Annotated in this window: 57 protein-coding genes (1 of these 57 running past the window's edge); 33 read left to right on the top strand and 24 right to left on the bottom strand. The window is 69.8% G+C overall.

The genetic code is table 11. From position 1 onward, the window contains the following. On the bottom strand, positions 1-1,412 hold the 5' portion of the coding sequence (locus J1C47_RS17960; RefSeq protein ID WP_207352164.1) for an RsmB/NOP family class I SAM-dependent RNA methyltransferase. It extends 61 nt beyond the left edge of the window; 1,412 of the gene's 1,473 nt are visible here — the first part of the coding sequence; its start codon is at positions 1,410-1,412; its stop codon lies beyond the left edge, outside the window. Continuing rightward, entirely contained in the window at positions 1,409-2,512 is a 1,104-nt protein-coding gene (htpX, locus tag J1C47_RS17955) for a zinc metalloprotease HtpX (RefSeq protein ID WP_207352163.1), read from the bottom strand. The genes J1C47_RS17960 and htpX overlap by 4 nt, the downstream gene beginning before the upstream one ends. 263 nt (positions 2,513-2,775) lie before the next feature. On the opposite strand from htpX, the gene J1C47_RS17950 reads away from it, so the two are divergent. The 3 genes from J1C47_RS17950 (at position 2,776) to J1C47_RS17940 (ending at position 4,191) form a co-directional block, all read left to right on the top strand. Beyond that, positions 2,776-3,051 carry a hypothetical protein gene (locus J1C47_RS17950; protein WP_207352162.1) on the top strand — a complete coding sequence of 92 codons (276 nt, stop codon included), beginning with the start codon at positions 2,776-2,778 and terminating at the stop codon, positions 3,049-3,051. A gap of 200 nt (positions 3,052-3,251) precedes the next feature. Continuing rightward, positions 3,252-3,467 carry a DUF1674 domain-containing protein gene (locus J1C47_RS17945; protein ID WP_207352216.1) on the top strand — a complete coding sequence of 72 codons (216 nt, stop codon included), beginning with the start codon at positions 3,252-3,254 and terminating at the stop codon, positions 3,465-3,467. Positions 3,468-3,672: 205 nt separating this feature from the next. Continuing rightward, positions 3,673-4,191 carry a thermonuclease family protein gene (locus J1C47_RS17940; RefSeq protein ID WP_245396650.1) on the top strand — a complete coding sequence of 173 codons (519 nt, stop codon included), beginning with the start codon at positions 3,673-3,675 and terminating at the stop codon, positions 4,189-4,191. A gap of 82 nt (positions 4,192-4,273) precedes the next feature. Here J1C47_RS17940 and J1C47_RS17935 read toward each other — a convergent pair whose 3' ends face one another. Further along, positions 4,274-5,083 carry an ABC transporter ATP-binding protein gene (locus tag J1C47_RS17935; protein ID WP_425354575.1) on the bottom strand — a complete coding sequence of 270 codons (810 nt, stop codon included), beginning with the start codon at positions 5,081-5,083 and terminating at the stop codon, positions 4,274-4,276. 47 nt (positions 5,084-5,130) lie between these two features. On the opposite strand from J1C47_RS17935, the gene J1C47_RS17930 reads away from it, so the two are divergent. From J1C47_RS17930 to J1C47_RS17920, 3 genes are all read left to right on the top strand, one after another. Next, complete coding sequence (locus J1C47_RS17930; protein ID WP_207352160.1) at positions 5,131-5,574, top strand: cupin domain-containing protein; 444 nt, start codon at positions 5,131-5,133, stop codon at positions 5,572-5,574. Positions 5,575-5,739: 165 nt separating this feature from the next. Then, positions 5,740-5,967 (top strand): hypothetical protein, encoded by a 228-nt coding sequence (locus J1C47_RS17925; RefSeq protein ID WP_207352159.1) that lies wholly within the window; start codon positions 5,740-5,742, stop codon positions 5,965-5,967. 191 nt (positions 5,968-6,158) lie between these two features. Next, positions 6,159-6,647: a cupin domain-containing protein gene (locus tag J1C47_RS17920; protein WP_207352158.1), complete on the top strand. Its 489-nt coding sequence runs from the start codon at positions 6,159-6,161 to the stop codon at positions 6,645-6,647. 124 nt (positions 6,648-6,771) lie between these two features. Here the strand turns inward: J1C47_RS17920 and J1C47_RS17915 are convergent, their stop codons facing one another. Further along, positions 6,772-7,728: a D-2-hydroxyacid dehydrogenase gene (locus tag J1C47_RS17915; protein ID WP_207352157.1), complete on the bottom strand. Its 957-nt coding sequence runs from the start codon at positions 7,726-7,728 to the stop codon at positions 6,772-6,774. 185 nt (positions 7,729-7,913) lie between these two features. On the opposite strand from J1C47_RS17915, the gene J1C47_RS17910 reads away from it, so the two are divergent. Beyond that, positions 7,914-9,257, top strand: coding sequence for a tetratricopeptide repeat protein (locus J1C47_RS17910; protein WP_207352156.1), 1,344 nt, complete (start codon positions 7,914-7,916; stop codon positions 9,255-9,257). 68 nt (positions 9,258-9,325) lie between these two features. Here J1C47_RS17910 and J1C47_RS17905 read toward each other — a convergent pair whose 3' ends face one another. From J1C47_RS17905 to J1C47_RS17885, 5 genes are all read right to left on the bottom strand, one after another. After that, positions 9,326-9,526, bottom strand: a complete 201-nt coding sequence (locus J1C47_RS17905) for a CsbD family protein (protein WP_207352155.1) — start codon at positions 9,524-9,526, stop codon at positions 9,326-9,328. Between the two features lie 118 nt (positions 9,527-9,644). After that, the gene (locus J1C47_RS17900; protein WP_207352154.1) at positions 9,645-10,433 is read right to left on the bottom strand and encodes an SDR family NAD(P)-dependent oxidoreductase; all 789 of its coding nucleotides are present in this window, start codon (positions 10,431-10,433) and stop codon (positions 9,645-9,647) included. Positions 10,434-10,587: 154 nt separating this feature from the next. Beyond that, complete coding sequence (locus J1C47_RS17895) at positions 10,588-11,271, bottom strand: GNAT family N-acetyltransferase (RefSeq protein WP_207352153.1); 684 nt, start codon at positions 11,269-11,271, stop codon at positions 10,588-10,590. A gap of 6 nt (positions 11,272-11,277) precedes the next feature. Then, positions 11,278-11,769 (bottom strand): MarR family winged helix-turn-helix transcriptional regulator, encoded by a 492-nt coding sequence (locus tag J1C47_RS17890; protein ID WP_207352152.1) that lies wholly within the window; start codon positions 11,767-11,769, stop codon positions 11,278-11,280. Between the two features lie 90 nt (positions 11,770-11,859). Next, positions 11,860-12,870, bottom strand: coding sequence for a ligase-associated DNA damage response exonuclease (locus tag J1C47_RS17885; RefSeq protein ID WP_207352214.1), 1,011 nt, complete (start codon positions 12,868-12,870; stop codon positions 11,860-11,862). Between the two features lie 140 nt (positions 12,871-13,010). Between J1C47_RS17885 and J1C47_RS17880 the strand changes: the two genes are divergently transcribed. Continuing rightward, positions 13,011-13,685 (top strand): YitT family protein, encoded by a 675-nt coding sequence (locus J1C47_RS17880; RefSeq protein ID WP_207352151.1) that lies wholly within the window; start codon positions 13,011-13,013, stop codon positions 13,683-13,685. Positions 13,686-13,763: 78 nt separating this feature from the next. Here the strand turns inward: J1C47_RS17880 and J1C47_RS17875 are convergent, their stop codons facing one another. Further along, positions 13,764-14,864 (bottom strand): esterase-like activity of phytase family protein, encoded by a 1,101-nt coding sequence (locus tag J1C47_RS17875; protein WP_245396649.1) that lies wholly within the window; start codon positions 14,862-14,864, stop codon positions 13,764-13,766. A 255-nt stretch (positions 14,865-15,119) separates the two neighbouring features. Between J1C47_RS17875 and J1C47_RS17870 the strand changes: the two genes are divergently transcribed. Next, complete coding sequence (locus tag J1C47_RS17870) at positions 15,120-15,782, top strand: YiaD family glycine zipper/OmpA-like lipoprotein (RefSeq protein WP_207352150.1); 663 nt, start codon at positions 15,120-15,122, stop codon at positions 15,780-15,782. Between the two features lie 132 nt (positions 15,783-15,914). On the opposite strand, the gene J1C47_RS17865 is transcribed toward J1C47_RS17870, so the two are convergent. After that, complete coding sequence (locus J1C47_RS17865) at positions 15,915-16,130, bottom strand: hypothetical protein (protein ID WP_207352149.1); 216 nt, start codon at positions 16,128-16,130, stop codon at positions 15,915-15,917. A 219-nt stretch (positions 16,131-16,349) separates the two neighbouring features. On the opposite strand from J1C47_RS17865, the gene fumC reads away from it, so the two are divergent. Continuing rightward, complete coding sequence (gene fumC, locus J1C47_RS17860; protein ID WP_207352148.1) at positions 16,350-17,738, top strand: class II fumarate hydratase; 1,389 nt, start codon at positions 16,350-16,352, stop codon at positions 17,736-17,738. Positions 17,739-17,889: 151 nt separating this feature from the next. On the opposite strand, the gene J1C47_RS17855 is transcribed toward fumC, so the two are convergent. Together J1C47_RS17855 and J1C47_RS17850 are read right to left on the bottom strand one after the other, a co-directional pair. Further along, positions 17,890-18,390 carry a hypothetical protein gene (locus tag J1C47_RS17855; protein ID WP_207352147.1) on the bottom strand — a complete coding sequence of 167 codons (501 nt, stop codon included), beginning with the start codon at positions 18,388-18,390 and terminating at the stop codon, positions 17,890-17,892. A gap of 242 nt (positions 18,391-18,632) precedes the next feature. Further along, positions 18,633-19,163: a glycosyltransferase family A protein gene (locus J1C47_RS17850; protein WP_207352146.1), complete on the bottom strand. Its 531-nt coding sequence runs from the start codon at positions 19,161-19,163 to the stop codon at positions 18,633-18,635. 125 nt (positions 19,164-19,288) lie between these two features. Here J1C47_RS17850 and J1C47_RS17845 point away from each other — a divergent pair, with 125 nt between their 5' ends. Together J1C47_RS17845 and J1C47_RS17840 are read left to right on the top strand one after the other, a co-directional pair. After that, positions 19,289-20,446 carry a PA0069 family radical SAM protein gene (locus J1C47_RS17845; protein ID WP_207352145.1) on the top strand — a complete coding sequence of 386 codons (1,158 nt, stop codon included), beginning with the start codon at positions 19,289-19,291 and terminating at the stop codon, positions 20,444-20,446. 281 nt (positions 20,447-20,727) lie between these two features. Further along, positions 20,728-21,519: a ribonuclease HII gene (locus tag J1C47_RS17840; protein WP_207352144.1), complete on the top strand. Its 792-nt coding sequence runs from the start codon at positions 20,728-20,730 to the stop codon at positions 21,517-21,519. 186 nt (positions 21,520-21,705) lie between these two features. Here the strand turns inward: J1C47_RS17840 and J1C47_RS17835 are convergent, their stop codons facing one another. The 7 genes from J1C47_RS17835 to J1C47_RS17805 form a co-directional block, all read right to left on the bottom strand. Further along, the gene (locus tag J1C47_RS17835) at positions 21,706-22,494 is read right to left on the bottom strand and encodes a hypothetical protein (RefSeq protein ID WP_207352143.1); all 789 of its coding nucleotides are present in this window, start codon (positions 22,492-22,494) and stop codon (positions 21,706-21,708) included. 79 nt (positions 22,495-22,573) lie between these two features. Beyond that, entirely contained in the window at positions 22,574-23,524 is a 951-nt protein-coding gene (locus tag J1C47_RS17830) for an RDD family protein (protein ID WP_207352142.1), read from the bottom strand. Between the two features lie 2 nt (positions 23,525-23,526). Further along, entirely contained in the window at positions 23,527-24,561 is a 1,035-nt protein-coding gene (locus tag J1C47_RS17825; protein WP_207352141.1) for a stage II sporulation protein M, read from the bottom strand. Continuing rightward, positions 24,558-25,871 (bottom strand): DUF58 domain-containing protein, encoded by a 1,314-nt coding sequence (locus tag J1C47_RS17820; protein ID WP_207352140.1) that lies wholly within the window; start codon positions 25,869-25,871, stop codon positions 24,558-24,560. The genes J1C47_RS17825 and J1C47_RS17820 overlap by 4 nt, the downstream gene beginning before the upstream one ends. Further along, positions 25,871-26,827, bottom strand: a complete 957-nt coding sequence (locus J1C47_RS17815) for an AAA family ATPase (protein WP_207352139.1) — start codon at positions 26,825-26,827, stop codon at positions 25,871-25,873. Before J1C47_RS17815 ends, J1C47_RS17820 begins: the two co-directional genes overlap by 1 nt. Continuing rightward, entirely contained in the window at positions 26,781-28,175 is a 1,395-nt protein-coding gene (locus tag J1C47_RS17810; RefSeq protein WP_207352138.1) for a hypothetical protein, read from the bottom strand. Before J1C47_RS17810 ends, J1C47_RS17815 begins: the two co-directional genes overlap by 47 nt. Beyond that, positions 28,172-28,897 carry a DUF4129 domain-containing protein gene (locus J1C47_RS17805; protein ID WP_207352137.1) on the bottom strand — a complete coding sequence of 242 codons (726 nt, stop codon included), beginning with the start codon at positions 28,895-28,897 and terminating at the stop codon, positions 28,172-28,174. Before J1C47_RS17805 ends, J1C47_RS17810 begins: the two co-directional genes overlap by 4 nt. Positions 28,898-29,407: 510 nt before the next feature. On the opposite strand from J1C47_RS17805, the gene J1C47_RS17800 reads away from it, so the two are divergent. The 7 genes from J1C47_RS17800 (at position 29,408) to J1C47_RS17770 (ending at position 35,192) form a co-directional block, all read left to right on the top strand. Then, positions 29,408-29,800, top strand: a complete 393-nt coding sequence (locus J1C47_RS17800) for an AGROH133_08824 family phage infection protein (RefSeq protein WP_207352136.1) — start codon at positions 29,408-29,410, stop codon at positions 29,798-29,800. 276 nt (positions 29,801-30,076) lie between these two features. Then, entirely contained in the window at positions 30,077-30,637 is a 561-nt protein-coding gene (locus J1C47_RS17795) for a F0F1 ATP synthase subunit delta (RefSeq protein ID WP_207352135.1), read from the top strand. Next, a complete protein-coding gene (gene atpA, locus J1C47_RS17790; RefSeq protein WP_207352134.1) occupies positions 30,637-32,166 on the top strand; it encodes a F0F1 ATP synthase subunit alpha in 1,530 nt (509 codons plus the stop codon). Before J1C47_RS17795 ends, atpA begins: the two co-directional genes overlap by 1 nt. Before the next feature lie 78 nt (positions 32,167-32,244). Then, positions 32,245-33,129 (top strand): F0F1 ATP synthase subunit gamma, encoded by an 885-nt coding sequence (locus J1C47_RS17785; RefSeq protein ID WP_207352133.1) that lies wholly within the window; start codon positions 32,245-32,247, stop codon positions 33,127-33,129. Positions 33,130-33,155: 26 nt separating this feature from the next. Next, complete coding sequence (gene atpD, locus J1C47_RS17780; protein WP_207352132.1) at positions 33,156-34,595, top strand: F0F1 ATP synthase subunit beta; 1,440 nt, start codon at positions 33,156-33,158, stop codon at positions 34,593-34,595. After that, positions 34,595-34,798, top strand: a complete 204-nt coding sequence (locus tag J1C47_RS17775) for an eL24 family ribosomal protein (protein WP_207352131.1) — start codon at positions 34,595-34,597, stop codon at positions 34,796-34,798. Before atpD ends, J1C47_RS17775 begins: the two co-directional genes overlap by 1 nt. Then, positions 34,788-35,192 (top strand): F0F1 ATP synthase subunit epsilon, encoded by a 405-nt coding sequence (locus J1C47_RS17770; RefSeq protein WP_207352130.1) that lies wholly within the window; start codon positions 34,788-34,790, stop codon positions 35,190-35,192. Before J1C47_RS17775 ends, J1C47_RS17770 begins: the two co-directional genes overlap by 11 nt. An 85-nt stretch (positions 35,193-35,277) precedes the next feature. Here the strand turns inward: J1C47_RS17770 and J1C47_RS17765 are convergent, their stop codons facing one another. After that, positions 35,278-36,036, bottom strand: a complete 759-nt coding sequence (locus J1C47_RS17765; RefSeq protein WP_207352129.1) for an SDR family oxidoreductase — start codon at positions 36,034-36,036, stop codon at positions 35,278-35,280. Positions 36,037-36,123: 87 nt separating this feature from the next. Here J1C47_RS17765 and J1C47_RS17760 point away from each other — a divergent pair, with 87 nt between their 5' ends. Beyond that, a complete protein-coding gene (locus J1C47_RS17760) occupies positions 36,124-36,435 on the top strand; it encodes an ArsR/SmtB family transcription factor (protein WP_207352128.1) in 312 nt (103 codons plus the stop codon). A 148-nt stretch (positions 36,436-36,583) separates the two neighbouring features. Here J1C47_RS17760 and J1C47_RS17755 read toward each other — a convergent pair whose 3' ends face one another. Further along, a complete protein-coding gene (locus tag J1C47_RS17755; protein ID WP_207352127.1) occupies positions 36,584-37,093 on the bottom strand; it encodes an RNA pyrophosphohydrolase in 510 nt (169 codons plus the stop codon). A 284-nt stretch (positions 37,094-37,377) separates the two neighbouring features. On the opposite strand from J1C47_RS17755, the gene cysG reads away from it, so the two are divergent. Beyond that, complete coding sequence (gene cysG, locus J1C47_RS17750; RefSeq protein ID WP_207352212.1) at positions 37,378-38,868, top strand: siroheme synthase CysG; 1,491 nt, start codon at positions 37,378-37,380, stop codon at positions 38,866-38,868. A gap of 116 nt (positions 38,869-38,984) precedes the next feature. Here the strand turns inward: cysG and J1C47_RS17745 are convergent, their stop codons facing one another. After that, the gene (locus J1C47_RS17745) at positions 38,985-40,091 is read right to left on the bottom strand and encodes an alkene reductase (RefSeq protein ID WP_207352126.1); all 1,107 of its coding nucleotides are present in this window, start codon (positions 40,089-40,091) and stop codon (positions 38,985-38,987) included. 215 nt (positions 40,092-40,306) lie between these two features. On the opposite strand from J1C47_RS17745, the gene J1C47_RS17740 reads away from it, so the two are divergent. The 12 genes from J1C47_RS17740 (at position 40,307) to tssH (ending at position 54,219) form a co-directional block, all read left to right on the top strand. Beyond that, entirely contained in the window at positions 40,307-41,152 is an 846-nt protein-coding gene (locus tag J1C47_RS17740; RefSeq protein WP_207352125.1) for a 23S rRNA (adenine(2030)-N(6))-methyltransferase RlmJ, read from the top strand. Positions 41,153-41,222: 70 nt separating this feature from the next. After that, positions 41,223-41,774, top strand: a complete 552-nt coding sequence (locus J1C47_RS17735) for a hypothetical protein (RefSeq protein ID WP_207352124.1) — start codon at positions 41,223-41,225, stop codon at positions 41,772-41,774. A 22-nt stretch (positions 41,775-41,796) separates the two neighbouring features. Then, positions 41,797-42,396 carry a glutathione S-transferase family protein gene (locus J1C47_RS17730; protein WP_207352123.1) on the top strand — a complete coding sequence of 200 codons (600 nt, stop codon included), beginning with the start codon at positions 41,797-41,799 and terminating at the stop codon, positions 42,394-42,396. Between the two features lie 435 nt (positions 42,397-42,831). After that, complete coding sequence (locus J1C47_RS17725; protein ID WP_207352122.1) at positions 42,832-43,398, top strand: OmpA family protein; 567 nt, start codon at positions 42,832-42,834, stop codon at positions 43,396-43,398. Between the two features lie 39 nt (positions 43,399-43,437). Then, positions 43,438-44,787: a type VI secretion system protein TssA gene (locus tag J1C47_RS17720; protein WP_207352121.1), complete on the top strand. Its 1,350-nt coding sequence runs from the start codon at positions 43,438-43,440 to the stop codon at positions 44,785-44,787. A 107-nt stretch (positions 44,788-44,894) separates the two neighbouring features. Then, positions 44,895-45,473: a type VI secretion system contractile sheath small subunit gene (gene tssB / locus J1C47_RS17715; RefSeq protein WP_207352120.1), complete on the top strand. Its 579-nt coding sequence runs from the start codon at positions 44,895-44,897 to the stop codon at positions 45,471-45,473. A 24-nt stretch (positions 45,474-45,497) separates the two neighbouring features. Beyond that, positions 45,498-47,042: a type VI secretion system contractile sheath large subunit gene (tssC, locus tag J1C47_RS17710; protein WP_207352119.1), complete on the top strand. Its 1,545-nt coding sequence runs from the start codon at positions 45,498-45,500 to the stop codon at positions 47,040-47,042. Positions 47,043-47,173: 131 nt separating this feature from the next. Further along, positions 47,174-47,662 carry an Hcp family type VI secretion system effector gene (locus J1C47_RS17705; RefSeq protein WP_207352118.1) on the top strand — a complete coding sequence of 163 codons (489 nt, stop codon included), beginning with the start codon at positions 47,174-47,176 and terminating at the stop codon, positions 47,660-47,662. Positions 47,663-47,772: 110 nt separating this feature from the next. Continuing rightward, entirely contained in the window at positions 47,773-48,369 is a 597-nt protein-coding gene (locus tag J1C47_RS17700; protein WP_207352117.1) for a GPW/gp25 family protein, read from the top strand. An 8-nt stretch (positions 48,370-48,377) separates the two neighbouring features. Beyond that, a complete protein-coding gene (gene tssF / locus J1C47_RS17695; RefSeq protein ID WP_207352116.1) occupies positions 48,378-50,324 on the top strand; it encodes a type VI secretion system baseplate subunit TssF in 1,947 nt (648 codons plus the stop codon). 38 nt (positions 50,325-50,362) lie between these two features. After that, entirely contained in the window at positions 50,363-51,484 is a 1,122-nt protein-coding gene (gene tssG, locus J1C47_RS17690; RefSeq protein ID WP_207352115.1) for a type VI secretion system baseplate subunit TssG, read from the top strand. Further along, complete coding sequence (gene tssH, locus J1C47_RS17685) at positions 51,481-54,219, top strand: type VI secretion system ATPase TssH (protein ID WP_207352114.1); 2,739 nt, start codon at positions 51,481-51,483, stop codon at positions 54,217-54,219. Before tssG ends, tssH begins: the two co-directional genes overlap by 4 nt. 132 nt (positions 54,220-54,351) lie before the next feature. On the opposite strand, the gene J1C47_RS17680 is transcribed toward tssH, so the two are convergent. Further along, the coding region (locus J1C47_RS17680) for an EF-Tu C-terminal domain-related protein (protein WP_446685272.1) at positions 54,352-54,479 on the bottom strand (128 nt) is incomplete at its 5' end.

The following is a 54,479-nucleotide window of genomic DNA, read 5'->3' as shown; positions in this document are numbered from 1 at the left end:
CTGTCACCGGAAAGCATCTCCGGCGTGGTACGAAGAAAGCCTTCCTCAGAGACGGCGAATGCGAAGTCAGGCAGCTCGGCGGGGGCCACCGGCTCCAGCCTGAACCCCTCCCTGGCGGCGAGGAAGGACGCCGCGACCTCCTCGCCCTCGCGCCGGTCGATCGAGCAGTTGGCAAAGACCAGGCAGCCGCCCGGCGCGACGCACGCCGCCGCCTTCGTCAGGAGCGACAGCTGCAGGGCGGCGAGCTTTTCGATCTCGGCGTCGTCCTTGGTGTAGGCGACGTCCGGGTGGCGCCGGATGGTGCCGGTCGAGGAGCACGGGGCGTCGAGAAGCACCGCGTCGAAGGGCGCCTCGGGCGCGAAGTCCATAAGATCGCCGGCGACCGTCTCGGCGGAAAGCTTCAGCCGGTCGAGATTCTCCCTGAGCCGCTTCATGCGCGAGGCCGACTTCTCCAGCGCCGTCACCAACGCCCCGGCCGCGGCGAGCTGCGCCGTCTTGCCGCCCGGCGCGGCGCAGAGATCGGCGACGCGCCGGCCCGAGACGTCGCCGAACAGCTGCACCGGAAGCGTCGCGGCGACGTCCTGGACCCACCAGGCGCCCTCCTCGAAGCCGGCAAGCGCCGAGATCGGCCCCTCGACCTCCCCGAGCCGGACCGTGCGGGGACCGATGGCCCGGCCGCCGAGCCGCGCCGCCCAGCCGGCGGCGTCAGCCTTCGTCGTAAGGTCGACGGGGGCACGGACGAGATGGGCGGCGGCGATCCGCCCGGCCCGTGCCGCGCCATACTGTTCGCTGAGCCGCTTGAAGAGCCAGTCCGGGCAGTCGCGCCGGGCGTCCGCCGCCTCGCCTGCCTCCGCCGCCTCGTCCGCTCCGGCCTTCGGCAGGCGCCCGGCCTCGCGGGCGATCCGCCGCAGCACCGCATTGACGAGACCGGCGAAGCGGGCCGAGCGCGGATCGGCGGCGGCGCTGGCGACGGCGAGGTCGACGGCCGCGGAATCCGGCACGTCGAGGCAGAGGATCTGCGCGGCGCCGACATGCAGGACGTGCCGCAACGCGGCGGCATTGGGCGGCAGCGGCCGCTCGAGCCGGCCGGCGATCTCGGCCTCGATGCTGCCGCGAAACCTGAAGGCCGCCGTCAGGATCGCCTTGACCAGCGCCTGGTCGCGCGGCGGAAGCTGGCGGAAATGCGGATGGCCGGTCGAAGCATCGGTCAGGCCGTCGAGCGAGGTCCGGCTGGAGACGACCGCCGACAGCAGCCGCGCGGCGACCTGGCGGGCGAAGAGGCCGGGGCGCTCGTCGCCGGCCGGCCGGCCGCCCGCGCCTTCCCCGCCGCCCTTGCCGGTCGGCCTCGCCCGGCTCTTGTGCTCACCCGCGGCCCGGCCCTGCTGCGGCCGGGGCGGCTTCGGCCCGCTCAACCCCACGGTCCGCGGCGCGTCGGCCGGCGCCCGCCGCCGGTCCCGCCGAAGGGGCCGCGCCGGTCGCCCCCGCCGGCCGCCTCGTCCTCGTCGGGGTCGTAGGGCCGCCCGTCCCAGGGCCCTGCCCTGCCGCGGCTTAGCCTGCCGTCCGCCGACCGGAGGCCGGCATCGGCGGAGCGGACCTCGCGTCCAGCCGCACCGCCGGGCGCCGCATCGCCGATGCGTTCCGGCCGCCGGTCGCCGAGCGTTACCGCGCCGGTCTCGCCGGCAAGCTCGCGCAGCGCCGCAATGCGGTTCTCGGTCGCCGGATGGGTGGAGAAGAGATTGTCCATGCGCTGGCCGCTCAGCGGATTGACGATGAACATGTGGGCGGTGGCGGGATTGCGCTCGGCGCCGTAATTCGGCAGCCGCCGCGCCGCGCCGGCGATCTTGCCGAGCGCCGAGGCGAGCCACAACGGCGCGCCGCAGATCTCGGCGCCGCGCCGGTCAGCCTCGTATTCCCGCGTCCGGCTCACCGCCATCTGCACCATCATCGCGGCGAGCGGCGCGACGATGATGGCGAGGAGCACGCCGACGAAGCCGAGCGGGTTGTTGTTGTCGCGATTGCCGCCGAAGAAGAAGCCGAAATTCGCCAGCATCGAGATCGCCCCGGCGAGCGTCGCGGTGATCGTCATGGTCAGGGTGTCGCGATGTTCGACATGGGCGAGTTCGTGCGCCATGACGCCGGCGACCTCCTCGGGCGAAAGACTCTGGAGAAGGCCGGTGCTCGCCGCGACGGCGGCGTTTTCGGGGTTGCGGCCGGTGGCGAAGGCGTTCGGCTGCTCGCTGTCGATGACGAAGACCCGCGGCATCGGCAGGCCGGCCCGCGCTGCGAGCCCCTCGACGATCCGGTAGAATTCCGGCGCGGTGCGCGCGTCGACCTGTCGCGCGCCGTACATCCTGAGCACCATCTTGTCGCCGTTCCAATAGGCGAAGAGATTCATGCCGAGGGCGAAGACGAGCGCGATCAGCATGCCGCCGCGCCCGCCGATCAACAGGCCGACGCCCATGAAGAGCGCGGTGAGGAAGGCGATCAGCATCGCCGTCTTGATCATGTTCATGGGGGCCTCGAAGGAAACTCCAACAGCGGGGCCGAGCCCGCCCGATCGCCTGAAATCTGGGGCCTTGCCGGCCGCGCTTCAATGTCCTGCCCGAGCGCCCGGCGCGGCGCCGCGGCAGGCGGCGAAAACCGGCCGATCGCGTCGCGGCTCGAAACATCGCCGGGCAGCCGCCGGAGCCTCGGGCGCGCCGGCGAGTTGTTCGGTCTCACGCCGCGCCGCTTTTTTCCGGCGCGCCGCGTCCCGCATCGAAGGAGCACCCGCCCATGGCACGCTATCGACGCCTCGAGGGCAAGCGCGAGGAAGGCCAGATCGTCGTCCGGCTGGTGAAGGAGGGCGACATGGTGAAGGCCCTGATCATCGGCCACGAGGCGACCGGCGACATCGCCGAGCCGACGATCTTCCCCAGCGAGGAGATGGACCCGGAACAGGCCTTCCGTACCGTCGAGAACCAGCGCGAAATGCTCGGCGACACCGAGGTGCTGGTCGAGATGGAGGTCGGCGTCGACTGGGACCCGCGCTGGGGCGAGCTCGTGCCCTGACGCTCCGGCGCACGGGGGTGCGCGGGCGGCACCGGCACCGGCGACGGGCAAGCTCCGCCCCGCCCTTTGGCCCGCGGCCGACACCGCCTATCTTGGGGCATGGCGGATCGAAGATACGAAGGGCGAGGCGCAGGATGAGCAGCAATGACCAGACCGGCCGGAACGACCCGGCGCCGGCCCCCGGCGGCGGGAAGGCGGCGATGCGGCTGTCGTCGGCGCAGCCGGCCGGCCGGGTCGGGCGTGCCCTGACGCCCGCCGCCGAACGCGCCCTCGCCGAGGCCGAGGAACGGCGGCGGCAGCGCGGCGCCGAAACGATCCGTCCCGGCGACCTGCCGCGCGAGGTCAACGGCCGCGACGGGCCGGAGCCGATCCGCTACGGCGACTGGGAGAAGAACGGCATCATCTCGGACTTCTGAGCGCCGGCAATCCGAGAGCAGCGCCATGCAACCATTTCTTGTAGGCGCATGATCCTAAAACGACAGCGATTCCCGCCGCCCGCTTCCCGACCCCTTCCATGATCGCTTCGCCGGCTCCGCTCCCGAAGCCGTGAATCGTCGCGGCTTGCCGGAGTGATCCACTTTCCGTACATAGGAAGATGTTCATAGTCGGAGCATCAATCCGTTGCGCGGCCTCGCCATCTCTGCACTCATCGGCTGCATCGCCTGCGCCGCCGCCGCGAGGCCGGCCGCGGCGGGCGAGGAGGACTATCAGCGCGCCATCGACGGGCCGGTGGCCGCCAGCGTCGTCAAGGTGCGCGACGGCGACACGGTCGAGGTCGAGGCCTTCGTCTGGCCGATGCAGAGCGTCCATGTGGCGGTGCGCCTGCGCGACATCGACGCGCCGGAAAAACGCGGGCATTGCGAGGCCGAAAAGGCCGCGGCCGCCCGCGCCACGGCGCGGCTCGGCCAGCTCGTCGAAGGCGGCGAGGTGTTTCTTTCGGAAATTTCCGGCGACAAGTATTTCGGCCGCGTCCTGGCGCGGCTTTCGGTCCGCGGCAACGACGACCTCTCGCGCACGCTCCTGAAGGAGGGGCTCGTCGCCCCCTATCGCGGCGGCAGGCGGCGCGACTGGTGCAGCGGCGCGAAGCTCGGCGATATGGATGCGCCCCGGGCGCCAGACACCGACCTCGCCGCCCGCTGAGCGGGCGATCCGCTTTTCGACAAGGTCCGCCGGCGAAGCTTCGGCAGCCTCCCCCCGCCCGCCGCTTCGGCCCGCCGCCCGGTCAGTCGTAGCCGTGGCCGGCCCGCAGGCCCTCGCGCACCCGGTGGGCGATCTGCAGGAATTGCGGCGTGTCGCGGATGTCGAGCGGGCGGTCCGGCCCGAGGTCGCAGTCGATGATCTCGTGGATGCGGCCGGGCCGCGGGCTCATCACCACGATGCGCGTCGACAAGAACACCGCCTCGGGGATCGAATGGGTGACGAAGACGATGGTCTTGTCGGTCTTTGCCCAGAGCTTCAGGAGTTCCTCGTTGAGATGGTCGCGGACGATCTCGTCGAGCGCGCCGAAGGGCTCGTCCATCAGGAGGAGGTCGGGATCGAAGCTGAGGGCCCTGGCGATCGAGGCGCGCTGCTGCATGCCGCCGGAGAGCTGCCAGGGAAACTTCCTGCCGAAGCCGGAAAGCCCGACGAGGTCGAGCCCGGCTTCGACGCGGCGCCGCCGCTCGGCCGCGTCGACGCCCATGATCTCCAGCGGCAGGGCGATGTTCTTCTCGATGCTCCGCCAGGGATAGAGCGCCGCCGCCTGGAACACGTAGCCATAGGCGCGGGCGCGCCGCGCCGCGTCCGGCGACATGCCGTTGACGGTGATCGTCCCGCCGGTCGGCCGTTCGAGATCGGCGACGACGCGCAAAAGCGTCGTCTTGCCGCAGCCGGACGGGCCGATCAGCGAGACGAACTCGCCGCGGCGAATCGAAAGGTCGACGTCCTTCAGCGCGTGGACCGGCGCGTCGGCGGTGGAAAAGACGAGGTTCAGCCCCCTCGCCTCGATGACCGGCGACCCTCCTGCGGCATCCCGGCGCGTGCTATCCTCCATCATGGGAGAAAGCGACGCTTCCCGGGACGACGATGGGAGACTTTTCGATGGACGCATCCTCAAATCCTTCGAATGCCGAGGCCGACTGCCGGCTCATAAGGCCCGCTTCGACCTATGACGGCAAGCAGGGCTTCAGCTATTTCGAGGGGATCGCCAGGCAGACCGCCGGCTCGACCGGCATCTGCATGCATCTGCTGACGATCCCACCGGGCGGCCGGGCGAAGGCGCATCTCCACGAGAGCCACGAGACGGCGATCTACGTGATCAGCGGCGTCTCGGGAACCTGGTACGGCAAGGATCTCGAACGCCACGCCGTGGTCGCCGCCGGCGACCTCTTCTACATCCCGGCCGGCATGCCGCACCTTCCCTACAATGCCGGGACGGAGCCCTGCGTCGCGGTGATCGCCCGGACCGATCCGAACGAGCAGGAAAGCGTGGTGCTGCGTCCGGATCTCGAGGCGAAGGTTCCGGCGACGCCGCCCGCCGCCTGAACGGCACGGAGCGAGACCCGCGGGCCAAGAAAAGAGCGGCCAGGACGGGGGAAACAAGGCAAAGGGCCGCGTCGCGGGGCCCGGCACGCGCCGGATGACGGGCAGGGACAGACCGGGCGGCCCGGCAGGACGCATCGTCGGTCGACGCTTTCGGGGAAGACGCGCATGTCGCCTGGTCAGATTTTCGGCCTTTCGGCCCTCGCTTTGGTGTTCGGGACGATCCTCGCCGGCTTCCTGCGGCCGCGCGGCCGGAAGCGGCGGCTCGCCCGCGGCGGCGACACGACGAGTGCCGGCATTGCGGGCGACGGCGGGTGGTTCGCCGCGAGCGGCGACGCCTGCGGCCCGGACGGCGGCAGCGACTGCGGCGGCGGGGATGGAGGCGGCGGCGACTGATACGAGATCCGCTCGATCAGAGCGGGGCTCGTATCAAGCCCGCGCGGCGAATGAGCGTCGTTGTTTCCGGCATCACGAAGTGATCTGCCGGAAGCCGTATGAGGAGGTGCTCCGCCCGCGGCGAGCCGCACGGCTTTTGCCGCGGCCGGCCTGCAGATACCATCGCCTGAAACCGCAGGGAGGAAGCCGCGATGACCGAGCACAGCCACGACGCCACCGAACCCCGCTGGAAGCACGACGGCGTGCGGGTCATCAAGGGCGACATGCTCGACCCCAACACCGCCCAGACCCCCGGCATGTTCCGCCAGGCGGCGATCAACCATGCCCGTGTCGGGGCGCAGAAGATCTGGGCGGGGACGGTGACCATCGAGCCGGACGCCAAGACCGGCGTCCACCATCACGGCGAACTGGAAAGCGTCATCTTCGTGCTTCGCGGCAAGGCGCGGATGCGCTGGGGCGAGCGGCTGGAATTCGTCGCCGAGGCCGAGCCCGGCGACTTCATCTTCGTGCCGCCCTTCGTGCCGCATCAGGAGATCAACGCCGATCCCGGCGCACCGCTCGAATGCGTGCTGGTGCGCTCCGACAACGAGGCGGTGGTGGTAAACATCACCGACGTCGACCCGGTCGAAAAGCCGGAGGAGGTCTACTGGGTCGACCCGATCCACAAGCGGCCGGAATAGGGCGCTTCTTCCGTCCTGGCGGATCCGTGAGGGAGAAATGTGCGGCGCGCCGATGAGGTGTGGCGACGGCGGCAACACCCGCTGCCCTTCCGCGCTTCGAAAGCGTCCCCGCGCCCGGCAGAGATCACACCACGCGGCGCACCGGTTCCCCGGCGGCGAACGCGTCGATGCTCTCGACCACCTGCCGCCAGACCTCCGTCTGCGCCTCGTCGCTCGCCCAGGCGACATGCGGCGTGACGATGACGTTCGGCCGATCGAGCACCTTCAGCAGCGGATTGTCCGGCGCCGGCGGCTCCTGGGTGAGGACGTCGAAGCCGAAGCCCGCGATCAGCCCCTCCTCCAGCGCCCGGACGAGATCCGCCTCGTCGACGAGGCCGCCGCGGGAGGTGTTGACGATCAGCGGCTTCCTCTTCATCCGCCGGAACTCCGGCATGGCGAGAACGCCGCGGGTCGCCGGCGTCAGCGGCGCGTGCAGGGTGATGACGTCGGCGGTCTCGATCACTTCGTCGAAGGGCGTATAGAGCGGCCCGAGGCCCGCGACGCCCTTGTGGGCGGCGAACATCACCGTCATGCCGAAGGCCTCGGCGCGCCGCGCGACGCCCTTGCCGATGACGCCCTCGCCGATGATGCCGATCCGGCGGCCGGCGAGATCGAAGATCGGATGGTTGAAGAAGCAGAACTGGCCGGCCTTCTGCCACGCGCCGTCGATCACGTCCTGGCGATAGCCGGGGATCGAGCGGGAGAGCGCGAGGATCAAGGCCATCGCGTGGTCGGGGACGGTGTTTTCCGCATAGCCTCGGACGTTGGAGACGGAGATGCCCCGCTCGCGGCAGGCCTCGACGTCGATCACGTCGTAGCCGGTCGCGGCGACGGTGACGAATTTCAGATCCGGCAAACGGTCGAGGCTGTCGCGCCGGATCGGCACCTTGTTGGTCACCGCGATCGTCGCGCCCTCGAGCCTCTCCACCACCTCATCCGGCCGCGTCGCCGGATGTTCGACCCATTCGTGGCCGGCCGACGGCCGGGTCAGTTCGACATTCGGCCCGAAGGTCTCGCGGTCGAGAAAGACGATCTTGGTCATGGGCGCGCCCTCCGGTCGCTGCTGGTGCCTCGGTCACCCTACTGCCGGATCGTGCGGACCCTGTCCATCGCCGCCGGCCGGCGCCGGCCGGCGCGGCCCGAACTCGCGAAAGGTCCCGCCGCTTAGGCCTCCCTTCACCGATTTCGTGAAAAATTCGCGTCAACCGGAGAAGGAGCGCGGAGGAGATGACGAAAGGCCCGCATCGGCAAAGACCGGGCGTCCGGCGTTGCGGAAGCGCCGCGGCGCGGCCGTCCCGTGACGGGCGGGCGCGGCTTCCGGCCTCGCCGTGGCGGCGACGCCTTGCCGGTTTTGGCGGTCTTGCCGCTCTCATCGTCCTCGCCGCGCTGCTTCCCGCGCATCCCGCCATCGCCGGGGCGGCCCCCGCCGGAAAGCCGGCCCCTGAACCGGCCGCGGCGCAGGCGACGACTGCCGCCGGCGTGACGGTGACGCTGCTCGGCGCCGATGCCGGCTGCCTGCAGACGGCCGGCGACGGAGCCCTCGTCTCGATCGGCAGCCACCGCCTCGTCATCCTGCCCGACGCCCTCAGCCTCGACGGCGCGAAGACCCGGCTGTCCGGCGTTCGAAACGTCGTCGTCGACGCCTCCGGCTGGGGGCTCGTCGTCACCGCGGACGGGCGGCAGGTCGCGGCGCTCGACCCGCTTGCCGGCCTCCGCGAGGCCGCCGCACAGGGCAACACGCTTGCCCTCAACGATCTCGCGCTCCGCTATGCGACGGGCGACGGCGTGCCGCGCCAGCCGGCCCGCGCCGAAGAACTCTACCGCCGGGCGGCGGAGGCCGGCCTTGCCGTCGCCGCCGGCAATCTCGGGCTGCTGCTCTGGCAGGCCGCCGGGACCCCCGCGGACCGGGCGGAGGCGGTTCGATGGCTGAAAGTCGCGGCAAGTGCCGGCGAGGCGACGGCCGCGACCCGGCTCGGCCTCGCCTACGAGATCGGATCGGGCATCCAGCGGGACCTCGGCGAAGCGCGCCGCTGGTACGAGGCCGCGGCAGGCGCCGGCGACCCGCTGGCGATGAACAATCTCGCCAATCTCCTGAAATTCGCCGACCGGCCGGATCTCCCCCGGGCGGCGGCGCTGCACCTTGCCGCGGCCGAAAACGGGCTTGCCGTCGGTGCCGCCAATTACGGCTTCGATCTCTGGCACGGCGAGGGCGTCGCCGCCGACAGGGGAGAGGCCCTTGCCTGGTTCGAAACGGCCGCCAAGGGCGGCGCCACGCCGGCGCTGCTGATGCTCGGCGAGGCCCATCGCGACGGCGAAGGCACCGCGCGCGACCCTGCCCTCGCCGCCCGCTGGCTGGCGCTTGCCGCCGAGGCGGGAAACGGCGAGGCGGCGAATTTCCTCGGCACGATGCATCTTGCAGGAGACGGCATGCCGCGGGACCCGGCCGCGGCGCGGCGCTATTTCAGCCTCGCGGCCATGCGGGGAAGCGCCGCCGGACGGCGCAATCTCGAAGCCCTCGCGGCGCTTCCGTCCGAGGCGGGTGGCAGCACGGAGCATCGGGCCGCCCGATGAGGCGGCCGACATGAAAACGGCCCGCACCAGGGTGCGGGCCGAAGGCGTCGGGACGTTTCGGTCCGGGGCTACTGGCGCCCCTTGATCCAGTCGTCGATCTGGCGCTGCGCCTCTTCCTTTTCGATGCCGTACTGCTCCTGCAGCTTGCCGGCGAGGATGTCCTTGTTGCCGTCGATCTGGTCGAGGTCGTCGTCGGTGAGCTTGCCCCACTGCTGCTTGGCATTGCCGCGCAGCTGCTTCCACTGGCCTTCGATCTGGTCCCAGTTCATTGCTTCGTCTCCCTTCGTCGCAGGATCGCCCTGCATGGATTTGAAGGGCGAACGCCTCGCGCGGCGCAGCGTTCCGTGACGTTTCGACGAAGCGGCGGCAGTTCCGACGAAACCTCGCTCACGCGGTCTTCAGCATGCCGCCGTCGACGAAATAGGTCGAGCCGACGGAGTAGCTCGCCTTGTCGGAGCACAGGAAGACGAAGAAATGCGCGACCTCTTCCGGCGAGGCGAAGCGCCTGATGTCGGCATGTTCCTCGGCAACGCCCTGGAGGTGCCCCTGCCAGTCGCCGCCTGACCCGGCGGTCAGCTGCTTGGCCGTCTTCACCCAGTCGGGCGTCAGCACCAGCCCCGGATTGATGCAGTTGACCCTGATGCCGTCGCCGATCACCTCGGTCGCGAGATTCTTCGAGAACATCATCAAGGCCGCCTTGGTGACGTTGTAGATCGGCTCGTAGGAAAGCGGCTGGACGGCGCAGATCGAGGCGTTGTTGAGCACGACGCCGCCGCCCTTGCCGCGCATCTGCGGAACGAGGCCGCGGGCGAGCCGCACCGCCGCCATGACGTGGAGATCCCAGTAGGACTGCCACTTCTCGTCCGGCGCCTGCATGATCGTCTCGTTCGAGCCGGTGCCGGCATTGTTGATCAAGATGTCGGCGCCGCCGCGATCGCCCGCCGCCGCAATCACCGCCGCGCAGCCCTCGGCCGTCGCGACGTCGGCGGCGACGCCGGCCGCCTCTACCCCGAAGGTGGAGGCAATGCGCGCGGCTTCTGCCCCGGCGCGCTCGCCGCCACGGGCGGCGATGAGGATCCGCGCCCCTTCCGCCGCAAGTCCTTCCGCCACCGCCAGACCGATGCCGACCGAGCCGCCGGTGATCACCGCGAGCCTGCCCTTCAATCCGAGATCCATCGTCCGTTCCTCCCATGGTCCTTGTCGCCGGCGCCCGCAGCTCCCCGCGGCGCGCTCGCCTCCAAGACATAGGATTGGCCGCGGCGGCTGCGGTGGCGCAAGCCCCTGCCGGCCGTCACCGCCGGGATCCGTGTCCCGCCGGGGCCGCCCTCTCTCACGCCGCGGGAATTTCGGCGAAGACCACCGACATCTCGCTGCGCAGGGTGAAGCCGAGCCGCTCGTAGAGCCGGATCGCCTTTTCGTTCGAGGCGTAGGCGTGCAGGAAGACCGCCTCCCCGCGGGCAGAGATCGCGCCGGCGACGTGGCGGAAGAGCAGCCGGCCGAGCCCCCGCCCCTGGAAGTCCGGATGCGTGGCGAGGCCGCTCAGCTCCGTCATGCCGGGAAGCTTCAGCCGCTCGCCGGCCATCGCGACCAGCCGGCCGTTCTCCTTTACGCCAAAGAACGCGCCGAAGCTCTGCGCCTTCAGCGTGAACGGCCCCGGCTTCGTCAGTTCGGCGAGCGTCAGCATCGCCGCGGCGTCCCCCGGCCCGAGACGCTCGATGCGCGGATCGTCGACGGCTTCGAACGGTCCGGCGGCGACCATCTGCACGGCATCGGCGGTCCTTGTCGCGACGAGCCCCGGCGGCAGGACCGCCGGAGACTGCTGGAGGAACAGCATCGCCTCGCCCGGCCGGGCGAGTGCGGCGAGGGCCGCGAGGCTTGCCTCGCCGTCGTCGCGGCTTGCCGCGAACGGGCTCACCGCGGGCGGGTAGCGCCGTGCATCGGCGCCGCCGAGGGCGAGATGAGACTGGCGGGTGGTGAGGGCGGTCCAGATCGGACGATCGAGGGCATCGAACATGTCATATCAATCCTTTCCCGAGGGCGGCGGGGCCCGCTCCGCAAGCGGCTTTTGCCGCAGCCGGTCTTCGATGGCGTTCAGCTGGTCGAGGATCGGGCCGTCGAGGTCGGCGCAGAGATCGCCGACCGCCGCGGCGATGCGCGGCCAGATCTCCGCCCGGCCGATCGCCACCAGGCGCCGCCCTTCGGCCGAGAGCGCGACGATCTTGCGCCGCTGGTCGTCCGGCGCCGGCTCGGCGGCCAGGACGCCCTGCCCGACAAGGGCGTTCACCGTCCGGGTCGCACCGGGCTGACTGACCCCGACCGCCTCGGCCAGTTCGCCGAGTGTCAGGGGTCCGAGCCGGTCGAGGCAGGCGAGATAGGGATACTGGCTGGCGCTGATCGCCAGGCCCCGCGCGGCGATCACCGTGTCGGTCTCGCTCTGCAGCCTCTCGCCGAGACGCTTCAGATGCGTGCCGAGGCACAACAGGCCAAGCGCCCGGACCACGTCTTCCGTCATGCGACCCGCTCCGTTTACATAATCCGTTATATAATCCGTTATGAATTGACCCGCAACTCGGATCTGCCTGGTTTCCTGATCGCCGGTGCGTTACTCCGCCTCGTCCTCGTAGCCGACGAGATGCAGCGGCCGCGCCCGCATCTGGCGCAGTTCGCACCAGCGCAGCAGCGCCTCCTCGCGGCCGTGCGTCACCCACAATTCCTGCGGCCGCAGCTCGTCGACCGTCTCGGTCAGCTCGTCCCAGTCGCAGTGGTCGGAGACGATCAGCGGCAGTTCGACACCGCGCTGGCGCGCCCGCTGGCGGACCCGCATCCAGCCCGAGGCGAAGCTCGCCACGGGATCGGGAAAGCGCCGCGCCCACTTGTCGGCGAAGGCCGACGGCGGCCCGACGATCACCGCCCCGGCGAAATCGCCCTTCTTGCCGCCTTCGACGGTTGCCGGCTCCAGACGCCCGAGATCGATCCCCCGGCTCTGGTAGTAGTCGCAGAGCTTCTTCAGGGCCCCGTGGATGTAGATCGGCCGGTCGTAGCCCGCCTCGCGCAGGTGGCGGATCACCCGCTGCGCCTTGCCCAGCGCGTAGGCGCCGACGAGATGCGCCCGCTCGGGAAAATGCCTCAGCGAATCGAGAAGCTTGCCGATCTCCGCGGCCGTGTCGGGATGGCGGAAGACCGGCAGGGCGAAGGTCGCCTCGGTGATGAAGACGTCGCAGGGCACCGGCTCGAAGCCGCGGCAGGTCGGGTCGGCGCGGCGCTTGTAGTCGCCCGAGGCGACGATCCGCAGCCCCTGCCATTCGACGGCGATCTGCGCCGAGCCGAGGACGTGGCCGGCCGGATGAAAGGACACGGCGACGTCGCCGATCCGCATCGTCTCGCCGAGCCTTGCGACCTGCCGCTCGCCGGCGAAGGCCTCGCCATAGCGGATCGCCATGATGTCGAGGGTCTCCTCGGTCGCCATGACCCTGGCATTGCCCGGCCGCGCATGGTCGGCATGGCCGTGGGTGACGAGCGCCCGCTCGACCGGGCGGACCGGATCGATGAAGAAGTCGCCGGGCGGGCAGTAGAGCCCCTCGGGCGTCGGCCGCAGGAGGTCTTCGGGTTTGATCATGCCGGGCAAGATAGGGCGGGAGCGCCCGGCGCGCCGTTACCGGTCGCGGCCACGGCCCGCAAAAGCCGCCCTTCCCTCCGGCGGGCGGCCGCGCTAGCGTTCCGGTTCCGCACTGCAGCACGACCCGGAGAATGCCGATGAGCCGACCCGCCGAAGCCCCGGACCACGGCACCGCCGCAGACCGGCGCCGTTCCCGCTTCGGCGACTGGAGCGCCACGGCGACCCACCACACGCCGGCCGAGGACGCCCAGGCGATTCTCACCGGCGTGCTGCTCGCCGCCCTCGGCCTGTCGATCCTCGCCCATCTGAAGTTTCTGACCGGCGGCGTCGCCGGGCTGGCGCTGATCGTCTCCTATGTCTTCGGCATCAATGTCGGGCTCGCCTTCTTCCTCATCAACATCCCCTTCTACGCCCTCGCCGCCGGCCGCATGGGCCGCGCCTTCACGCTGAAGACCTTCGTCGCGATCGCGCTCCTGTCGCTGGTCTCCTGGTGGCTGCCGCTGGTGTTCAAGGTCGCCTATATCGACCCGCTCGCCGGCGCGGTGATCGGCGGGCTCCTGATCGGCTTCGCGCTGCTGGCCTTGTTCCGGCACCGCGCGAGCCTCGGCGGCGCGGGGATCCTGGCAATCTATCTGCAGGACCGCTTCGGCTTCCGCGCCGGCCTGGTGCAGCTCGCCTTCGACCTGACGATTCTCGTCATCGCGCTGTTCGTCGTCGAGTTCCAGGCGGTGATCTTCTCGCTGGTCGGGGCACTGGTGCTGAACGGCTTTCTCGCCGTCAACCACCGGACCGACCGCTACATCGCGACGTAAGCGCGCCGGACGAGAAGGGTTCTGCCCTTCCGAAGCCGTCGACTCGTCCGACACGCGTTCGACGGCGGAGGCCGGGCTTCAGTCGCCCTTCTTGAAGGTGAAGAGCACGAACTGGGTCTTCTGGTGGCGGCTGAAATTGTTGTCCGACGCGATGACGATGGAGCGCTCGCCGGCGATCTCCGGGCCGAAGGTCAGGCACTCGATATTGTCGATGTCGAGGCCGCCGAAGTCGCCCTCGTCGATCTTGAACCATTGCGTCTTCTTCAGCGGCGCGACATCGGCCGCCGCCGTGCCCTCCCCGATCGCCTCGCCCGCCTTCGGATCGACCACGTAGAAGGCGATGTGGTTGCCGACCCCGGCGACGTAGGACCGCTCGACGGTGACGAGCCGGCCGTCCGGCAGCGCCGTCATCTCGCTGACGCCGTTGTCGGCGCTGCCGCCCTCCTCTTTGGGACGGAAGGGAATCCTGTCGGTCTCGTAGACATATTCGGCGCCCGGCTTGCCGGTCCGAAGGTCGATGGCAAGCAGGCGCGACCGGCTGCCCGCCTCGAAGGTCGCCTTGTCGCCGTCCTGGACGAGGGCGTTCTCGGTCATGGCGTAGAGCGTCGTGCCGTCCGGCGAGATTGCCAAACCCTCGAAGGCGAGGTTTTCGTGGATGCCGCGGGTTCCGCCGGCATCCGGCAGGAAGGCCTCCGGCAGGTCGAAGCTCCGCTCCGCCCTGCCGTCCATGCCGGCTGCGAAGATCTGCGGCCGGCCCGCCCCGTCGCCCTCGCTCGACCAGTAGATCTTCCGGCGCTTCGCATCGATGCGGATCGCCTCCGGATCGATCGCGCCGGCGGCGAAGGGCTTGCCGTCGGCGTTCTCCAGCGTCTCGGTCGCGGCGATGTCGAGCGTTCCGATGCCTTTTTCGGAAAGTGCCAGCTTCAGCGCGTAGAAGCGTGCCGGCGCCCTTTCCGAACGGTCGTCGGAAATCGCGTAGAAGGTTTCGCTCTCGGGGTCGTAGTCGAGGCCCGAAATGCCGCCGAACTCGCTGCCGGAAAGTTTCAGCCCGGTCGGGACGACGAATTCGCCGCGATAGGTCGGGGCGGGAAGCGGCGCCTCGTCGGCCCGGGCATCCGCCGCGGAGGCCGCGGCGAGAAGTCCGGCGAGGATCGGCACGAGGGGGTGCATCGGTGCCATGTTGCGTGCCTCCGCTGAGGGGAACGGCGTCTTGTCGCCCGTCCGACTGACGGGACGATGACACGCCGCGGCGGCGCCGGCGTCAATCGCCTGTGGTGGAGACAACCCGGCAGAGGCCGCCACCGTGCCTCCTTCGCAACAGCGGCCGACAAATCGCCGGCCCCGCCGCCCAGCCCTAATCCAGCCGTCTGTGCTGTCTATCCGCCCATTCGAAGGAGACCAAGGCGGACCCCCGCCAGGACAGGCTGGAAACCCATGAAGAAACTCGCCCTCGCACTGACCCTCACCGCCGCCTTCGCCGGCTGCACCACCGATCCCTACACCGGCGAGTCGAAACTCTCCAACACCCTCGGAGGCGCGGGCATCGGCGCCGGCGTCGGGGCGCTCGGCGGCTATGTCGTCGGCCGTGCCACCGGTCACGACGGCGGCAAGGCCGCGCTGATCGGCGCCGGCATCGGCGCGCTGACCGGCGGCGGCATCGGCCTCTACATGGACAATCAGGAGGCCAAGCTGCGCGCCCAGCTGCGCGGCACCGGCGTCTCGGTCACCCGCGTCGGCGACCGCATCATCCTCAACATGCCGTCGAACATCACCTTCCCGACCGATCAGGCCTCGATCCTGCCGGGCTTCTATCCGACGCTGAATTCCGTCGCGCTGGTCCTGAAGGAGTTCGACCGGTCGATCGTCGACGTCTACGGCCACACCGACAGCCAGGGCTCCGACGCCTACAATCTGAGCCTTTCGCAGGACCGCGCCTCCTCGGTCAGCCAGTATCTCGCGAGCCAGGGCGTCGATCCGCGCCGGCTCAACACCCAGGGCTTCGGCGAGAGCCGCCCGGTCGCCACCAACGCGACGGAGGCGGGCCGCGCCCAGAACCGCCGGGTCGAGATCTCGATCTCGCCGCTGACGTCCGGCTGAGCCGACGCCGGCCGGACCAGCCTGACGCCGCCTCCGCGGCGGCAGTGAAAAAAGAGCCGGGCGGCGACGCCCGGCTCTTTTCGTTTCGGCCTCGTTCAGGCCTGAAGGTCTGCAGACCCTCCCCCGCTCGGATCAGTAGTGGCGGCCGATGTAGCCGCCCGCGACCGCACCGCCGACGCCGCCGACGATCGCCCCGCCCGTGCCGCCGACGGCATTGCCGATCACCGCGCCGCTGGCGCCGCCGATGCCGGCGCCGGCGAGCGTCCGCTGCGTCCGGCTGCAGCCGGCGGAGACGGCGAGCCCGGCGGTGAGGCCGAGGATGAGGGCGGTTCGTCCGATGGTCTTCATGTCTGTTCCTTCCCGACATTGCTTCGCATGATCGGAGAAGATTGGTCGCGTCGAACGCTCAACAAGGTTTTGAAACGAGACCAATCTGTCGCACCGTCACCGCGCGCGAAGCCGGGCACGGCTTTCAACCGATTTTAGCCCGGCGCCGCTCTTCCGATCGCGGCGCCGTCTCGCTATTGGCTGTGCAGCCTGAGACAGCCGCAGAGAAAGGGCACCTCCATGACGACACGGACCGAAACCGATTCCATCGGTGCCATCGAGGTCGAAAACGACCGCTATTGGGGCGCCCAGACCGAACGTTCGCGCAACAACTTCAGGATCGGCACCGAGCGCCAGCCGCTGCCGCTGATCCGCGCGCTCGCGACCGTCAAGAAGGCCGCGGCGCGGGTGAACGCCGCCAAGGGCCGGCTGCCGGCCGAGCTGAAGGATGCCATCGAGAAGGCCGCCGACGAGATCATCGCCGGCAAGCTCGACGAGCACTTCCCGCTCGTCGTCTACCAGACCGGCTCGGGCACCCAGACCAACATGAACGTCAACGAGGTGATCTCCAACCGGGCGATCGAGATGCTCGGCGGGAAGATGGGCTCGAAGAAGCCGGTGCATCCCAACGACCACGTCAACATGAGCCAGTCCTCGAACGACGTCTTCCCGACGGCGATGCACGTCGCGGCGGTCGTCGAGGCGAAGGCGCGGCTGGAGCCGGCGCTCGAGACGCTGCACACCGCGCTCGACAGAAAGGCGCAGGAATTCGCCTCGATCATCAAGATCGGCCGCACCCACACCCAGGACGCCACCCCGGTCACCCTCGGCCAGGAATTTTCCGGCTATGCGATGGCGCTGGAGCTTGCCAAGAAGCGCATCGGCGACGCGCTCGACGGCGTTCTCGCCCTTGCCCAGGGCGGCACGGCCGTCGGCACCGGCCTCAACGCCCCGGTCGGCTTCGACACCGAGATCGCCGCGGAGATCGCCAGCCTCACCGGCCACCCGTTCCGCACCGCCGCGAACAAGTTCGAGGCGCTGGCCTCGCACGGCGCCCTGACCTTCTTCCACGGCGCGCTCAACACGCTCGCCGCCGATCTCATGAAGATCGCCAACGACATCCGCTTCCTCGGCTCGGGACCGCGCTCGGGCCTCGGCGAACTCAACCTGCCGGCCAACGAGCCGGGCTCCTCGATCATGCCGGGCAAGGTCAACCCGACCCAGTGCGAGGCTCTGACCATGGTCGCGACCGAGGTGATGGGCCACGAGACCACCGTCACCGTCGCCGCCTCCCAGGGTCATTTCGAGCTCAACGTCTTCAAGCCGGTGATCGCCAACGCCGTGCTCTCGTCGATCCGGCTGCTCGCCGACGGCATGGAGAGCTTCGCCGAGCATTGCGTCGACGGCATCGAGGCGAACGAGGAGCGCATCAGGAGCCTGATGGAGCAGAGCCTGATGCTGGTGACGGCGCTCGCCCCGACCATCGGCTACGACAACGCCGCGAACATCGCCAAGACGGCACACAAGAAGGGCACGACGCTGAGGGACGAGGCGGTCGGCTCCGGCCTCGTCTCCGCCGAAGACTACGACCGCATCGTCGATCCCTCGACGATGATCGCGCCGGCCTGACCCCGCACGCTCCGGGCGGTCGCGCCCGGAGCCGGCGCGCCGCCGCCGGAGCTGATCCCGAGAAGTCGGAACCGGCTTTCGGAAAGGATCACGCGGACCCGGGAAGATGGAGCCGGACGACGGGTGCGGGCCGCCTCGTCCCGCTCCGGCGTCAGGCGGCGACCGTGTCCTCTCCGGGCTGGGTCATGTTGGCCCGGTATTCCTTCTCGACGCGCTCGGCCGGGCTGTCGGCGTCGGCCGTCGTGCCGGCGTCGCCGGCCGCGTCGGTTTCGCCCGTCGAGGCCTCCTCGTCGGCCCCGGCCGCGGCGAGCGTCGTCAGATCCGCCCGCATCGTCGGCTTGTACGGATTGGCGGCCTCGCCGGCTTCGGCGCCTTGAGCCTCGCCGGCCGGCCTCGCAGCGCCGGCGGCGGACGATCCGCTCGCCTCGCTCGCCTTCTCGGCTTTGGCGAGCTGCGCGGTATACTTGTCGACGAGCGCCTGCTGCGTGGCGGCTTCGTCGGCATCTTCCTGCTGCTCGGCCTCGGCGAGCGCCTTTTCGGCAGCCGCCAGCTTTTCCTTGATCGCAGCGACGTCGTCGGTCGAACTCGTCGACGAGGAATCGCCGGAAACGAGGGTGACGGCCGTGCTGCTCGATCCAACGGTCAGTGACATGACAATCCTCTCGGCCCGGTCACGTTGAATTGACTTGCAACGATCACCTAGACAGACGGACCTGAACGGATCCTTGCGGTTTCGGTTACCGAATGTAACGAACGGTTACGAACTGCTTCAGCGCCGCTCTGCCGGCCAGCGCGCCCCGCGCAGACCCCGTGCCATCCCGAAGAAAACCGGGCATGCGGCTGGTCGGTGCAGGCGCGCGGCGCCTCCCGCTTCGGGGATGCTCCGACTCGGATCTAGGGTTGCGCCGGGCGGATCTCGCCGTCGAGGCGCACCACCGCCACCCCCTTGGCGATATGCTCGAGCGGCCGCACCGTCCTGCCCTTGCCGAACAGCCCGACGGCATGGCTGCGCCGGACCAGGAAGCCGTGCGAAAGCGCCGCCGGCCTGCGTCGCAGCCGGGCGAGGAACCCCGGCCGGTCGATCGCCGCGCGGCGGAACCGTGCGGCCGGCGTCACGGCGTGGGCACCGCCCGCCGTCTCGAGGTGATCGGCGACGGCGGCGATCCAGCCGGGCTGCAGCCGCGCCCCGGGCTCGAGGAGCAGCAGCCAGTCGCCCCGGGCCTGGCCGATCGCCTCCCCCAGCGCCTCCGCCGACACGACCCGGCAGCCGGCATGTTCGGCGACCTTGCGCGCGTCGACGCCCATGGCGCGATCGACCAGCACGACCTCCCGCACGATGCCGTCCACCGCCCCCGGCACCAGGCTCGACAGCGTCGCAGCCAGCTTCCGGTCGTCCGGTCCGCAATCCATGAACACGCTCAGCATTCCGGACGATTACCCGAGGCCGGCGCCGGCCGCCACCCCCGATCGGATTTTGTTCTTGAAATGTTCGCGTTTTGGCGTTAGCTGTTTGTTCACGAAACGAGACGCCTCGGAACGGAGGGCCGACCATGCAGCAGATCACCGCGGCCGACCGAGCGGCCTTCGCCCGCGCCGACGGCGTCGACGTCGCCAACCGCATCGTCGACGGCGCCAACCTGCGGCTTCCCGCCGACCGGCGGCGCGGCCGCGGCGCCGGCATCAACCCGTCGGGCCGCTACGAGCCCTTTTCGCGGTCGAGCTTCGACGACGGCTGGGACACGCTCGGCAGCCTGCCGGCGCTGAAGACCGAGGTGCAGGTCGAAAAGCCGAAGACGATCATCACCCGCAACACCTCGCCGGACATCTCCTTCGACCGGTCGATCAATCCCTATCGCGGTTGCGAGCACGGCTGCGTCTACTGCTTCGCCCGCCCGACCCACGCCTATATGGGCATGTCCCCGGGCCTCGACTTCGAGACGCGGCTGTTCGCCAAGCCGAATGCCGCCGAGCTTCTGGAGCGCGAACTCGCCCGGCGGGGCTACGAGGTGAAGTCGATCGCCATCGGCACCAACACCGATCCCTACCAGCCGATCGAGAAGGATCGGCGGATCATGCGCGAGATCCTCGAGGTGCTGGAGGCGGCGAACCACCCGGTCGGCATCGTCACGAAGTCGGCGCTGGTGACGCGGGACATCGACATCCTGGCGCGCATGGCGGCGAAGGGGCTCGCCAAGGTCGCCCTGTCGGTGACGACGCTCGACCGGACGCTGGCGCGGGCGATGGAGCCGCGCGCCGCCACCCCGGCGAGAAGGCTCGACGCGGTCAAGGCACTGTCGGAGGCGGGTGTCCCGACGATGGTGATGACCGCGCCGATCATTCCCGGCCTCAACGACAGCGAGATCGAGCGACTTTTGGAAGCGGCCGTCACCGCCGGGGCGAAGGAGGCGGGATACGTGCTGCTGCGCCTGCCGCTGGAGGTCGCGCCGCTGTTCAAGGACTGGCTGCTGCGGCACTATCCGAACCGCTACCGGCACGTCCTGTCGCTGCTGCGCTCGATGCGCGACGGCAAGGACTACGACGCCGAATGGGGCAAGCGGATGCGCGGTTCGGGGCCCTATGCCTTCCAGATCCGCCGACGCTTCGAGATGACGGCACGGCGCCTCGGCCTGAACGACGACCGGCTGAAGCTGCGGACCGACCTGTTCACGCCGCCCAAGGCGGCCGGCGTCCAGCTGGCGCTGCTCTGACGACAGCTGCCGGATCCCGCCGCCGGTCCGGACGGGCTCTCCGGCGGCGGCTCGACGACCGCCCGAGAGGCGACGCCCCGCCGAAGGGCCGGGCTCCGGGCGCATTCGGCGGCCGGGAACACCCGCAACCGCTGGCATGAAGTCGGCCGGGTCTGCCGCATCGACCCGTCCGGCGCACCGGTGGCCGCAAGGCCGCCGGAAAGGCCCGCCCTCCCCGACGCCCCCCGTGGTCGCGGCGGGCCTTGCATGGGATCGGAGGATGCGCGAGTCTCCGCCGCACGATGACCGCGCATCCCTCCGATTCTCGCCCGTCTCCCCACAACGCAGCGCCCCGCAGGGCGCGGCGAGCCGCAACCCCGGGGCCGCGATCCGCCGCCGCGGCGGGTGCGCCGGGAGCCGGCCGCAAGGAGTCCGACGCCGGACGAGCCGGAAAGGCGGACGCCGCAGGCCGCACCCGCCCGGGTCCCGACTTCGCCCGCGAGGCGCATCTGCTGGGTCTCGGCCGGCGCTTCGTCGCCGGGATCGACGAGGCCGGGCGCGGCCCGCTCGCCGGGCCGGTGACGGCGGCCGCGGTAATCCTCGACCCGAACGACATTCCGGACGGCCTCGACGATTCCAAGGCGCTCACCGCCGAACGGCGGGAGGCGCTCTTCGTCAAGATCCTCGCGACCGCGACGGTGGCGAGCGCCTGTGCGAGCGCGGCGGAGATCGACCGGTTCAACATCCGCGGCGCGACGCTGATCGCCATGCGGCGGGCGCTCGCGGCACTCGGTGCCGCCCCCGACCACGCCCTCGTCGACGGCCGGGACGTACCGCCCGGCTGTCCGTGCGAGGCCTCCGCCGTGATCGGCGGCGACGCCGCCTGCCTGTCGATCGCGGCCGCCTCGATCGTCGCCAAGGTGGTGCGCGACCGGATGATGCGCCGCGCCTGCCTTGCCTTTCCCGGCTACGGCTTCTCGCGGCACATGGGCTATGCGACGGCGGCCCATCTCGAGGCGATCGCGCTGCTCGGCCCCTCGCCGCTGCACCGCATGAGCTTCAGCCCGATGCGGCAGGCCGTGCTGCCGTTCTGATACGAGATCCGTTCGATCAGAGCGGAGCGCGTATCAAGCCCGCGCGGCAAATGAGCGTCTTTGTATCCGGCGTCACGAAGTGATCTGCCGGAAACCGTATGACCCCGTCCGCGGGCCTTCGCCCGCGGCGGTCACGCCCGAAGCCGGCGGCGGACGTTTGACGGTCCGATTCTCCGGCTCCTTCCCTCAGGCGAAGACGTCGGCGAGGTCGGCAAAGCCGACGCCGTCCTTGATCTCGCGCAGCCGCGCATAGGCGACGGCGACCGCGATCGAGGCGAAGGCCGCCGAGAGCCCGCTCACGATCCCCTGCAGCAGCAGGAACAGGACCGGCGAGACGCCGACCACCCGGCCGCCGACGAAGCCGAGGGCGATCCCGGCGAGATAGAACAGCACGTAGACGAGAACGACGAAGCCGACGATCGGCCAGCGATAGCCCTTGGTCAGGCGGGCGCTGCGGCCGAGCGCCCCGAAGCCTGCGCCCTCGACGACGATGGCCGGCACGTAGACCGCCAGGACGCCGAGCAGCCAGAGGCCCGGAACGACGAAGACGGCAAAGCCGAGCCCGATCAGGATCCAGGCGACGATGCTGAGCACGATCAGCGGCAGCATGGCCCGCAGCGCGGTGGCGACATAGGCGCCGACATTGGCGTCGCGGCCTGCCTTGGCGTCGTAGGCGGCAAGGACGAGCACCGCGGTCAGCACCGAATAGACGAGGAGCGGCAGGGCGACGACGACCGCGACGAACAGGAAGGGGTTCTCGCCGATGAAGGCCTGGCTCGCCTGCTGCGACGCCGAATCGAAGGTCTGGGCGCCGACGACGAGATAGCTCGGAAGCTGCATCAGGAAACCGGCGACCACGCCGATGAGGCCGAACAGGGCAAAGCGGCTCGAAAAGATCTGGAAGGTGTCGCTCAGCCGCGATCCCACCCCGAAGCGCGGCTTCGGCAATCCGGCGGCGGTGTCGATTGCGGTCATTTCGTTTCCTTTCGTCGCGTGGCCGGCGGGATTGCCACGGCGATGGTGGCATTGCATCGCCACATGACGCAACGTCATATCAAGGATTTTCGACCGTCGTCTCCTCGCGGTGGAACTTGTCGGCCCGCGCCTCGCCCATCAGCTTCTTCTGTTCGAGATAGGCCCGCTGGGCGACGTAGAAGCTCTTCAGGAACGCCTCCTCCTCCTGCGGCGAGATGCGCTCGGCATAGCCGATCTTGGCGCGGATGCGTGCCCCGATGCGGGCGAGGCCCTTCTGGCGCTCGCGGCTGTCCCTTGCCTCCTCGCCGCCGCGGAGCAGCCGTTCGAGAACCTGCAGCTCGTAGGCGCCGTAGAGGTCGAGCTGGCCGCTCGAAAAGACGAAGCGCTCCCGTGCCGCCCGCCCGACCGCATCCGCGACGTCCGGCAGGAGCAGCGGCCGCGGGTCCAGCACGACGGCCGTGTCGGCGACGAGGTCGCCGATGCGCCGGTTCGCGGCGCTGCGCAGCGGCACGGCGCAGACGACGACGAGCCACAACAGCATCATGCCGTTGAACCAGAAGGATTCCTCGCCGCCGCCGATGAGGAAGGCCGCGGGCAGGAACACCTCCACCTCCTTGGTCAGATTGCGCACGACGATCTGGTGCGTCGAGAGGCCGGAGCCGTTGTTCGAGACCACCCTGAGGCCGAGCAGCTTCTTGCCCGGCGTGCGGCCGTTCATCAGCAGCTCGCAGACGATGTAGAAAGGCGTGCCGAGCGCCAGGATGACGAAGGTCGCGATCGCGCCGAAGGCCGCCTCGCCGACGAGATCGGCGAAGAGCAAGGCGAGGATGATGGCGAAGGTCGCGAAGGTGGTGAGGACGAGGTCGACGATCTGCGCCCCGAGCCGCGCCCCGAGGCCGGCGACGACGAGGTGCAGCGGCACGCCTTCCGGCGGCGTCAGGACGAGGCGCTTGCCCTCCTCCGCGAAAAGTCGCTTGCGGCGGCCGCCGGCCTTTGCCTTCCGGTCGTCCCTGCGTCTGAAGCGCGCCATCCTCAGGCCTCCGCTCCGCCGGCGCCCGCCGGCCCGGGGCCGCCGCGGCCGGCCAGCACGAACCAGCCGAGCCAGCCGAGGCCGGCGCCCCAGCCGACCGCGAGGCGCGCCCAGAAGTCGGTGACGAGCTGGCGCCCGACGCCTTCGAGGATTCCGGCGGCAACCAGCATGACGGCGGCGACGACCGCGAGCTTCGCCGCGTCCCGCCCGGCATGGCGCAGCGCCGCGGCGCGGCTCCTGAGGCCCGGAAACAGCATGGCATAGCCGAGGGTCAGGCCGCCGGCGCTGGCGATCGCGATGGCCGAAAGCTCGGTGACGCCGTGGATCGTCACCCAGCCCATGAAGTCGAGCGCCAGGCCCTTTTCCGCATGGACGCTGACGAAGGTTCCGAGCATCGCGCCGTTGTAGATGAGGAGCAGCACGCTCGGAACGCAGAAGACGACGCCGAGCGCGAAGGCGAACAGCGCCACCTTGGTGTTGTGGGAGAACAGATAGGTGGCGAAGGCGCCGAGCTCGCCGAGCGGCTGGCGGTCCTCGCCGTAGATGACGCGGCGCAGCGCCTCGGCGCTGGCGCCCGGGCCGCGGCCGGCGGCGAGGTCGCCGGGCACGAAGGCGTAGAACCAGGTCGAATCGGCGTTGGTGAGAAGATAGGCCGCGAGCCCCCCGAGGCCCATCAGCGCGAAGGACACGAGGATCGGCACGAACGAGCGGCGCACCGCCTGCGGCGCCGAGCGGGCGAAGAAGCGGGCGAGAAGGCCGCGCAGACCCTCGCGCGGCGCGTAGACGACGAGATAGGCGCGGGCGCAGAGGCTTTCGAGATAGCGCACGACCGCCGCGTCGAGGGAGATCTCGCGGGCGACGGACAGCGAATTGACGGCCTGGCGGTAGAGCATCACGAGGTCGCGCGCGTCGTCGAAGGACAGGCGCGACAGGCCGCGCTTCTCCGCCGCCTCGACGATCTCGGCGAGACGCTTCCAGCCGGCCTCGCGTTCGTCGCGAAAGCGCGTGGAGCGGATGCTGCCCGAGGTGGCGCTCATATCAGTTCCCGCGCCTTGATCGTGAGATAGGTGGAGACGAGCCGCGCGGTGATGCCGCCCGGATCGGCATCGACGACGAAGACGCCGAGCCGGGCGAGCCGCTCGAGCACCAGCCGGCGCTCGCGCCACAGGCCCGCGGCGGCGACGGCGGCGGCGACCTCGCCGAGATCGCCGGCGGCGCGGCGCTGGTAGCCGGCGAGCAGCGGATCGCGGATCGAGACGAAGACGACGACGTGATGGCGGTTCAGCACCGCGACGTTTTCCACCAGAAGCTCGGCGGTGGTGGTGTCGACGAAGTCGGAAAACACGACGACGAGGCAGCGCCGCGACAGGCGCTGGCCGAGATGCGTCATGGCAAGGGTGTGGTTGGTCTCGATCGCCCGGTAGCGCAGCTCGGCCGCCCTGGAGCGCAGCTGCGCGAAGGCGCGGCGCCCGCCGCCCGGCGGTAGATAGAGGCGCGGCCGGGCGTCGAAGGCGTAGAGGCCGACGAGATCGCCGCCCTGGACGCCGGCCCAGCCGAGCGCCAGCGCGGCGTTGATCATGTGGTCGATCTTCGGCAGGCCGGCGATCGTCTCGCGCATCAGATGGCCGTTGTCGAGAGCGAGCACGATGTTGTGGTTCTTCTCGGCCCGCATCTCGCGGGCGACGAGGGTGCCGTGGCGGGCCGAGCGCTTGTAGTCGATGGTGCGGCTGTCCATCCCGGCGACGAAGTCGCGCAGCTGATGGAACTCCGAGCCCTCGCCGCGGATCAGCGCCGCCCGGCTGCCGAAGGCCTCGGTGGCGATCTGGACGTCGATCTCGCCGGAAGTGACCGCCCGGATGTTCGGGACGACCACCAGCCGCGTCGCACAGGGATAGACGGCGACGACGTCGACGAGCTTCAGCCGGCTCGCCCGCAGCACCGCGATTTCCCCGAGCGTGAAGTCGCCGCGGCCGGCGGCGCGCACCGTGATGCCGGCGGAGGCGCCGGCCGGGCCGGGGCTCAGAACGAACTGCGCCGGGCCTTCGAGTTCCTGCGGCCAGGCGAGGCGCGCCATCGCCGAACCGGGGAGGCGCCCGCCGTCTGCAACCGGCCGCAGCACGAAGCCGAGCTCCGCCGTCTCGCCGACGAACATCTCCCGGGTCTGCGGCGCGTCGAGGACGAAGCGCTTGCCGCCCGGCGTCGCGAGCGCGTCGGCGACGACGGCGAGCGCCAGCAGCGCCCAGGCCGCCGGCACCAGCTCCGCCGGCGCCTCCGGCAGGATCACGAGGCCGAGCGAAAGGAGCGCGATCAGGCTGGCGACGAGAAGGAGGCGGGGCGAAGGCCGCATCAGCGCGGCGCCGGAATCTGCTCGACGAGCGCCGCGAGAACCGAATCGGGGCTCCGCCCCTCGATCTCCGCCGTCGGCGAGAGCACGACACGGTGGCGCATCGTCGGTCCGAACAGCAATTTGACGTCGTCGGGGATGGCGTAGTCGCGGCCGTCGAGCGCGGCGCGCGCCCGCACCGCGCCGCACAGCGCGTCGGCGGCGCGGGTCGAGACGCCATAGGCGATGTCGACGTCGGCGCGGGTGGCGCGGCAGAGGCCGAGCACGTAGCGCAGGATCTCGTCGTCGAGGCGGATGGCGTCCACCAGTTCCTGGCCGGCACGGATCTCGCCGAGCCCGGCGACCGGCTCGATCGCGGCCTTGCGGGCGTCGTGGTCGAGCGGCTGGCCGGCATGGCGCCTGAGGATCGAGAGTTCCGCCTCCTCGTCCGGAAACGCGATCTCGACCTTGAACAGGAAGCGGTCGAGCTGCGCCTCGGGCAGCGGATAGGTGCCCTGCTGCTCGATCGGGTTCTGGGTGGCGACGACGAAGAACACGTTGCCGACGGCATGATCGACGCCGTCGATCGTCACCCGCCGCTCGTTCATCACCTGCAGCAGCGCGGCCTGCGTCTTCGGCGGCGCGCGGTTGATCTCGTCGGAAAGCAGGATGTCGGTGAAGATCGGCCCCTTCACCAGCTCGAATCGCCGCGAGCCGAAATCGTAGACGTTCGAGCCGATGACGTCGCCCGGCATCAGGTCGGGGGTGAACTGGAGGCGCTTGAAGTCGAGCGTCACCGCCGCCGCGAGGCTCTGGGCGAGCAGCGTCTTGGCGGTTCCCGGCGGCCCCTCGATCAGGCAGTGGCCGCGGGCGAACAGCGAGACGAGCAGCAGCTCGACCACCGCCGCCTGGCCCTGCACGGCCTTTTCGATCTCAGCGGCGATCCGGTCGCGCAGGGCCCGCAACTCGTCCAAATTCATGCCACGTCTCCTGAATCACGGCCTCGAAGGCGGCGAGCGCGTCGAAGCGCGCCCGTTCCTTGAGGCCGGTGGCGGTCACGGCCGCGTGGGCCTTGTGGAATCGCGAGGCAAGCTCGGGCGAGCGACGGGCGAGAAGCCGCGAGAGCGCCGCCAATTCGCCGCTGCGGTCCCGGCGCGTCGTCTCGACGAGCGCGCTCGCCAGCGCCTCGATGCGGTCGGCGACGTGGCGCGCGACCAGCGGCTCGTCTTCCCGTGAAAGAAGCAGGATGCGGCGCGAGGCCTCGATGGTGCGGCGCTTGGACGCTTCCGCCGCCTCGACCTCCTCCTGCGGGCGGCCGAAGCGCCGGCTGCCCCGCCAGAGCGCCAGCCCGGTGACGAGCACGACGCCGATCCAGAACCAAGAGAAGGGATAGACGAAGAAGCGGTCGAGGTCGGCGAGGGTGCGCTGGCGCCGATCCTCGCCGCCCTCGGGCTGCGTCGCGCCCTGCACGGCCTCGCTGGCCGTGTCGGCGTCGACGAAGATCGCCGAATTGCCCGCAAAGCCTTCGACGATGGTCAGCGCCAGCCCGGCATTGTCTCCGAGCGCGAGGCCGGCATTGTCGAGAACGTCGGGATCGGAGAGGACGAACAACGTGTTGCCCGATCCCTCGAAGAGCTTGCCGGTACAGTCGGCCATCAGCGTGCCGAGCGGATCGCCGCGGTCGTCCTCGAGCACGAGAACCGGGTTGCACTTCGCCTCGAGTCCCTGCCCGAGCACCTGCGCCGAATAGAGCGTCGCCGGCCGGGAGACCGGCTGGCCGAATTCCTTGTCGTAGACCTTGTAGGTGGCGAGGCCTTTCTCGGCGAGGCGCCTGACCGGTTCGCCACCGAAGAAGTCCATGGCGCCCGGCGGAACGAGGAGGTCCGGATGCGCCGCGCCCCTCGCGACCATGCCGCCGCGCCATTTCGGCAGCACCGCCAACATCGGGCCGGCCGTCGCCCGCGCCACGAAGTCGGCCCTGGCGAGAGGTTGCGGCGACAGAGCGCCGCGTTCGTCCTCGCCGCCATCCGCCTGCTCGACCCCCTCGCCGAGCAGCTTCGGATCGTAGACCGGCAGGATGCGGAAGCTCTGGGCGCCGGGACCGCCCTGAAAGGCCGGCACCGTCGGAACGCCGCTCGTCTCCAGCCAGCGTTCGAGGCCGGCGAGGCCGATGGCGCTGCGTTCGATCGGGCGGCGGGCGCCGAGGAGATAGAACAGGCCGACGGCGAGACAGACCGCGAGGAGGATCGCCAGGCTCTTCGCCCATTCGCCGCCGGCGCGGCTCGCCGGCGCCGGGCTTGCAGATGGATTTGCGGCCCGCTCCGTCATGTGGCCGTCCGCTTCAGGAACGGCTCGGCGAGATCGAGGCAGCGCTGATAGTCGGCGGCGCCGATGTCGCGGCCGCCGAAGAGCACCAGTTCGGTCTGCCGGGCGAGAACCTCCAGCTGGCGGCGATGCGCCCAGCTGCCGGGCAGCCGCTGCATCAGTTCGCGCGTCGTCAGCGAGCGCTTCAGGACGATGGCGTTGTCCTCGGCCGCAAGCCGCAGGAAGCGCTCGAGCACCATGCGCAGGCCCTTGCGCGGGTCGTTCTCGCGTCGCAGGCCGGCGATGAGGTCGCGGTCGAGTTCCGCGTCGGCGAAGGCCTCTCCGCGGGCCGCGTCGGACCCAAAGCCGCGATTGCGCGGCCCTGCGAGATCCGCGAGCTGGCCGCGGGCGAGCCAGAGGAAAAGGGCGAGCGCCAGAGCGAGGACGACGAGGACGCCCGTCCCGCCCCATTCGAGCGTATGGGGGGGAGTGTCCGACAGCGGATCGGGACCGCGGTCGCCGGGCTTTGCCGCGCCGAGGTCGGAGTCCGGCGAAAGATAGACGATCGGCGTCTGCAGGCGTCGCCCTTCCACCGATTTCAGATATGCCTCGCCGACGGCGGTCCGCTTCGCCGCGTCCGTCTCGCCGGTGCTGGGCTCGGCCCGGGCGGCACAGGGCACGGCCGCCAGAACGACGGCGACAGCGCCCGCGACGAACCGGCACCGGCAGCGATCGAAGCGCGTCATTCGGCTCAATGGGCACCCCAGCGACAAACACCCCGGACGCGACGAGACATACCCGAAATCGTCGCCATCACAATTGCCCTCCGCATTCGCCTTGCGCCGAATCGCCGTCGCCGCGCGCCCGCACCGCCCGCGGCAGGGCGACAGGAGCGGCATGAGCACCCCGATGCGACACCTGAGGCGAGCCTGCCGCACGGCGTCGCCCCTCGAACATGGAAGCCGCAGAGCCGCCCGCCCCGGGGCATGGCGCGACGCGTGGCGCCGCCATGGCTTGACCTCGCGGCCCCTGCCGGTGTCTGCAGCGGCTAGTGGAGCGAATTCGACATTTGAGTCCCATGCGACGTCGACCTCGCATCAAATGTCGAATTCGAAAGCTCCACTAGAAACAATAAGTTCACGAGTGGTTCTTTGATTCCGACATTTGCCGCGAGACCGGTACAAGCCGGACGCAAATGTCGGAATCGAACCACGAGGCCGGGCGGCTTCGGTCCGGCGAGACGACGGAGAGACCTCATGGATTTCGCCCTTCCCACGAACCCGGCCGGCTGGCTGCCCTTCGCCGCGGCCGTCGTCGCCGCCCTGCTCGGCCTCGGCGCGCTGTTCGCGCCGCGCCTCGTGCTCTCGGCGATCGGCCTCGCGCCGAGCGCCGGCAGCATCGACGCGCTGGCCGGGGCGCGGGCCTCGCTCGCCGGCTTCTGGCTCGGCGTCGGTCTCGTCGGGGCGGCGCTCTACGACCAGCCCTTCGTCGAACTCGCCGTCGGAGCGGGATGGCTGTTCTCGGCCTTCGGGCGGCTCGTCTCGCTTCTTACCGACGGGGCGAGCTTTCGCGGGATCTTCTATCTTCTCGTCGAACTCGTCCTCGCCGCGGCCGCTCTCGCGCCGGCCTTCGGCTTCGTTTCATCCTGAACTGATCTTCGGCGCCGGCGTCGTCCGCGCGGATATGCGCGGCACCTCTTCGAAAGCCTGCGTGAATAACCCGCGAAAGCCTGCGAATTGCCTGAGGCAAGCGTGTTGTCGCGGTGAAATCCCTATGCTAGACGGACCCAGTCTCAAGGGGGAGGGCCGGCGCTAGGTTGGCAGTCCGCTTGGCATCCAACCAACGGTTTCAGGGCCTTGCGGCGAGTGACGAAAAAGGTCTCGCACATCGGATCCTGAAGGAAAGCGAAAGAGAAACGGTCGTCCGTGGCACAATCATCCTCTCCCGTTTCGGGGGTCGCAGACCGCTACGCCCAGTCCCTGTTTGAACTCGCACGCGACGACAACGCGATCGAGACGGTCGAATCCGAACTGGTCTCCTTCGGCCGGCTGATCGACGAGAGCGCCGACTTCCGCCGGCTGGTCGAGAGTCCGGCCTTCTCGTCCGACGCGCAGCTGCGCGCCATCGAGGCGATCGTCGCCGAAACCCGGCCGAGCCAGCTCACCGGCAACTTCCTCAAGGTCGTCGCGGCCAACCGCCGGCTGTTCGTCCTGCCCGGCATGATCCGCCGGTTCCGCCAGCTCGCCGCCGAGCATCGCGGCGAGGTCGAGGTCGAGGTGACGAGCGCCCACCCGCTCGACGACGGCCAGCGCCGGGCGCTCGCCGAGGCGGTCGGCAGCTATGCCGGCAAATCCGTGACGATGCGCGAGAAGGTCGACCCGGCCATCCTCGGCGGCTTGATCGTCAAGATCGGCTCGCGGCAGATCGACACCTCGCTCCGCTCCAAACTCAATTCGCTCAAGCTTGCACTGAAAGAGGTCGGCTGATGGACATCCGCGCTGCGGAAATCTCCGCGATCCTGAAGAACCAGATCAAGAACTTCGGCAACGAGGCGGAAGTCTCCGAAGTCGGCCAGGTTCTGTCGGTCGGCGACGGCATCGCCCGCATCTACGGTCTCGACAACTGCCAGGCCGGCGAGATGGTCGAGTTCCCCGGCGGCATCCAGGGCATGGCGCTGAACCTCGAGGCCGACAATGTCGGCGTCGTGATCTTCGGCTCCGACCGCGAGATCAAGGAAGGCGACACGGTCAAGCGCACCGGCGCGATCGTCGAAGTGCCGGTCGGCAAGGGCCTGCTCGGCCGCGTCGTCGACGGTCTCGGCAATCCGATCGACGGCAAGGGCCCGATCGATGCGGCGGAACGCCGCCGCGTCGACGTCAAAGCACCGGGCATCATCCCGCGCAAGTCGGTGCATGAGCCGATGTCGACCGGCCTCAAGGCGATCGACGCGCTGATCCCGATCGGCCGCGGCCAGCGCGAGCTGGTCATCGGCGACCGCCAGACCGGCAAGACCGCGATCCTTCTGGACACCTTCCTCAACCAGAAGCCGGCTCACGACGAGAACCGCGAGACCGACAAGCTCTACTGCATCTACGTCGCCGTCGGCCAGAAGCGTTCGACCGTCGCGCAGTTCGTCCGCACCCTCGAGGAGCGCGGCGCGATGCAGTATTCGATCGTCATCGCGGCGACCGCCTCGGATCCGGCGCCGATGCAGTTCATCGCGCCCTTCGCCGGCTGCGCCATGGGCGAATATTTCCGCGACAACGGCATGCACGCCGTGATCGGCTACGACGACCTGTCGAAGCAGGCCGTCTCCTACCGCCAGATGTCGCTGCTGCTGCGCCGCCCGCCGGGCCGCGAGGCCTATCCGGGCGACGTCTTCTATCTGCATTCGCGGCTGCTCGAGCGCGCCGCGAAGATGAGCGACGCCCACGGCGCCGGCTCGCTGACCGCCCTGCCGGTCATCGAGACCCAGGCGGGCGACGTCTCGGCCTACATCCCGACCAACGTGATCTCGATCACCGACGGCCAGATCTTCCTCGAGACCACCCTGTTCTACCAGGGCATCCGCCCGGCGGTGAACGTCGGCCTGTCGGTGTCGCGCGTCGGCTCCTCGGCGCAGATCAAGGCGATGAAGCAGGTCGCCGGCTCGATCAAGGGCGAGCTCGCCCAGTATCGCGAGATGGCCGCCTTCGCGCAGTTCGGCTCCGACCTCGACGCGGCGACGCAGCGGCTGCTCAACCGCGGCGCGCGGCTCACCGAGCTGCTCAAGCAGCCGCAGTTCTCGCCGCTCAAGACCGAGGAGCAGGTGACGGTGATCTTCGCCGGCACCCAGGGCTATCTCGACAAGCTGCGGGTCGACCAGGTCGGCGACTTCGAGGACGGCCTGCTCACCGCCATGCGGACCGAGCACAAGGAGGTGCTCGACCAGATCGCCAAGGAAAAGGCTCTCACGGACGACATCCGCGGGAAGCTGAAGGCGGCGATCGATTCCTTCGCCAAGAGCTTCGCCTGATCTGAACAATTCGGCTCGCGACCTCGCCCGGCAGATTTCGCCGGGGGAGGCCGATCCAGCGGGAGACTGCGCCAGACCATGGCATCACTGAAGGACCTTCGAAACCGCATCACGTCGGTCAAGTCCACGCAGAAGATCACCAAGGCCATGCAGATGGTCGCGGCGGCGAAACTGCGTCGGGCCGAGGAAGCGGCGGCCGCGGCAAGGCCCTATGCCGACCGCATGGCGGCCGTTTTGGCCAACATCGCCGGCGCCGTCGAGGGCGACGGCCCGCCGCTGATGGTCGGCACCGGCAAGAGCGACACCCACCTTCTGGTGGTGTTCACCGCCGAGCGCGGCCTCGCCGGCGCGTTCAACGCCTCGATCGTCAAGCTGGCGCGCCAGCGCCAGCGCCAGCTCGAGGCCGACGGCAAGACCGTCAAGTTCCTGGCCGTCGGCAAGAAGGCCTGGGACATGATGCGCCGCGACCTCTCCGGCAAGATCGTCGACCGCGTCGACTTCCGGGAGGTGAAGCAGGTCGGCTTCGAACAGGCCGACATGCTGGGCGAGAAGATCATGGAACTGTTCGGCAAGGGCGAATTCGACGTCTGCACGATCTTCTATTCGGAGTTCCAGAACGTCATCAGCCAGGTGCCGACGGCCCAGCAGATCATTCCCGCCGACCTGTCGGAGGAAGCAGAGGCCGGCGCGGGCGGAAACGGCGCCGCCGCGGTCTACGAATACGAGCCGGACCCGGCGGCGATCCTCGACGCCCTGATCCCGCGCAACATCAAGGTGCAGATCCTGCACGCCATGCTGGAGAACGCCGCGTCCGAACAGGGCGCGCGGATGACCGCCATGGACAATGCGACCCGCAACGCCGGCGACATGATCGACCGCCTGTCGATCTCCTACAACCGCCAGCGCCAGGCGCAGATCACGACGGAACTGGTCGAAATCATTTCGGGCGCCGAGGCGCTCTGACACGAAAATGAAGAGGAGGCCACGCCATGGCTGACAAGAACACCGGCCGCGTCCACCAGGTCATCGGCGCCGTCGTCGACGTGGAGTTCGACGATAATCTGCCGCCGATCCTGAACGCGCTCGAATGCGACAACAACGGCATGCGCCTGGTGCTCGAGGTGGCGCAGCATCTCGGCGAGAACACCGTGCGCACCATCGCCATGGACCTGACCGAAGGTCTCGTCCGCGGCCAGGAGGTGGTCGACACCGGCTCGCCGATCCGCGTGCCGGTCGGCGACGCGACGCTCGGGCGCATCATGAACGTCATCGGCGAGCCGATCGACGAGGTCGGCCCGATCAACTCCGACGAGAAGCGCGCGATCCACCAGCCGGCCCCGCCCTATATCGAGCAGTCGCCGGAGAGCCAGGTGCTGGTCACCGGCATCAAGGTCATCGACCTCCTGACGCCCTATGCGCGCGGCGGCAAGATCGGCCTGTTCGGCGGCGCCGGCGTCGGCAAGACGGTGCTGATCCAGGAGCTGATCAACAACGTCGCCAAGGCGCATGGCGGCTACTCGGTGTTCGCCGGCGTCGGCGAGCGCACCCGCGAGGGCAACGACCTCTATCACGAGATGATCGAGTCGGGCGTCAACAAGGATCCGCACGAACATGACGGCTCGGCCGAAGGCTCGAAGGCGGCGCTGGTCTACGGCCAGATGAACGAGCCCCCCGGCGCCCGCGCCCGCGTCGCGCTGACCGGCCTCACCATCGCCGAGCATTTCCGCGACCAGGGCCAGGACGTCCTGTTCTTCGTAGACAACATCTTCCGCTTCACCCAGGCGGGTTCGGAAGTGTCGGCGCTGCTCGGCCGCATTCCCTCGGCGGTGGGCTACCAGCCGACGCTCGCCACCGACATGGGCGCGATGCAGGAGCGCATCACCACCACGACCAAGGGTTCGATCACCTCGGTCCAGGCCGTCTACGTTCCGGCCGACGACCTGACCGACCCGGCGCCGGCGACCACCTTCGCCCATCTGGACGCGACGACGGTTCTCAACCGCGCGATCTCGGAAAAGGGCATCTACCCGGCCGTCGATCCGCTCGATTCCACCTCGCGCATCCTGTCGCCGCTGATCGTCGGCGAGGAGCATTACGAGGTCGCGCGGCGGGTCCAGGAGATCCTGCAGAAGTACAAGTCGCTGCAGGACATCATTGCCATTCTCGGCATGGACGAGCTGTCGGAAGAGGACAAGCTCACCGTCGCCCGCGCCCGCAAGATCGAGCGCTTCCTGTCGCAGCCCTTCGCGGTCGCCGAGGTGTTCACCAACACACCGGGCCAGCTCGTCTCCCTCGAGGATACGATCCGCTCGTTCAAGGGCCTCGTCGGCGGCGAATACGACCACCTGCCGGAAGCCGCCTTCTACATGGTCGGCTCCATCGACATGGCGGTCGAGAAGGCCAAGAAGCTGGCGCAGGAAGCCGCCTGATGAGCGGCGATCGCGATCTTCTGATCGAGGACGCGATCAACGAGACCTGTCCGTGGTCGGGAAAGCCGATCGCGGACGATTCCCTGACGATGTACAACGGCGCGGTGGTCGGCTTCTGCAATCCCGGCTGCCGCGACAAGTTCGCCGCGGCGATCGCGCATTTTGAAGCCGCCGCGAAGCAACGAGAGACCGATGGCCGATAGCTTCCAGTTCGAACTCGTCTCGCCGGAAAAGCTCCTGATGTCCGAGGCGGTGACCGCCGTCTCGATCCCCGGCTCGGAAGGCTTCTTCACCGTGATGGCGAAGCACGCGCCGGTGATGTCGACCATCAAGCCGGGCATCGTCACGGTGACCAAGGACGGCGGCGGCGAGGAACGGATCTTCGTGCGCGGCGGCTTCGCCGACGTCAACGAGAACGGCCTGACGCTGCTTGCCGAACATGCCGAGCCGGCGGACAAGGTCGACATGGCCGCCCTCGACCAGAGCATCAAGGATGCCGAGGAGGACGTCGCCGACGCCGCCGATCCGGAGGTGAAGGCCAGAGCCCAGCACAGGCTCGACCAGTTGAAGGAAGCGCGGGCCGGCCTTGCCGGCTGATGGCCTGCGACGACTTCCGGCCAATTCATGCGGCCCGGAACCGGCGACGGTTCCGGGCCGATTTCATTTCCGAGCCGGCCTCTGCTCAGACCTGCGCCAGCCCGCCGTCGACGGCGAGTTCGACGCCATTGACGTAGCTCGCGGCCGGAGACGCGAGAAACAGCACGGCGGCCGCGATCTCGATCGGATCGGCGACCCGGCCGGCCGGCGCCGCCTCGGCGACATATTGCGAAAATCCTTCGAATTCCTCGGCCGACATCTTCAGGCCGGTTTCGAGAATCGGCGTCTTCGTGACCCCGGGGCTGACGGCGTTGACGCGGATGCGCCGCGCCCTGAGATCGCTGGCGAAGGAGCGCGCCAGCGACCGCACGGCTGCCTTGGAGGCGCTGTAGAGGCTGAGGTCGGGCATCCCCTTCCCGGAGACGATCGAGGCGTTGAGCACCACGGCGGCACCGTCGGCGAGGACGGGCAGCAGGCTCTGGACGGTGAAGAACACGCCCTTGACGTTGACGTCGAAGGTCCGGTCGAAATCCGCTTCGCTCGTCTCGCCGAGGCGGTTCTTCTCGGCGATGCCAGCATTGGCGAAGAGCACGTCGATCCGGTCGCCGTTCGCCGTGATCGCCTTCTCGAGCCGGCCGAGCGCCGCGACGTCGCCGGCGTCGGCCTGTACCGCCTGCGCCGAAGCCCCGATCTCTTCCGCCGCGGCCTCCAGCGCGGCTTGCCTCCGTCCGGTGATGTAGATCCGCCGAGCGCCGGCCGCGGCGAAGGCCTTCGCCGCCGCAAGGCCGATGCCGGAGGAACCGCCCGTCACCACCACGGTCCTGCCCTCGAACTGTCCGCTCATGACGCGTCCTTTCCATTAGTTCGTTAATTCCGAATTACGGATATATGGAACTATTGGAGGCTGTCAATTCCTCTGCTAGGACGGGCCATGGCCGAACTCTTTCATCCCGCACCGGAGGCGATCAGCCTGACCGCAGTCCTCGCCGCGATCGGCGAGCCGACGCGGCTCGCGATCGTCAAACGGCTCGACCAGGCGGATTGCGGCATCAATTGCGGCCAGGCGGCGCCCTGCCCCGACCTCGCCAAGTCGACCATGTCGAACCACTTCCGGGTGCTGCGGGAGGCCGGGGTCATCCGCATGGTCAAGCGCGGCGTCGAAAACATCAACACGCTGCGCCGCGAAGACCTCGATTCGCGCTTCCCGGGCCTGCTCGATCATATTCTGCGGGTTGCCGACTGATCGCGGCCGCGCACCGGCGATCGACCGCGTGCTTTCGCGGCAAGCCTCTGACCGGCGCCTTGTCGCGGCCAGGGGGGGTGACGGCGGCACATTCGGGCGAAATCGCTGATGGACCCGCGCGGAAGCCGGGCGGCGCGACGCGGCGGCGTCACTTCTGAAGGTGACGGAAAGCCTTCACCACTTCCTCATAGACGCCCCGCTTGAACGGCACGATGGCCTCCAGAAGCTCGTCCATCGTCTTCCAGGCCCAGCGGTCGAATTCGGCGTCATGGCCACCGGGCGGCGGGTCGATCGCGATCTCCGCCTCCTCGCCCTCGAAGCGGAAGGCGAACCAGCGCTGCTTCTGGCCGCGATAGCGGCCCTTGAAGGCGACGCCGACGAGATGCGGCGGCAGGTCGTAGGTGATCCAGCCGGGGGTTTCGGCGAGATAGGAGACGGTCTTCATGCCGGTCTCTTCCCAGAGCTCGCGCCGCGCCGCCTCGAGCGCGTCCTCGCCCTCGTCGATGCCGCCCTGCGGCATCTGCCAGAGCTTCTCGGCGCCGGTCATTTCGCCCTTTTCCTCGACCAAGCGCCGCCCGGCCCAGACGAGTCCGGCGGGGTTGAGGACCATGATGCCGACGCAGGGACGATAGGGCAGCGTCTGGGGATCGACGGGCATGGGGGACGGGCCTCTCCTCGCTCGGCTCTGACCGGTGCGGTCGCGCGGATGCTGTAGCGTGGCGCCTCGCCGCGGCGCAAGCCGGCATGGCGGTGGCGCCCGCAAAGCATGCAGAGAGCGCATGTGAGGAGAAACTTGCCATTTCCTTCGCAATTGCGAAAAATGCACCCTCGTCGCCGCCGCCGCTTCCGATCTATGCTGGCGGGATGAGAAGGATGACCGCCGCCATGTCGCTGACGCCGACCCAGCCTGCCAGGACGCCGACCCCCGCCCGCCCCAAGCGGATGGGCGACCTCGCCGTCCTGCCGGTGTTCTTCGCGCTGAAGGGGCGGCATGTCCTGATGGCCGGCGGGTCGGCGGCCGCGGCGTGGAAGGCCGAGGTTCTGGCGGCCGCGGGCGCGCGGGTGGAGCTCTATGCCCCCGCCGCCGAACGCGACGCCGAGATGGCGGCGCTCGTCGCCGAAATCGGCACGAGCGATTCGCCCGCACCCGGCCGCATCCGCCATCACGACCGGCCCTGGTCGCTCGACCTGTTCACCGGCACCGCCCCGCGATTCGCCCTCGCCGTCCTCGACACGGAGTCCGAGGCCGAGGGCGAGGCTTTCGCCTGTGCGGCGCGGGCGGCGTCGATCCCGGTCAACGTCGTCGACAAGCCGGCCTTCTGCGACTTCGCCTTCGGCTCGATCGTCAACCGCTCGCCGGTCGTCGTCGGCATCTCGACCTTCGGTGCCGCGCCGATCCTCGGCCAGGCCATCCGTCGGCGCATCGAGACGCTGCTGCCGCCTGCCCTTGCCGGCTGGGCGGCGCTCGCCGCAAGGCTGCGCGAGGCGACGATGGAGAAGCTCTCGCCGGGCCTGGAACGCCGCACCTTCTGGGAGCGCTTCACCGACGCCGCCTTCCTCACCCGGGCGCCGGAAGCCGGCGACGAGGCGGCCGCAAGCCGGCTGATCGACGCGATCGCCGCGGCGCCGGAGCCGGCCCTCGGGGCGAGGCTCGGCAAGGTGACGCTGGTCGGCGCCGGCCCCGGCGAGGCGGAACTCCTGACCTTGAAGGCGGTGCGCGCCCTGCAGGCGGCCGACGTCATCCTGTTCGACGACCTCGTCTCGGACGGCGTCCTCGAACTCGCGCGCCGCGAGGCCAAGCGGATGCTGGTCGGCAAGCGGGCGGCCCGCGAGAGCTGCCGCCAGGAAGACATCAACGCCCTGATGGTGCGCTTCGCCAAGGCCGGAAAGTCGGTCGTGCGGCTGAAATCCGGCGACGTCTCGGTGTTCGGCCGCGCCGGCGAGGAGCTGAAGGAGCTGAAGGCCGAGGGCATCCCGGTCGCGATCGTCCCCGGCATCACCGCCGCCTCGGCGCTCGCCGCCGCCTTCAACGTCTCGCTCACCCATCGCGACCACGCCCAGGAACTGCGCTTCGTCACCGGGCATTCCAAGAAGGGCGGCCTGCCGGAGGACGTCGACTGGCCGGCACTGGCAAAACCCAACGCCACCACGATCTTCTACATGGGCGGCCGCATGGCGGGCCGCATCGCCGCGCGGCTGATCGCCGAGGGCCTGTCGGAGCGAACGCCCGTCGCCGTCGCGGCGAACCTCTCGCGCGAGGACGAGACGCGGGCCGCCGGCCACCTCGCCGATCTCGCCGCGATCGTCGAGGCGATCGGCCTCGACCGGCCGATCCTCATCGGCGTCGGCAACGTCTTCGGCGAGGCGGCGGAAGCCTCGGACGCGGACGCGGTCGATCGGGCACAAGGCGGGCGGACCGCGCTCGCCGTTTGAGCCGGTCACGCGACATTGCCCGTCCTCCCGCCAATCGAGACAGTTTGGCTCCACGATGCGAGGAATGAAAGACCCCGCGCGAGCCGGATCGCACCGGCCGCGCGGGGACCGGCCGCTCAGGCGGCGTAGCGCCGGCGCTCTTCTTCCGTCAGCGCCGGGTAATCGGTGTAGCCGGCTTCGGCGCCGCCGTAGAAGGTCGCCTCGTCCCACTCGGCGAGCGGCGCGCCGAGCCGGATGCGCTCGACGAGGTCGGGGTTCGAGATGAACGGCCGGCCGAAGCAGGCGAGATCGATGTCGCCCGCCGCAAGCCGCTCCTCCGCGAGATCGGGCGTATAGTTGTTGTTGCCCATATAGGTGCCGTCGAAATGCCGGCGCAGCGACCAGGCCTTGAAGGCGTGCGGGTCGCGGTCGCCGCGGGTCGCGCCCTCGACGACGTGGAGATAGGCCAGTTTGCGGGCCGAAAGCGCCTCGACATAGGCCGTGAAGACCGACGCCGGATCGCTGTCCTTCAGGTCGTTCGCCGGCGACACCGGCGAGATGCGGATGCCGGTCCGCTCCGGCCCGAAGACCTTCGACACGGCGTCGACGACCATCAGCGGGAACTTGAGGCGATTTTCCACCGACCCGCCGAATTCGTCGGTACGCCGGTTGGCGCCGTCGCGCAGGAACTGGTCGAGCAGATAGCCGTTCGCCGAGTGGATCTCGACCCCGTCGAAGCCGGCCGCCTTGGCGTTCTCCGTCGCCTTGGCGTAGTCGGCGACGACCCGCGGCAGTTCGCTCGCTTCGAGCGCCCGCGGCGCCACCGCGTCCTTCATGCCGCCCTCGGTGAAGGCCTTCATCGCGGGCGCGATCGCCGAGGGGGCGACCGGCAGGGCGCCGCCCGGCTGCAGGTCCGGATGCGAGACGCGGCCGACATGCCAGAGCTGCAGCACGATCTTGCCGCCCTCGCCGTGGACGGCCTGCGTCACCTTCTTCCAGGCCGCGACCTGTTCGTCGTTGAAGATGCCCGGCGTCCAGGCGTAGCCGCGGCCCTCCGGCGAGATGTTGGTCGCCTCGCTGACGATCAGCCCGGCCGAGGCGCGCTGGCGATAATATTCGACGTGGATGTCCTTCGGCACGCCGTCGCTGGTCGCGCGGCTGCGGGTCAGCGGCGCCATGACGATGCGGTTCTTCAGCGCGATCGGTCCGAGGTCGTAGGGCTGTAGGAGATGCTCGTGCTTCATGGTAGCGGATGTCCTTCGCGAGGCGGGCCGGCATGCGGCGCCGCGGAACTTCAATGTCGGTGCCTCAATGTGGTGCAGCGCAACAGGCCGAACAGCGCCATGAACGTAGCGTTCGTTTCCAGGCGACGATCGGACCGGTCGCGGGCGCCGGTCGCGCGGACCCGGCATCGCGGGCCGGGCCGGCTTCCTGCCGCCTCGCCCGGACCGGCCGCCGCATGAACTACCGCCACGCCTTCCATGCCGGCAATTTCGCCGACGTCGTCAAGCACGCGCTGTTCTGCCGGCTGGTGCGCTACCTGCAGCGCAAGGACGGCGCGATCCGCATCTACGACACCCATGCCGGGCCGGGTCTCTACGACCTGGCGGGCGAGGCCGCCACGCGCACGATGGAGCACGCCGCGGGCATATCGGCGCTGGCTTCGGCCGGCGAAAGGATCCGTGAACACCCGCTGTTTCGCGACTACTGGTCGATCGTCGCAGCCGAGTTCTCCGAGCGCCGCTATCCCGGCTCGCCGCTGATCGCCCGGCAGCTGCTGCGGCCGCAGGACCGGCTGTCGGCCTACGAACTCCATCCCGAGGACGCCGCGCAGCTCAAAGCCCTCTTCGCCGGCGACCCGGCCGTCAAGGCGATCGCCCTCGACGGCTGGCTGGCGCTCGGCGCCCACGTGCCGCCGAAGGAAAAACGCGGCCTCGTCCTCGTCGACCCGCCCTTCGAGAAGCCGGGCGAGGTGGACGACATCGGCGACGCCCTCGAAAAGGCTCTGGCGCGCTGGCGCGGCGGCGTCTTCGCCGTCTGGTATCCGGTCAAGCGCGCCGCCATGGTGGAGGCCTTGAAGGAGCGTCTGCGGGCGCTCGCACCCGGCGATCTCGTCGTCGCCGAATTCCTGCGCGAGCCGCCGACGCCGGCCGAAACCCTCGTCGGCAGCGGGCTCGCCGTGGTCAACCCGCCCTATGTCTTCGCAGAAGAGGCGGAAGCGATCCTGTCGCTGCTCGCGCCTGTCCTCGGGCGCGGCAACAGGGCAACAACCACCGTCAAAGAATGGCCCGGCAAGGCATCGTGACATCAAAGCGATGGCGAATGGTGCTAGCGTCGCCGCGAAGAGTGATCTGGTTGTGCGGGAGTTTGCCACCATGAACCGGCTTTCGGCCATCGTCCTGACCCTTGGCGCCGCCTCCGCCGCCCTCGCCTCGCAACCCGCCGGCGCCGCGGACGTCATGGAGAGCTACCGCACCGAGACGATCCCCGCGAAGGTTCCGGCCTGCGACGATCCGGCGGTTCTCGGCGAGGTCGAGGACCAGTTCGAATACGGCGCGCCGCGCATGCTCGAAGCCGAACTGTCGATCCTCGAATTCCGCGGCATGTTCGAAAAGGCTTACCAGCCGCAGCTCCTCGACGATCCCTATCCGGCGCCGAACCCGATCGAACGACGCTACTGCCAGGCCAAGGCGCTGATCTCCGACCAGAAGTGGCGCACGGTCTACTACGTCGTCGAATATCCGATGGGATACGCCGCCGCCGGCGACTATCTCGGCCTGTTCTCGCCGGTGAAGGCGTGGAAGGCCGAGGGCTGCGTCCTCGGGCTCGACGAGTGGCACGTCTATGGCGCCAACTGCCAGTCGCTGCGCCGCTATCCGCCCGATGCGGCGACGGGTTCCTACCCCGGCTACGTCTCGAAATACTGACCCTCCAGCCGGGATCGCCTCGATGCGCATCTTCTATTCGCCCGCCTCCCCCTTCGCGGCGAAGGTCCGCATGGCCGCGAGCCATTGCGGCCTCGAACTCGAGAGCGTCGACACCGACACCAAGGCCGAGCCGGCCGATCTCCTCGCCAGCAACCCGCTCGGCAAGATCCCGGCCGTGGTCCTCGACGACGGCACGGCGCTCTACGATTCAAGGACGATCTGCGATTATTTCGACAAGCTGACCGGCGGCCAGCTGGTGCCCCAGACCCTCGAGGACTGGACGAAGGTCAAGCTCGCGGAAGCGACCGCCGACGGGATCGGCGACGCGCTGATCCTCGTCCTCTACGAGGAGCGCTACAGGCCCGCCGACAGGCGGCACCAGCCCTGGGTCGACAAGCAGATGCGCAAGGCGGACCGCGGGCTGGAAGTGCTCGAGGGCCAGATCGAAGATCTTCCCGAGGGACCGACGACGGCGCATTTCGCCGTCGCCGGGCTGCTCGGCTGGATGTCCTTCCGCTTCGCCGGCAAACTCGAGGCCGAGCGCCCGGCTCTGGCGGCGTGGCTGCAAAGCTTCGCCGAGACGTTCCCGGCCTACGCCGAACTCGGGCCGCGCCAGGCCTGACGGGAGCGCCGGGCCGGTCGAACTGCCCGGCAGCGTCTCGTTTCCCCTCTGCTATCCCCGGCAGCCGGCCGGACCACGCCTGCCGCAGCGGCTCGACCGCTCGGTTGCAGGCGTCGCCGTCGTTGACACCTTTGATTGCGTCGAATTAGATTGCTGCAATCTTTCCGAGCAATTCCGTCATCGACGGAGGGGGGAGACGTTCCCGGCCTACGCCGAACTCGGGCCGCGCCAGGCCTGACGAGAGCGCCGGGACGGTCGAACTGCCCGGCAGCGTCTCGTTTCCCCTCTCCTATCCCCGGCAGCCGGCCGGATCACGCCTGCCGCAGCGGCTCGACCGCGCGGTTGCAGGCGTCGCCGTCGTTGACACCTTTGATTGCGTCGAATTAGATTGCTGCAATCTTTCCGAGCAATTCCGTCATCGACGGAGGGGGTGTCATGACGTTCCGTTGGCTCCGGGCAACCAGCCTTCTGGTCGCGGCGATCGTCCTTGCAGCAGCGGGTTCTGCGGCCGCCGATCCGGCCTATGACCGCCGCGAGGTCGTCGACTTCTTCGCCAAATCCGCCGGGGACGGGCCCGCCCTCGGCAAGACCCGCTCGATGCGCTTCGCCAACACCCGCGGCATCTGCGTCGGCCTCGAATCCGAGTGCCGGGCGAAGGCGCGGCCGAAGGGTTTCGACATGCTGATCAACTTCGATCTCGATTCGGCGACGCTGAGCCTTGCCGCGCGCGACAACCTGCGGGAGATGGCCGCGGCTCTGGCGGACCGGCGGCTCAGCGCCATGCGCTTCGTCGTCGAGGGCCACACCGACGCCCGCGGCACCGACTGGTACAACGAGGAACTGTCGCGACGGCGCGCCGAATCGGTGCGGGCCTATCTCCTCGCACTCGGCATCGATCCCGCCAAGATCGAGGCGGCCGGCCTCGGCGAGCGGGTGCCGCGGGTTTCCGATCCCTACGATCCCGTCAACCGCCGGGTCGAGATGCGCGTCAGCGTGCAGTAGCGGCGGGCGGGCATCGTCGACGCCGCCTCGGGCTGAGCCATGGCCGATCGCACCCTGATCCTGCAGCCGCTGTCCGACGAAGCGCCCTGCGGCCCCGACCTGGTCGCGGCGGACGACGCCGGCTTCCTGACGTTCCGCGACCGGCTGGAGGGCCTCCTTCCCGTCCGCATGGCGGGCGGCCGTCTGATGCGCGAGGACGGCCAGCCCTTCGAGCCGCGCGACATCCGGCCGGCGGAGGAGGCGAAGACCCTCGCGCGCCTGCTCGAACGTTCGCGGGATCTGCGCTTTCTCCTGATCGACGCCCGGCTGCGCCTCCTCGCCGGCGACCTGCCGGGCCTCGCCGGGGCGATCGGCCTTTCCGCCGAACTTCTCGCGACGCGCTGGGGAAGCGCCCACCCGCGCGACGTCGCGCAGCGCCGCGGCGAGTTCGAAAGTTTCGAGCCGCCGGTTTCCGGATCGATCCCGCTGCAGTTCGTGCCGCTCCTCCGCGATCGGCGGGCCGGGGCCATCCGCTTCCGCGACTTCCTCGTCGCCACCGGCGAGGCCGCCGGACCGGAAGGCGAGCGCACACCGGACGAAGCGACCATCCGCTCCGCTTTGGCCGATGCCGCGAACGCCGCCGCCGTCGACGCGGCGCGAGGCGCCCTCGCCGCGACCCGTGACGCCTTCGGGGCGGTGCGGGCGGCCTTCGCGGAGAACGGCGAAGCCGGCGCTGCCCCGCAGATGAAGACCTTTCTCGCGACGGTCGCGCGGATCCTCGCGCTGATCGACGAGGCGCGGGGCAGCGCCCCTTCCGCCGGCGCCGCTTCGGACACCGACCCGGCCGCCCCCGAACGGATTGCCGCACCGGATCCGGCGCTCCGGCCGGCCGCGGCGATCGCGACGGTCCCGATCGCCGACCACCGTCAGGCCGCAGAGGCCCTCGTGGCGGCGGAGGCCTATTTCGCCGGCGTCGAACCCTCCTCGCCGGCCCTTCTCCTGATCCATCAGGCCCGCACGCTGATCGGCCGGCCGCTGGTCGAGGCGTTGCAGGTTCTGGCGCCGAACCTCGCCGTCTCCGCCTCGCTGGACGTCGGCGGGCCGGCCGGCTTCGCGCTCGACCTCGGCCGGCTCGCCAGCCTCGGCGAGGCCGCGCTTCAGCCCGGCGCCTGCGGAGCGTCCCCGGCATCGTCGCAGGATCCGCCGTCCCGGCCCGCGGAGACCACCTTCGCCGCGTCGACCCGCGAAGCGGCGACTGCGCTGGTCGCCAGCGTCGAGGCGTATTTCCACAAGAGCGAACCGTCGAGCCCGGTGCCGCTGCTGCTCGCCCGCGCCCGCAGCCTCGTCGGCCGGGATTTTCTGGCGCTGCTTCCCCAGCTGTTTCCGTCGCTGCGGCAGGAAAACCGGTGATGAGCGGCCAGCCGCGGCGGGCAGAAACTCTCGCAAAGGTTTTGTTTGACTTTGTTAAACAACTCTGGCTTGCTGCGCGAAATCGCACCACCTAGGAGACGCGATCCATGCCCTCCGACTCCGGCCAGCGCTACCTCAAACGCAACCGGCCGCCCCGCGTGCAGATCTCCTACGAGGACCCGCACGATGCGAACCGGCGGGTGGAGCTTCCCTTCGTCATGGGGGTGATGGCCGACCTTTCGGGCAATGCGCCCGGCGCGGAGAAGCCGCCGGTCGGCGAGCGGCGTCTCGAACAGGTCGACATGGACAGCTTCGACGAATTCATCGGCCGGGTGAAGCCGGGCGTGCGCTTCGCCGTCGAGAGCAAGCTGAAGGAGAACGACAGCGACAGGCTCTCCGTCGAGCTCGACTTCCTTTCGATGGACGATTTCAGCCCGAGCGCCGTCGCCGCCAAGGTTCCGCCGCTGCGGCGGCTGCTCGAGGCGCGTCGGCAACTCTCCAATCTCAGGAGCTACATGACCGGCCGGGTCCAGGCGGAAGACCTGATGCAGAAGCTCCTCGCCGATCCGGCCCTGATGGCGGCGATCCGCGACAACCGCCGGCAGCGGACGGACGGCCTTGAGGCAGCGGACGGCGCGGCGGCGGACGGTGTCGATGGGCCTGACAGCGGCCGGAACGACGCCTGAGCGGGCGGGAGGGGAGAATTGCCGATGAGTGACATCCGATCTGCCGGCATCGAGGCCGACCACGAGGTGACCGGCCGCGAGGCGGTCGCCGCCGAGGCGAGCGAGGCCGACGCCTTCGCGGCACTGCTCAAGCAGAGCATCAATCCGACGCGCTCGGAGGCCCGGGCGAGCGAACTCGACAAGGCCTTCGACACGCTCATCGGCGAGGCGCTGGAAAATGCCGATCTCGTCGGCAGCGACGTCTACGAGACCCTCGGCGCGATGATCACGCGGATCGACGCCGTTCTCTCCGATCAGGTCAACGCCATCATCCACCACCCGACCTTCCAGGAGATCGAGAGCGCGTGGCGCGGCCTCGAATATCTCGTCACCCATTCCGAGACCGACGCCAATCTGAAGCTCAAGGTGATGAACGTCGGCAAGACCGAGCTCTACCGCGAGCTCGAAACCTACCGCGGCGGACGCTGGGACCAGAGCCCGCTGTTCAAGGAGATCTACGAGGCCGAGTTCGGCCAGCTGGGCGGCCAGCCCTACGGCGCCCTCATCGGCGACTACTATTTCGAGAAGTCGCCCACCGACATCGCGCTGCTGCGGCATCTCGGCAAGATCGCCGCCGCCTCGCACTGTCCCTTCGTCGCCTCCGCCGGGCCGGCGCTGCTCGACATGGAGAGCTGGAACGAGCTGTCGAAGCCGCGCGACATCTCGACCATTCTCGACACCCCGGACTTCGCCGCCTGGAAGAGCCTGCGCGATTCGGAGAACTCCCGCTATCTCGGCCTCTGCATGCCGCGCGTCCTGTCGCGCGAGCCCTATGGCGCGAAGTCCGTGCCGGTCGAGGCATTCGGCTTCGAGGAGGAGACCGACGGCCATTCGGGGCAGAAATACGCCTGGATGAACGCCGCCTACACCTATGCGGCCAACATCAACCGCGCCTTCAAGGACTACGGCTGGACGGTGCAGATCCGCGGCGTCAATTCCGGCGGCGAGGTGTCGGACCTTCCGACCCACGCGTTTTCGACCAGCGATCCCGACGCCGGCACCGGCAAGATGATCGACCTCAAATGCCCGACCGAGATCGCAATCTCCGACCGGCGCGAGGCGGAGCTGTCGAAGGCCGGCCTGCTGCCGCTGATCCACCGCAAGAACACCGACAAGGCGGCCTTCATCGGCGCCCAGTCGCTCTATCGCCCGAAGGCCTACGACGACGCCGAGGCGACGGCCTCCGACAACCTGTCCTCGCGGCTGACCTACATGTTCGCGGTCTCGCGCTTCGCCCATTACCTCAAGCAGATGGTCCGCGACCACATCGGCACCTACAAGGAGCGCGACAAGCTGCAGAACTGGCTGCAGACCTGGATCTACCAGTATGTCGACGGCGACCCCCGGAACTCGTCGGACGAGGCAAAGGCCAAGCGGCCGCTCGCGGCGGCGCAGGTCGAGGTTTTTCCCGACGAGGAGAACCCCGGCTATTACGGCGCGCGCTTCCACCTGCGCCCGCACTTCCAGCTGGAAGGCATGGATATCGGCCTCAGCCTGGTCTCGAAGCTGCCGAAGAGCGAGGCCGCCTGACGCCGCCTCCGGGCCGGCCGCGGCGGCAGCGCGCTTCGTCCCCTGCCGCCGCGCGAAAGTCCGGGAGCCGCCATCGCAGATGACGTTCGTTGCGGCCGGAACATCCGTCCGGCCATCACTGGAGAGGCGACATGGCAGTCGACATCTTTCTGAAGATCGAGGGCATCCAGGGCGAAGCCCAGGACGAGAAGCACCGGGCCGAGATCGACATCCTCGCCTGGAGCTGGGGCCTCGCCCAGAGCGGCACCACCCACATGGGTCCCGGCGCCGGTTCCGGCAAAGTCGCCGTCCAGGACATCACCTTCACCAAATACTGCGACAAGGCGACCACCAACATCCTGAAGTTCTGCTCGAACGGCAAGCACATCCCCCAGGCGCTCCTGACCATCCGCAAGGCCGGCGGCGAGGCGCCGGTCGAATATTTCAAGCTGCAGATGACCGACCTCATCGTCTCCTCCTATGCGACGGGCGGCTCGGCCGACGGGCTCGACCGGCTGCAGGAAACGGTGACGCTGAACTTCCGCAAATTCACCGTCACCTACACCGAGCAGACCCAGCAGGGCACCGCCGGCGCGGCGACCGAAGCCACCTGGGACATCGCCGCCAACGTCGGATCGTGAAGCCGGGTCGGGTGCATGCCGGCACGAAGGCGTGCATCTCCGACGTGTTCCCGCTTCGGTCGGCCGCACGGCTGACCGAACTTTCCCCCCGCCTGTAGCCGGAGCGAGCCATGCCGCCGCGTCCCGTTCCCGATCGTTTCGAGGAACCGCTGATGCTCGCCTTTTCCGGGCCGCATCGCGAGAAGGAGGAACGACTGCGAAGGCGGCAGAGCCTCCGCAAGCCCGTGGACGAAGTGGGTGACGAGCCCGTCGACAAGGTCCGTGAGGTGAGCGCCCCCGCCCGCGCCGGCAAACGCAGGGCGATCGAGAACGACTTCAGAGAGCGGGTGAAGGCACTTTCGACGTCGATCGATCTCGCCGCGGCCTGCGACCTGTCCGCCCATCCGCGCGTCGCCGCCTCGATCCTCAACTACGGCCGCCCGGACGTCACCGGCATGATCGCCGACCCGAACGGCCTCGGCGATCTCCCCGCGGCCCTGAGCAGGGCCCTGGAACGCCACGAACCCGGCATCGTCGAGGGAAGCTTGTCCATCGGGCCGGCCGAGGATGCGACGTATCGGCACGGCTTCGACGCGGTGAGCCAGTCACTCCGCTTCGAGATTTCCCTCGATCTCGCCTTCGCGCCGCTGCCGATCCCCATCAAATTCCACGCCGAAATCGACGTCGCCGCCGGCAAGCTCGAGATCGACGTCGCCGGCCCGTCCTGACCGCCGCCGTGAATCACGCGCTGCTTGCCGCCTTCGAGGAAGAACTCGCGATCCTCTACGAGCGCGCCGAGGAGTTCGCCGCCGACTTTCCCGGCGTTGCCGAGCGGTTGGGTGGCCTGAAGCGCGACATGGTCGACCCCGGAATCAAGGCACTTCTCGAAGGCGCGGCCTTCATGGCCGCGCGGGTGCAACTGCAGCTCGATGCCGAGTTCTCGACCTTCACCACCGAATTCCTCGACCAGCTCCTGCCCGGCCATCTGGAGCCGGTGCCCTCGCTTGCCCTCCTCGCCGCCAAGCCGTCGGCGGGGAGCGACGCGGACACGGCGGCCCGCCTCGTCCCCACCGGCTCGATCGTGGAGAGCCTCCACCGCGACGCCGCCAGCGGCGTCGCCTGCCAGTTCCGCCTGACCAGCCCGATCGCGCTCTTTCCGGTGGAGATCACCGCCGCCGAATATCTGCCCTCGGCCGCGGCGATGCAGGCCCTGCGCGTCGGCGCCGGGCCAGACGTCGTCGCCGGACTGAAGATCACGCTGAAGCGGCTTGGGCCCGCCGGCGGCCCGGAGGGAAGGAGCCGCCCGATCGGCGAGCTGAAACTCGACGACCTCGTCGTCCACCTCGCCGGCCAACGCGCCGAACAGGACGCGATCTACGAACAGCTCTTCGCCCGGCTCTCGGGGATCGCCGTCCGCCACCTCGACGAGAACCGCGATCCCCGCGCTGCCAGGCTGCCCGCCTCGGCTATCGGGCAGATCGGCTTTGCGCCGGCCGAGGCGCTGTTTCCGCCGGACGACCGGGTTGCGCCGGGCTTTGCGCTGCTGCGCGAATTCTTCGCTTTTCCGGACAAGTATCTCGGCTTCCGGCTGACCGGCCTTCGCGCAGCGCTCGACGGCCTGCGGGCCGACGCGGTCGACCTCGTCTTCGAATTCACGGACACGGCTCCCTCGCTCGCCGCGCGGGTTTCGGCGAAGAGCTTCCGACTTTTCGCCGCGCCGGCCGTCAACCTGTTCGAGAAGAGTTGCGACCGCATCCGCCTCACCACCGGCCGTCACGAGCATCAGGTCGTGCCCGATCGCAGCGCACTCCTCGGCTACGAGCCGCACCGGATCCTCGGCGTCACGGCGATCTTTTCGGGCCGCGCCAAGGGCATGCCCGTCCTGCCGCTGCACGCTCCCGCCGCGGCCATCGCAGCGATGGGCGGCGGTCATGGCAATGCCCTCACCTACACCGCCCGTCGCCTGCCCCGCCGCACCACCGACCTCGAGCGCCGCCACGGTTCGGCCCCGGCCTACCGCGGCACCGATCTGTTCCTCAGCCTCGGCGGGACGGTGGCGGAAGGCGATGACGCCGTACCGCGCGAACTCTCCGTCACGGCGCTCTGCTCCAACCGGCATCTGGCCGGCGAACTCGCCCGCCTTCCCGGCGGCGGCAGGATGCGCCTCCCCGGCAACCGCGAACTGGAACTCGAAACCGTGGCCGGGCCGAGCGAGCCGCAGGAATCCGTCGTCGCCCGGAAGAACCCTCCGGGAAACCTGCAGCGCGGCGAGATCCTCTGGCGGCTGGTCGGCTTTCTCTCCTTCAACCATACCGGCCTCGCCGGCCATGATCCGGAGGACGGCGCCGAAGCGCTCCGCGCCGTCCTGTCTCTTTATTCAGACCTTTCGGACATCGCGACGGAGCGGCGGCTGCGCGGCATCCTCGCGCTGGCCTGCCGGCCGGTGACACGGCGGCTCCGGCGCCCCGACGGCTTTTACGGCGCACGGGGCGTCGAGGTGACGATCACGCTCGACGACGCCGCCTTCGAGGGAGCGGGCGTCATGCTGCTCGGCGCGGTGCTGGAGCGTTTTCTCGCCGATCTTTCCGGCGTCAACTCCTTCACCGAAACGGTGATCGAGACCCCGGCGCGCGGCCTCGTCAAACGCTGGCCGCCGCGCTCCGGCACGGGGCCGGTGCTGTGAGCGCGCCGCTCGTTGGGCCGCCCACATTCCTGGCCGTCATGCTCGGGGAGCAACTGGGAAAGCTTGCCGCGGAGGATCCGCAGGCGATCGATCTCTTCGTCCTGCTCAGGCAGGCCGAGCGCCGGGCAACGGAAAGGCCCCGCATCGGCAAAAGCCGCGCCGCCCGCGACGACGGCGTCACGCTCGGCCAGGAGCCTTTCGTGGCGTTTCCGTCCGGCAACGTCGCAGGCGTCACGCGCCGCGCCGGCCGGCTGCACGTCACGACCCGCTTCCTCGGCTATTTCGGGCCGCAGGGCGCCCTGCCGCTCCTTTCGACCCTCGACGCCATCGACTGGCAGGAGGCGGGCGACCAGTCCTTCCTCCGCTTCACCGAGATCTTCTCCAACCGCTTCCTGCAGCTGTTCTTCCGCGCCTTCGGCGACGCCCGGGCGATCGTCCAGGCCGACCGGCCGGAGGCGGATCGCTTCTGCCGCTATCTCGGGGCCGTCGCAGGCTTTTCGGAAGAGGCGGCAAGGACCCGCCAGGGGCCGGTCGCGGCGGCACGAACCGGCCATGCCGGCCTTCTAGCGGCGCGGGTGAAGGGACCGGCCGTCCTGTCGCAGATCCTTTCCGGCGTCCTCGGCGTCAGGGCGCGGATCGTCGAGCGCGTGCCGCTCAGGCTGACGCTCGAACCCGCCGAGTGCACGGCGCTCGGGGTGAACCGCTCGAGGCTCGGCGAGGATACGGCGCTCGGGTCGCGCGCCCTGTCGCTCGCCGACAAGATCGCGATCGAGATCCGCGCCAAGAGCCTCGCCGACTATCGCGCGCTCCTTCCCCGCGGCGCCCGGGCACGGCTTCTCGGCGAACTCGTCTTCCTCGCCCTCGGCCGCCGGGTCGAGACCGAGATCCGGCTCGGCCTTCCCGCGCATCTCGCCCCGCCGATCTGCCTCGGCAAGGCCGGAGAACTCGGCTGGACCGGCTGGATCGGCCAGCCCCGGGCGACGGACGACAGGGACCCCGGCGAGGCGGCGGCTGCCTGCCGCTTCGACGCCCGCTTCGTCCCCGGCCCGCCGGGTCCCGCCCTGCCAAATCCCGCCCTGTCCGGGCCGGTTCCGTGCGGGCCCGCCCCGCCAGAGCCGACACCGCCGGGCGCCGCGTCAGCCGAAGAGGCCATGTCATGACCGACATCAGCTACGAGATCCTCACCGGCAAGCTGACGCCGCTCGCCCACGAGGCCTTCCGAAAGGCGTTCTGGCAGGCCAAGGAGGCCGGCAACCGCCACGTCGAGCTCGCGCATTTCCTCTATCAGCTCGCCGCGGCGGACGGCTCGGACGTCGCCGCGACGCTCGAACATTTCGGCGCCCGGGCGGACGTCGTCCTCGCCGAACTCGCCGAGACGATCGGCCGGGCGAAGCGCAACGTCACCGAAATGCCGTCGATCGGCGAACCGCTCGGCGAAAGCCTCGACCGCGGCTGGCTCTACGCCTCGCTGCTCTTCGGTTCGGCGGCGATCCGCAGCGGCCACATTCTCGTCGGCGCGCTGCGCGACGCGGAGCTCTGCAAGACGCTCGCCGCCGCCTCGAAGAGCCTCGCGGGCCTTGATCCGGAACGCGTCGAAAATTCCGCCCGCGCCGTCTGGGCACGCTCCGCCGAAGAGCGGCAGGGACCGCTCGACGGTGCGTCGCTGCCCCGTCCCGACGCCGCGCCTGGCCCCGGAACTGCAGACCGCGCGGCGGATGGCGCGGCAGGATCGCCGCTGGCGCGCTTTGCCACCGACCTCACCGCGGAGGCGGCCGGGGGGCGGATGGACCCGGTGGTCGGCCGCGATCACGAGATCCGCCAGATCGTCGACGTGCTCCTGCGCCGGCGCCAGAACAATCCGCTCCTCACCGGCGATGCCGGCGTCGGCAAGACCGCCGTCGTCGAGGGCTTCGCCCAGCGGCTGGCGAGCGGCGACGTCCCGCCCTCGCTTCGCGGCGTCAGGCTCTGCGCCCTCGACATCGGGCTGATGCAGGCCGGCGCCTCGGTGAAGGGCGAGTTCGAGCAGCGCCTGAGAGCCGTCGTCGACGCGGTGCAGGCGAGCCCGGAGCCGATCATCCTGTTCATCGACGAGATCCACACCCTCGTCGGTGCCGGCGGCGCCAAGGGCACCGGCGACGCGGCCAATCTCCTGAAGCCCGCCCTCGCCCGGGGGACGCTGCGCACCATCGGCGCCACCACCTTCGCCGAATACCGCGCCCATATCGAAAGCGATCCGGCGCTGACCAGAAGGTTCCAGCCGATCGAGATCGGTGAGCCGGATCTCGGCCGCGCGACGCTCATGCTGCGCGGTCTCGCCCGGCCGATGGAGCGCCATCACGGCGTCCGGATCCTCGACGAGGCGGTGACCGCCGCCGTCTCGCTCTCGGCCCGCTACATTCCGGCACGCCAGCTGCCCGACAAGGCCGTCAGCCTGCTCGACACCGCGGCGGCGCGGGTCGCGGTCAGCCAGACGACGGTCCCGGCGGCGATCGCCGACCTCGACGCCGCGATTGCGGCGCTCCGCACCGAAGGCCGGGCACGACGGCGCGAGGCGGCCCTCCGGCCGTCGGACGGCGAGCGTCTTGCGGAAATCGACGCCTCGATCGCCGAGAAGACCGCGCGGCTCGACGCGCTTCAGGCGGCGCACCGGCACGAGGCGGCCGTGATTGAGACCATCCTCGCCTGCACGCCGCCCGTCGACGAAGACGGGCCGCACACCGAAAGCCCCGCCTTGCGATCGGAGGGGGCGGACGGCACCCCCGATGACGCGCAGCCGGCGGCGGACGAGGCCGCGGCAGAGACCGGCGGCCCGGGCGCCGGGGCGCTGCCCGAGGCGCTGGCCGCCCTCGCCGCCATCGACCCGGACGCGCGGATGATCCACGCCCATGTCGATGCCGACGCCGTCGCCGCGGTCGTCTCCGACTGGACCGGCATTCCCGTCGGGCGGATGATGCGCGACGAGGTCGAGACGGTCCTGACGCTCGCCGGGCTCCTGAAGCGCCGCGTCGTCGGCCAGGACCACGCGCTCGAAACCATCGCCCGGCGGATCGAGACCAGCCGCGCCGGCCTCGACGATCCCGGCAAGCCGGTCGGCGTCTTCCTGCTCTGCGGGCCCTCCGGCGTCGGCAAGACCGAGACGGCGCTGGCGCTCGCCGAAACGCTCTATGGCGGCGAGCAGAACCTCGTCACCATCAACATGTCGGAATTCCAGGAAGCGCACACGGTCTCGGCGCTGAAGGGCGCGCCGCCGGGCTATGTCGGCTATGGCGAGGGCGGCCGCCTCACCGAGGCGGTGCGGCGCCGGCCCTATGCGGTGGTGCTTCTCGACGAGGTCGAGAAGGCGCATCCCGACGTCCACGAGCTGTTCTTCCAGGTGTTCGACAAGGGCTGGATGGAGGACGGCAACGGCCGGCGGATCGATTTCCGCAACACGCTGATCATCCTGACCTCGAATGTCGGCACCGCGGCGATCATGCGCGCGACCGGCGACGGCACCGAGGCCGTCGCCGTCGAGGAGCTCGACGCCATGCTGCGGCCGGAGCTGTTGACGGTGTTTCCGCCGGCGCTGATCGGCCGGATGGTGCCGGTGCCCTACCGGCCGCTCTCGGCGGAGATGCTGGAGGGGATCGTCCGGCTGCAGCTTGCCCGGGTGGTCGGGCGGGTCAGGGAGAGCCAGCGCGCGACGCTTCAGATCGACGACGCCGTCGTTGCGGAGATCGTCCGGCGCTGCCGCGATCCGCAGTCGGGCGGGCGGACGATCGACCGCATCGTCACCCAGACGCTGCTGCCGGACCTGTCGCGGATGTTCCTCGCCAGGATGGTGAGCGGCGAGCCCGCCCGCAGCGCCCATGTCCGGCTCGGCGAGGACGGCGGCTTCCTCGTCGCCGTGGAATGATGCGGAGCGGAGCGAACAGGCACCGCCCATCTGCCCCCCCGGCGCCGCCACGCGAAACGGGCCCCGAAGGGCCCGTCGCGTCGATTCTTGCTTGCCATCGGCGCTGATCGGCATCCGCGCCGGCGATCGTCTTTACTCGACGATCGCGGCGACGATGCCGGCGCCGACGGTGCGGCCGCCTTCGCGGATGGCGAAGCGCAGGCGCTCCTCCATGGCGATCGGCACGATCAGCGTCACGTCCATCGTCACGTTGTCGCCCG

Source organism: Jiella sonneratiae (genome assembly GCF_017353515.1).
Lineage (GTDB): Bacteria > Pseudomonadota > Alphaproteobacteria > Rhizobiales > Rhizobiaceae > Jiella > Jiella sonneratiae.
This window is presented reverse-complemented; position numbering and strand designations above follow the sequence as displayed.

Bases quoted from the DNA above. Each gene is read 5' to 3' on its own strand.
- htpX (WP_207352163.1), bottom strand. From the start codon at position 2,512: ATGAACATGATCAAGACGGCGATGCTGATCGCCTTCCTCACCGCGCTC.
- J1C47_RS17950 (WP_207352162.1), top strand. From the start codon at position 2,776: ATGGCACGCTATCGACGCCTCGAGGGCAAGCGCGAGGAAGGCCAGATC.
- J1C47_RS17945 (WP_207352216.1), top strand. From the start codon at position 3,252: ATGCGGCTGTCGTCGGCGCAGCCGGCCGGCCGGGTCGGGCGTGCCCTG.
- J1C47_RS17935 (WP_425354575.1), bottom strand. From the start codon at position 5,083: ATGGAGGATAGCACGCGCCGGGATGCCGCAGGAGGGTCGCCGGTCATC.
- J1C47_RS17930 (WP_207352160.1), top strand. From the start codon at position 5,131: ATGGACGCATCCTCAAATCCTTCGAATGCCGAGGCCGACTGCCGGCTC.
- J1C47_RS17925 (WP_207352159.1), top strand. From the start codon at position 5,740: ATGTCGCCTGGTCAGATTTTCGGCCTTTCGGCCCTCGCTTTGGTGTTC.
- J1C47_RS17920 (WP_207352158.1), top strand. From the start codon at position 6,159: ATGACCGAGCACAGCCACGACGCCACCGAACCCCGCTGGAAGCACGAC.
- J1C47_RS17915 (WP_207352157.1), bottom strand. From the start codon at position 7,728: ATGACCAAGATCGTCTTTCTCGACCGCGAGACCTTCGGGCCGAATGTC.
- J1C47_RS17910 (WP_207352156.1), top strand. From the start codon at position 7,914: ATGACGAAAGGCCCGCATCGGCAAAGACCGGGCGTCCGGCGTTGCGGA.
- J1C47_RS17905 (WP_207352155.1), bottom strand. From the start codon at position 9,526: ATGAACTGGGACCAGATCGAAGGCCAGTGGAAGCAGCTGCGCGGCAAT.
- J1C47_RS17900 (WP_207352154.1), bottom strand. From the start codon at position 10,433: ATGGATCTCGGATTGAAGGGCAGGCTCGCGGTGATCACCGGCGGCTCG.
- J1C47_RS17895 (WP_207352153.1), bottom strand. From the start codon at position 11,271: ATGTTCGATGCCCTCGATCGTCCGATCTGGACCGCCCTCACCACCCGC.
- J1C47_RS17890 (WP_207352152.1), bottom strand. From the start codon at position 11,769: ATGACGGAAGACGTGGTCCGGGCGCTTGGCCTGTTGTGCCTCGGCACG.
- J1C47_RS17880 (WP_207352151.1), top strand. From the start codon at position 13,011: ATGAGCCGACCCGCCGAAGCCCCGGACCACGGCACCGCCGCAGACCGG.
- J1C47_RS17875 (WP_245396649.1), bottom strand. From the start codon at position 14,864: ATGGCACCGATGCACCCCCTCGTGCCGATCCTCGCCGGACTTCTCGCC.
- J1C47_RS17870 (WP_207352150.1), top strand. From the start codon at position 15,120: ATGAAGAAACTCGCCCTCGCACTGACCCTCACCGCCGCCTTCGCCGGC.
- J1C47_RS17865 (WP_207352149.1), bottom strand. From the start codon at position 16,130: ATGAAGACCATCGGACGAACCGCCCTCATCCTCGGCCTCACCGCCGGG.
- fumC (WP_207352148.1), top strand. From the start codon at position 16,350: ATGACGACACGGACCGAAACCGATTCCATCGGTGCCATCGAGGTCGAA.
- J1C47_RS17855 (WP_207352147.1), bottom strand. From the start codon at position 18,390: ATGTCACTGACCGTTGGATCGAGCAGCACGGCCGTCACCCTCGTTTCC.
- J1C47_RS17850 (WP_207352146.1), bottom strand. From the start codon at position 19,163: ATGCTGAGCGTGTTCATGGATTGCGGACCGGACGACCGGAAGCTGGCT.
- J1C47_RS17845 (WP_207352145.1), top strand. From the start codon at position 19,289: ATGCAGCAGATCACCGCGGCCGACCGAGCGGCCTTCGCCCGCGCCGAC.
- J1C47_RS17840 (WP_207352144.1), top strand. From the start codon at position 20,728: ATGACCGCGCATCCCTCCGATTCTCGCCCGTCTCCCCACAACGCAGCG.
- J1C47_RS17835 (WP_207352143.1), bottom strand. From the start codon at position 22,494: ATGACCGCAATCGACACCGCCGCCGGATTGCCGAAGCCGCGCTTCGGG.
- J1C47_RS17830 (WP_207352142.1), bottom strand. From the start codon at position 23,524: ATGGCGCGCTTCAGACGCAGGGACGACCGGAAGGCAAAGGCCGGCGGC.
- J1C47_RS17825 (WP_207352141.1), bottom strand. From the start codon at position 24,561: ATGAGCGCCACCTCGGGCAGCATCCGCTCCACGCGCTTTCGCGACGAA.
- J1C47_RS17820 (WP_207352140.1), bottom strand. From the start codon at position 25,871: ATGCGGCCTTCGCCCCGCCTCCTTCTCGTCGCCAGCCTGATCGCGCTC.
- J1C47_RS17815 (WP_207352139.1), bottom strand. From the start codon at position 26,827: ATGAATTTGGACGAGTTGCGGGCCCTGCGCGACCGGATCGCCGCTGAG.
- J1C47_RS17810 (WP_207352138.1), bottom strand. From the start codon at position 28,175: ATGACGGAGCGGGCCGCAAATCCATCTGCAAGCCCGGCGCCGGCGAGC.
- J1C47_RS17805 (WP_207352137.1), bottom strand. From the start codon at position 28,897: ATGACGCGCTTCGATCGCTGCCGGTGCCGGTTCGTCGCGGGCGCTGTC.
- J1C47_RS17800 (WP_207352136.1), top strand. From the start codon at position 29,408: ATGGATTTCGCCCTTCCCACGAACCCGGCCGGCTGGCTGCCCTTCGCC.
- atpA (WP_207352134.1), top strand. From the start codon at position 30,637: ATGGACATCCGCGCTGCGGAAATCTCCGCGATCCTGAAGAACCAGATC.
- J1C47_RS17785 (WP_207352133.1), top strand. From the start codon at position 32,245: ATGGCATCACTGAAGGACCTTCGAAACCGCATCACGTCGGTCAAGTCC.
- atpD (WP_207352132.1), top strand. From the start codon at position 33,156: ATGGCTGACAAGAACACCGGCCGCGTCCACCAGGTCATCGGCGCCGTC.
- J1C47_RS17775 (WP_207352131.1), top strand. From the start codon at position 34,595: ATGAGCGGCGATCGCGATCTTCTGATCGAGGACGCGATCAACGAGACC.
- J1C47_RS17770 (WP_207352130.1), top strand. From the start codon at position 34,788: ATGGCCGATAGCTTCCAGTTCGAACTCGTCTCGCCGGAAAAGCTCCTG.
- J1C47_RS17765 (WP_207352129.1), bottom strand. From the start codon at position 36,036: ATGAGCGGACAGTTCGAGGGCAGGACCGTGGTGGTGACGGGCGGTTCC.
- J1C47_RS17760 (WP_207352128.1), top strand. From the start codon at position 36,124: ATGGCCGAACTCTTTCATCCCGCACCGGAGGCGATCAGCCTGACCGCA.
- J1C47_RS17755 (WP_207352127.1), bottom strand. From the start codon at position 37,093: ATGCCCGTCGATCCCCAGACGCTGCCCTATCGTCCCTGCGTCGGCATC.
- cysG (WP_207352212.1), top strand. From the start codon at position 37,378: ATGGGCGACCTCGCCGTCCTGCCGGTGTTCTTCGCGCTGAAGGGGCGG.
- J1C47_RS17745 (WP_207352126.1), bottom strand. From the start codon at position 40,091: ATGAAGCACGAGCATCTCCTACAGCCCTACGACCTCGGACCGATCGCG.
- J1C47_RS17740 (WP_207352125.1), top strand. From the start codon at position 40,307: ATGAACTACCGCCACGCCTTCCATGCCGGCAATTTCGCCGACGTCGTC.
- J1C47_RS17735 (WP_207352124.1), top strand. From the start codon at position 41,223: ATGAACCGGCTTTCGGCCATCGTCCTGACCCTTGGCGCCGCCTCCGCC.
- J1C47_RS17730 (WP_207352123.1), top strand. From the start codon at position 41,797: ATGCGCATCTTCTATTCGCCCGCCTCCCCCTTCGCGGCGAAGGTCCGC.
- J1C47_RS17725 (WP_207352122.1), top strand. From the start codon at position 42,832: ATGACGTTCCGTTGGCTCCGGGCAACCAGCCTTCTGGTCGCGGCGATC.
- J1C47_RS17720 (WP_207352121.1), top strand. From the start codon at position 43,438: ATGGCCGATCGCACCCTGATCCTGCAGCCGCTGTCCGACGAAGCGCCC.
- tssB (WP_207352120.1), top strand. From the start codon at position 44,895: ATGCCCTCCGACTCCGGCCAGCGCTACCTCAAACGCAACCGGCCGCCC.
- tssC (WP_207352119.1), top strand. From the start codon at position 45,498: ATGAGTGACATCCGATCTGCCGGCATCGAGGCCGACCACGAGGTGACC.
- J1C47_RS17705 (WP_207352118.1), top strand. From the start codon at position 47,174: ATGGCAGTCGACATCTTTCTGAAGATCGAGGGCATCCAGGGCGAAGCC.
- J1C47_RS17700 (WP_207352117.1), top strand. From the start codon at position 47,773: ATGCCGCCGCGTCCCGTTCCCGATCGTTTCGAGGAACCGCTGATGCTC.
- tssG (WP_207352115.1), top strand. From the start codon at position 50,363: ATGCTCGGGGAGCAACTGGGAAAGCTTGCCGCGGAGGATCCGCAGGCG.
- tssH (WP_207352114.1), top strand. From the start codon at position 51,481: ATGACCGACATCAGCTACGAGATCCTCACCGGCAAGCTGACGCCGCTC.